Origin of the sequence: Actinomyces sp. (genome assembly GCF_030530635.1) — a bacterium.
Classification (GTDB): Bacteria; Actinomycetota; Actinomycetes; order Actinomycetales; family Actinomycetaceae; genus Actinomyces.
In genome coordinates, this window is record NZ_JAUMUL010000022.1 from 1 (window position 1) to 45,507 (window position 45,507).

The 45,507-nt window shown below is 65.7% G+C and carries 42 protein-coding genes; 28 read left to right on the forward strand and 14 right to left on the reverse strand.

Annotated features, from left to right (window positions below; all coding sequences use genetic code 11):
* The 10 genes from Q4A20_RS06940 to Q4A20_RS06985 all read right to left on the reverse strand — a co-directional run.
* Positions 1-1,014: flotillin family protein (locus Q4A20_RS06940; protein WP_303121677.1), on the reverse strand; the 1,014-nt coding region annotated here is incomplete at its 3' end.
* A 72-nt stretch (positions 1,015-1,086) separates the two neighbouring features.
* Positions 1,087-1,632, reverse strand: coding sequence for a nodulation protein NfeD (locus Q4A20_RS06945; protein WP_303121679.1), 546 nt, complete (start codon positions 1,630-1,632; stop codon positions 1,087-1,089).
* Between the two features lie 201 nt (positions 1,633-1,833).
* A complete protein-coding gene (locus Q4A20_RS06950) occupies positions 1,834-3,420 on the reverse strand; it encodes a DUF2079 domain-containing protein (RefSeq protein ID WP_303121681.1) in 1,587 nt (528 codons plus the stop codon).
* A 76-nt stretch (positions 3,421-3,496) separates the two neighbouring features.
* The gene (locus Q4A20_RS06955; protein WP_303121684.1) at positions 3,497-4,354 is read right to left on the reverse strand and encodes a bifunctional 2-polyprenyl-6-hydroxyphenol methylase/3-demethylubiquinol 3-O-methyltransferase UbiG; all 858 of its coding nucleotides are present in this window, start codon (positions 4,352-4,354) and stop codon (positions 3,497-3,499) included.
* A 547-nt stretch (positions 4,355-4,901) separates the two neighbouring features.
* Positions 4,902-5,594, reverse strand: a complete 693-nt coding sequence (locus Q4A20_RS06960) for a response regulator transcription factor (protein ID WP_303121686.1) — start codon at positions 5,592-5,594, stop codon at positions 4,902-4,904.
* Positions 5,591-6,826, reverse strand: a complete 1,236-nt coding sequence (locus Q4A20_RS06965) for a sensor histidine kinase (protein ID WP_303121687.1) — start codon at positions 6,824-6,826, stop codon at positions 5,591-5,593. The genes Q4A20_RS06960 and Q4A20_RS06965 overlap by 4 nt, the downstream gene beginning before the upstream one ends.
* A 196-nt stretch (positions 6,827-7,022) precedes the next feature.
* A complete protein-coding gene (locus tag Q4A20_RS06970) occupies positions 7,023-7,211 on the reverse strand; it encodes a hypothetical protein (protein WP_303121689.1) in 189 nt (62 codons plus the stop codon).
* A gap of 121 nt (positions 7,212-7,332) precedes the next feature.
* Positions 7,333-7,731, reverse strand: coding sequence for a hypothetical protein (locus tag Q4A20_RS06975; protein WP_303121690.1), 399 nt, complete (start codon positions 7,729-7,731; stop codon positions 7,333-7,335).
* 143 nt (positions 7,732-7,874) lie between these two features.
* The gene (locus Q4A20_RS06980; protein ID WP_303121693.1) at positions 7,875-10,643 is read right to left on the reverse strand and encodes a lysylphosphatidylglycerol synthase transmembrane domain-containing protein; all 2,769 of its coding nucleotides are present in this window, start codon (positions 10,641-10,643) and stop codon (positions 7,875-7,877) included.
* 730 nt (positions 10,644-11,373) lie between these two features.
* Positions 11,374-12,465, reverse strand: a complete 1,092-nt coding sequence (locus Q4A20_RS06985; RefSeq protein WP_303121695.1) for a substrate-binding domain-containing protein — start codon at positions 12,463-12,465, stop codon at positions 11,374-11,376.
* A 379-nt stretch (positions 12,466-12,844) separates the two neighbouring features.
* On the opposite strand from Q4A20_RS06985, the gene Q4A20_RS06990 reads away from it, so the two are divergent.
* From Q4A20_RS06990 to Q4A20_RS15095, 8 genes are all read left to right on the forward strand, one after another.
* Complete coding sequence (locus Q4A20_RS06990) at positions 12,845-14,110, forward strand: extracellular solute-binding protein (protein WP_303121697.1); 1,266 nt, start codon at positions 12,845-12,847, stop codon at positions 14,108-14,110.
* 53 nt (positions 14,111-14,163) lie between these two features.
* The gene (locus Q4A20_RS06995; RefSeq protein WP_303121699.1) at positions 14,164-14,976 is read left to right on the forward strand and encodes a carbohydrate ABC transporter permease; all 813 of its coding nucleotides are present in this window, start codon (positions 14,164-14,166) and stop codon (positions 14,974-14,976) included.
* Between the two features lie 185 nt (positions 14,977-15,161).
* The gene (locus Q4A20_RS07000; RefSeq protein WP_303121701.1) at positions 15,162-16,043 is read left to right on the forward strand and encodes a carbohydrate ABC transporter permease; all 882 of its coding nucleotides are present in this window, start codon (positions 15,162-15,164) and stop codon (positions 16,041-16,043) included.
* A gap of 7 nt (positions 16,044-16,050) precedes the next feature.
* The gene (locus Q4A20_RS07005; RefSeq protein WP_303121704.1) at positions 16,051-17,775 is read left to right on the forward strand and encodes a hypothetical protein; all 1,725 of its coding nucleotides are present in this window, start codon (positions 16,051-16,053) and stop codon (positions 17,773-17,775) included.
* 193 nt (positions 17,776-17,968) lie between these two features.
* Positions 17,969-19,153 (forward strand): AAA family ATPase, encoded by a 1,185-nt coding sequence (locus Q4A20_RS07010; RefSeq protein ID WP_303121705.1) that lies wholly within the window; start codon positions 17,969-17,971, stop codon positions 19,151-19,153.
* Entirely contained in the window at positions 19,083-21,458 is a 2,376-nt protein-coding gene (locus Q4A20_RS07015) for a S8 family peptidase (RefSeq protein WP_303121707.1), read from the forward strand. The genes Q4A20_RS07010 and Q4A20_RS07015 overlap by 71 nt, the downstream gene beginning before the upstream one ends.
* Positions 21,459-21,688: 230 nt before the next feature.
* Positions 21,689-21,823 (forward strand): transposase, encoded by a 135-nt coding sequence (locus Q4A20_RS07020; RefSeq protein WP_303121709.1) that lies wholly within the window; start codon positions 21,689-21,691, stop codon positions 21,821-21,823.
* Positions 21,824-22,115: 292 nt separating this feature from the next.
* Complete coding sequence (locus Q4A20_RS15095) at positions 22,116-22,349, forward strand: IS3 family transposase (protein ID WP_368502452.1); 234 nt, start codon at positions 22,116-22,118, stop codon at positions 22,347-22,349.
* Here the strand turns inward: Q4A20_RS15095 and Q4A20_RS07025 are convergent.
* A complete protein-coding gene (locus Q4A20_RS07025) occupies positions 22,346-22,480 on the reverse strand; it encodes a hypothetical protein (protein WP_303121711.1) in 135 nt (44 codons plus the stop codon). The two genes, Q4A20_RS15095 and Q4A20_RS07025, sit on opposite strands and share 4 nt — an antisense overlap.
* 169 nt (positions 22,481-22,649) lie before the next feature.
* Positions 22,650-23,168: a hypothetical protein gene (locus Q4A20_RS07030; protein ID WP_303121713.1), complete on the reverse strand. Its 519-nt coding sequence runs from the start codon at positions 23,166-23,168 to the stop codon at positions 22,650-22,652.
* A gap of 748 nt (positions 23,169-23,916) precedes the next feature.
* Here Q4A20_RS07030 and Q4A20_RS07035 point away from each other — a divergent pair.
* The 14 genes from Q4A20_RS07035 to Q4A20_RS07100 all read left to right on the forward strand — a co-directional run bounded on the left by Q4A20_RS07035 (position 23,917) and on the right by Q4A20_RS07100 (position 35,780).
* Complete coding sequence (locus Q4A20_RS07035; RefSeq protein ID WP_303121715.1) at positions 23,917-25,257, forward strand: YcaO-like family protein; 1,341 nt, start codon at positions 23,917-23,919, stop codon at positions 25,255-25,257.
* Between the two features lie 44 nt (positions 25,258-25,301).
* Positions 25,302-25,910 (forward strand): TOMM precursor leader peptide-binding protein, encoded by a 609-nt coding sequence (locus Q4A20_RS07040; RefSeq protein ID WP_303121717.1) that lies wholly within the window; start codon positions 25,302-25,304, stop codon positions 25,908-25,910.
* 19 nt (positions 25,911-25,929) lie between these two features.
* Positions 25,930-27,534, forward strand: coding sequence for a bacteriocin biosynthesis protein (locus tag Q4A20_RS07045; protein ID WP_303121718.1), 1,605 nt, complete (start codon positions 25,930-25,932; stop codon positions 27,532-27,534).
* Positions 27,524-28,219 (forward strand): hypothetical protein, encoded by a 696-nt coding sequence (locus Q4A20_RS07050; RefSeq protein WP_303121720.1) that lies wholly within the window; start codon positions 27,524-27,526, stop codon positions 28,217-28,219. Before Q4A20_RS07045 ends, Q4A20_RS07050 begins: the two co-directional genes overlap by 11 nt.
* A 59-nt stretch (positions 28,220-28,278) precedes the next feature.
* The gene (locus Q4A20_RS07055; RefSeq protein WP_303121760.1) at positions 28,279-28,437 is read left to right on the forward strand and encodes a thiocillin family RiPP; all 159 of its coding nucleotides are present in this window, start codon (positions 28,279-28,281) and stop codon (positions 28,435-28,437) included.
* A 61-nt stretch (positions 28,438-28,498) separates the two neighbouring features.
* Positions 28,499-28,666 (forward strand): thiocillin family RiPP, encoded by a 168-nt coding sequence (locus Q4A20_RS07060; protein WP_303121722.1) that lies wholly within the window; start codon positions 28,499-28,501, stop codon positions 28,664-28,666.
* Positions 28,667-28,727: 61 nt separating this feature from the next.
* Positions 28,728-28,895: a thiocillin family RiPP gene (locus Q4A20_RS07065; RefSeq protein ID WP_303121724.1), complete on the forward strand. Its 168-nt coding sequence runs from the start codon at positions 28,728-28,730 to the stop codon at positions 28,893-28,895.
* Positions 28,896-28,914: 19 nt separating this feature from the next.
* Positions 28,915-29,076, forward strand: a complete 162-nt coding sequence (locus tag Q4A20_RS07070; RefSeq protein WP_303121727.1) for a thiocillin family RiPP — start codon at positions 28,915-28,917, stop codon at positions 29,074-29,076.
* A gap of 76 nt (positions 29,077-29,152) precedes the next feature.
* Positions 29,153-30,271, forward strand: a complete 1,119-nt coding sequence (locus Q4A20_RS07075; protein ID WP_303121729.1) for a hypothetical protein — start codon at positions 29,153-29,155, stop codon at positions 30,269-30,271.
* Entirely contained in the window at positions 30,268-32,688 is a 2,421-nt protein-coding gene (locus Q4A20_RS07080; protein WP_303121731.1) for a hypothetical protein, read from the forward strand. The genes Q4A20_RS07075 and Q4A20_RS07080 overlap by 4 nt, the downstream gene beginning before the upstream one ends.
* Positions 32,685-33,536 (forward strand): thiopeptide-type bacteriocin biosynthesis protein, encoded by an 852-nt coding sequence (locus Q4A20_RS07085; RefSeq protein WP_303121733.1) that lies wholly within the window; start codon positions 32,685-32,687, stop codon positions 33,534-33,536. The genes Q4A20_RS07080 and Q4A20_RS07085 overlap by 4 nt, the downstream gene beginning before the upstream one ends.
* Entirely contained in the window at positions 33,511-34,458 is a 948-nt protein-coding gene (locus tag Q4A20_RS07090) for an ABC transporter ATP-binding protein (RefSeq protein ID WP_303121736.1), read from the forward strand. The genes Q4A20_RS07085 and Q4A20_RS07090 overlap by 26 nt, the downstream gene beginning before the upstream one ends.
* Positions 34,459-34,460: 2 nt before the next feature.
* A complete protein-coding gene (locus tag Q4A20_RS07095; RefSeq protein ID WP_303121738.1) occupies positions 34,461-35,243 on the forward strand; it encodes an ABC transporter permease in 783 nt (260 codons plus the stop codon).
* Between the two features lie 48 nt (positions 35,244-35,291).
* Entirely contained in the window at positions 35,292-35,780 is a 489-nt protein-coding gene (locus Q4A20_RS07100; RefSeq protein WP_303121740.1) for a pyridoxamine 5'-phosphate oxidase family protein, read from the forward strand.
* Between the two features lie 436 nt (positions 35,781-36,216).
* On the opposite strand, the gene Q4A20_RS07105 is transcribed toward Q4A20_RS07100, so the two are convergent.
* Positions 36,217-36,882, reverse strand: coding sequence for a response regulator transcription factor (locus Q4A20_RS07105; RefSeq protein WP_303121742.1), 666 nt, complete (start codon positions 36,880-36,882; stop codon positions 36,217-36,219).
* Complete coding sequence (locus Q4A20_RS07110; RefSeq protein WP_303121744.1) at positions 36,879-39,239, reverse strand: sensor histidine kinase; 2,361 nt, start codon at positions 39,237-39,239, stop codon at positions 36,879-36,881. Before Q4A20_RS07110 ends, Q4A20_RS07105 begins: the two co-directional genes overlap by 4 nt.
* A gap of 79 nt (positions 39,240-39,318) precedes the next feature.
* On the opposite strand from Q4A20_RS07110, the gene Q4A20_RS07115 reads away from it, so the two are divergent.
* The 6 genes from Q4A20_RS07115 to Q4A20_RS07140 all read left to right on the forward strand — a co-directional run bounded on the left by Q4A20_RS07115 (position 39,319) and on the right by Q4A20_RS07140 (position 45,145).
* Positions 39,319-40,269 carry an ABC transporter ATP-binding protein gene (locus tag Q4A20_RS07115; protein WP_303121746.1) on the forward strand — a complete coding sequence of 317 codons (951 nt, stop codon included), beginning with the start codon at positions 39,319-39,321 and terminating at the stop codon, positions 40,267-40,269.
* Positions 40,266-41,009, forward strand: a complete 744-nt coding sequence (locus Q4A20_RS07120; protein ID WP_303121749.1) for an ABC transporter permease — start codon at positions 40,266-40,268, stop codon at positions 41,007-41,009. The genes Q4A20_RS07115 and Q4A20_RS07120 overlap by 4 nt, the downstream gene beginning before the upstream one ends.
* Positions 41,010-41,144: 135 nt before the next feature.
* On the forward strand, positions 41,145-41,651 hold the full coding sequence (locus Q4A20_RS07125; RefSeq protein WP_303121751.1) for a hypothetical protein: 507 nt from the start codon (positions 41,145-41,147) through the stop codon (positions 41,649-41,651).
* A 154-nt stretch (positions 41,652-41,805) separates the two neighbouring features.
* Complete coding sequence (locus Q4A20_RS07130; RefSeq protein ID WP_303121754.1) at positions 41,806-43,428, forward strand: PKD domain-containing protein; 1,623 nt, start codon at positions 41,806-41,808, stop codon at positions 43,426-43,428.
* Complete coding sequence (locus Q4A20_RS07135) at positions 43,425-44,369, forward strand: ABC transporter ATP-binding protein (protein WP_303121756.1); 945 nt, start codon at positions 43,425-43,427, stop codon at positions 44,367-44,369. The genes Q4A20_RS07130 and Q4A20_RS07135 overlap by 4 nt, the downstream gene beginning before the upstream one ends.
* A gap of 2 nt (positions 44,370-44,371) precedes the next feature.
* On the forward strand, positions 44,372-45,145 hold the full coding sequence (locus Q4A20_RS07140) for an ABC transporter permease (RefSeq protein WP_303121758.1): 774 nt from the start codon (positions 44,372-44,374) through the stop codon (positions 45,143-45,145).
* Positions 45,146-45,507: the final 362 nt, after the last annotated feature.

The following is a 45,507-nucleotide window of genomic DNA, read 5'->3' on the forward strand; positions in this document are numbered from 1 at the left end:
GGCGCGGGCCTGGGCCTCGGCGCGGGCGACGGTGGCCTGCGCCTGGGCCTCGGCGTCCAGGCGGGTGCGCTCGGCCTCCGCCTCGGCCCGGCGGATCGACTCGGCCTTGGCGGCCTCGGCCTCCTGCTCGCGCTGGTAGCGGGCGGCGTCGGCGGGCTTACGCACCGTGGAGTCCAGTTCGCGCTCGGTCAGGGCCGCCTGGGCCTCGGCCGCCTCCTGCTCGATGACGGCGATCTCCCGCTTCTTGGCGGCGCGGGCCAGCGGGCCGGAGGAGTCGGCCTCGGCCTGGGCCCTGTCGGTCTCAGCCTTGAGCTGGGCCTGGCGCAGGGCCAGGTCGCGCTCGCGCTCGGCGATCTGCTGGCGCGAGGACACCTCGGCGTCCTTGGCCTCGCGTTCGGCGTTGGCGCGGGCCACGCGGGCGTCCTTCTCCACGCGCTGCTGCTCGGGTACGCCCAGGGAGTCGATGTATCCGGAGGCGTCGGTGATCTCGGAGATCTGCAGCACGTCGATCTCCAGGCCCATGTTGGCCATGACCGACTTGGCGTCGTCGAACACGTTCTGCTGGAGGGCGTCGCGGTCGGAGATCAGGTCGGTGACGGTCATGTGGCCGATGATGGAGCGCAGCGAGCCGATCAGGGCGTCGCGGGAGGAGTCGGCGATCGCCTGGTCGGTGTTCGGTTTGCCCAGGAAGCGCTTGGCGGCCGCCCGCACCTGCTGGTCGGAGTCACCGACCTTGACGGCGGCGACGGCGGAGACGGAGACGTTGATCTTGTTCTCGTCCTCGGCGGTCACCTGGAAGCCGATGGTGTTCTGGGTGAAGGGCAGGTACTGGATGGACTGGATGATCGGCAGGACGAAGTCGCGCCCACCGGGGCGGATGATCTTGACCTCGCCGTTGCGGGTGGAGCCGGATACCAGTCCGGTCATGTTGGAGGGCACCACGACTACCCGGGAGAGCATGTAGGCGGCCAGCAGGAGTACCAGTACGACGACGGCGATGATGGCGTAGAGCATTACGCCCCTTTCTATGGGTGTTCTTATGGTTGTTTCGGGAATCGTGGGGGTGCGGTGGCGGCAGGGACCGGGTCACCCGGTGGGTGCTACGGGGCGGTTCGGCAGTGCCGGTGGCACTGTGGGCGGGTCGACGCGTCCGACGACGAGCGTGTCATCGGCACCGGCATCCACCACCCAGGCGATGGTGCCGCCCCGCAGGGGATCGTCAGAGCGGGCGGGCAGGGTGGCCTGGTGCCCCCGAGAGGTGGCGATGACCTCACCGCGCCCGTCCTTCCACCACACCACGCGCACCTCGGTGCCGACCAGTTCTCCGGCCGTGAGGGGGACGGCGTTGCGTGGCATGGATCGGCGCAGGCGGCGCCACACGGCGCGTGTGCCCGCCCCGGCCACGAGGGCGACTGCGAGTGGGACGCCGATCAGGATCAGTGTGTTGCCGCGCTCGCCCGCCAGGGCCTGTACTCCCATGCCGACGGCGCCGAACACGCCCAGCGCGCAGGCCAGTACCGGCAGTGAGCCGTCGAAGAACAGGTCATCCAGGCCGTCCAATAGGCCGTCGAGTAGCAAGGACACCACCAGGGCACCGCAGCCGATGACGGCACACCACATGAAGAGGGACATGTCCGCCTTTCCGGGCCGGGGCAGCCGCTCGAGGTCCCCTGGGTTTACACCGGAATTGTTACATGCCGGGCGATTGCGGGGAATACTCATCCCACGAGCCGGGCGGTCAGGCGACGGGTAGTTCTACCCATCGGGGCGCCGCGTGGGTGCCGGGGCACAGTTCTGCGCGCCCCGTGTGCTTGACGGGTGCCGCGCGGGGATTCAGGAGACCCGCCGGGCCACCTGGTATCCGTCGACCTCCAGCATCAGCTCATAGGTGGATCCCCGGGTCGACTTGTCGGTCGCCCATTCGGCGGCGTTAGTGGGCGGGTTCCCGCCCCAGGCGGAGGAGTGGGAGTCGATGACGACGTAGTCGGTGTCGACGGTGGCGGTGCCGATCCAGTAGACGGTGTGGTCGGGGACCAGGTAGGCCAGCAGACCGAGGTCGGTGACGACGCTCGCCCCGTCGGGTACCAGCTCCATGACCTGGTCGGCGGCCGCGGCGCGGGTGGGGGCCGTGCCGTAGTCGGGGCGCAGCAGGGCCCACAGCGGCAGGTCACGGGCGGTGGTGATACCGATGGTGAGGGGCACCAGGATGGCCAGGACGATCGCCCATTGCTCCCACATGGGCACGGCCGGCCGTCTCGGAGGGGTCCGGCCGGCCGGTTCGGCGGGTTCTTCGGCGTCGGGTTCGGCCAGTTCGGCGGAGTCGGCGGGGCCGGTTTCGGGCAGGGGGCGGCGCGCCTGGATGCGGGCGACGACGTCGAGCAGGGCGCCGATCGCGATCGGCATCAGCACGGCGTTGTAGTGCCAGTTCTGCCAGCTCCAGTAGAACTCGTTGGAGGACAGCAGGCGCCAGGCGAGGGTGGGCAGGGCCAGGGTCATCCAGGGTGAGGCGAGTCCGATCAGGCCGGCGGTGCACGCCAACATGCCCAGGGTCTGCAACTTGACCTCGGAGGATAACAGGCGGGCGATCAGCCCGGTGGAATTGCCGTCGCCGGAAAGGCCGTACTCCCAGGTTCCCGAGGGGCTCAGTGCCGGCAGGAGGAGCCCGACCGTGAGCAGGAAGGCGGCCACGCCGAACAGGGCCAGGGCGAGTCCGAGCCGGGTGGTGCTCAGGGCGCGCCACCATGCCGGGCCGCGGCGGGCGGGCTGCTGCGGTGCTCCCAGTCGGCCGCGCAGGGCGATGGCCAGGCCCGCCATGAAGACGGTGAGTCCCAGATCCTCCTTGACCAGTACCAGGGGTACCAGCCAGAGGGCGCAACTGCGCCAGCGCCCCTCCACGAAGGCCACCGACGCCCATGCCAGCAGCGGCACGGCGAAGGCGATCTCGTGGAACTGGGAGGCGACCGCTCCCTGCAGGCCCCAGGACAATACGTAGAACAGGCCGAGTGCCGTGGCCACCGGCGGGCCGAGCAGCCGTGTCGCCAGCCGGGTCAGCGGCCAGGCCGAGGCGGCGAGCAGCAGGTCCTGCAGCACTAGCAGGGCCAAGGGGCTGGGGAACAGCCGCCAAACCGGACCCAGGAGGACGAGGATCGGGTGGAAGTGGTCGCCCAGCAGGTTGTAGCCCTCGCCCTTGATCGGGACGATCGGTGCCTGCAGGCGGGAGTAGGCCTTGGCCAGTTCGGAGAAGATCGCCAGATCCCAGCTGGGCACTTCCATGGCGCGCCACTGGCCGAGCGAGTAGACGATCATGGAGGCTGCGCCGACGCCCACCACCAGGGCGGCCGACAGCCGACCAACCGGTCTCGCGGGTGCGTGGTCGGCCGGTGTGGGCGGGCGTTTAGGACGGGCGTGAACTGAAGTCATCGACGCGAGCCTACCGACTCGGTCGGCCGGGCCGGCGCTGGTGCGCCCGCGGGCTTGCCGGACGCCGTTCGGAGCTTCAGTGCAGCTTGACGGTGCCGAAGACGATATTGGTGTGGTGGGGGCGGCGGGCGTCCGGAATGAAGTGCCGGTAGTCCACCGTGACGCCGGCCTCTTCGAAGTCGCGCAGCAGGTCGTGGGGTGTTACCAGGAAGAGGTCGCGGGTGCGGGTCTCCTGGCCGCGGGTGAGGGTGACCCGACGCCGACGGCGTGCGTGGTCGATCCGCTCGGTCAGGGTGATGCCGGGACGGGCGGTGAAGGTGGCGTTGGCGGGCGCCTCCGGGCGCACGTGTTCGGCGGACAGGATGAGGCGGCCGCCGGGGATCAGGTGCGTGGTGGCCCGGTGGATGGTCTCGCGGCGCTGCTCGGGGGGCAGGGCGGTGATGGCGCCGGAGGGGATGCATACGGCCTTGAACTTCTCGGTGAACTGGAAGTCGGTCATGTCGAGCCGTTGCGTCTCGATTCGGGCGGCGATTGCCGGTCGAGCACTGCGCAGATCGCTGATGCGGGCGTTGAGCACGTCGATCGATTCGCTCCGCGAGTCCGTGGCCAGGATGCGGTGGCCGGCGGCGGCTACGGGCAGGGTGACGGGGCCGGCCCCGCAGGACAGTTCCAGTACGCGCAGATCGGCCAGCCGCGGGTTCTGGATGAATGACAGCAGGTCCAGGACGGACTGGATCTCCGGTTCGTCGCACAGGGACAGTAGCGCGGGGGAAGCGGTGCTGCGGCGGGTTGGTGTGACGGGCACTGACATGGAGTTCTTCGCTTTCTCAGCTTTCTCACCGGGCCGACGAGTGCAGTCGTGGTTCTGAGTGTTGGAGAAGGCGATGCGTGCCCCCTGTTGACGCCGCGACTGCCGCGTGGTGCTCAAGTTCATGTGTGTGCTCCGAAGAAGGATCGGCCCGGGGCCGATACGGGTTACGAGTGCGCGGACCGAACGAGCTTGTAAGTCGCATGCTCGGCCGTTGCTAGAACGGCACGTATTACACACTGGTAGCGTCCGTCAGTGATCGGCCATCTGGGTGGATCGATCGGGGGATTATTGGAGGCGCCTATCGAAGTGGGATGGCGCCGGGTGGGCCAAGACGGCGGCGGGAGTCGGGTGGAAGCCCGGTGGAGGGTGACCGGGGAGGCCGGGATGGAGGCCCGGCGGGGAGACGACGACGGCGCGGCACCGGATCCAGTCCGGGCCGCGCCGCAACTCAAGCGTCGAGGGTCACCACCAGCGTGAGTTGTTCCGGTACCCAATGGCGGCCAAGACATTCCATGAGAATTTGCCTGCGGTGTCAATGAGAATCACTGTGAGACTCTTTCTGTAAGAGGAGATGCTGCGATAGCAGCTAGATCTTGGCCCATGTTTCCGGATTTCGTGCGCGCCGGTATCGTCCATATGGCTAGGCCGATCGGCGGAGGCGCCCGGGATGTCAGACCAGGCCGGTGCGCAGGGCGTAGACCACCGCGCCGACGCGGTCCTGCACCCCCAGCTTGGCTATCAGGGTGGAGACATGAGTCTTGACGGTGGCGTCACTTACGCCCAGGGTATGGGCGATCTGCTTGTTGGTCCGCGCCTCGGCCATGAGGGCGAGTACCTCCACCTCCCGGGGAGACAGCGTGACCCCGGGGGGCAGCACGTCGGCGGCCGTGGCCGGTGAACTCGGGGGCTCCGGTGAGGCGGCCAGGCGGCGCTCGGGTTTGGCGGTGATAATGGCGGAGGAGGTGGGGGAGAGCACCATGTTGCCGGTGGCGACGTGCCGGATGCTGGCGGCCAGGGTCTCCACCGGATCCTCCTTGGCGATGAAGCCGCGCACGCCCGCGGCCAGGGCGCGGTCCACCACCGAGTCGGCCACGAAGGTGGTCAGCACGAGTATGGCGATCTCCGGGCGTTCACGGCGCAGGATCTTGGCCAGGGCCACGCCGTCCAGGTCCGGCATCTGCACATCCAGCAGCAGCACCTGTACCTCGGACTCCGGCCCCTGGGAGCGCAGGTAGTCGAGGGCCTCATGGGCGTCACGGGCGGACCAGGCCACCTGAATATCCTCAATGCTCTCATTGGTGAGCAGATCGGCGAGGGTGCGGCGTACGAGCGGGTCATCATCGACGATGCCTACATAAATCATGGCTGATTCTCCGGAGGTGAGGGGATGTTACGGGGTTCGGCCACGGGGACGGTTGCGGTGACCATCCAGGAGCCGTCTTCTGCAAGTGTGGTCAGGGTGCCGCCGATGGTGGCCAGGCGCTCGCGCATGCCCAACAGGCCGGTGCCCGAGCGGGGCAGATGCGCGTCGGTGGCGCGCACGCGGTTGGTGGCTACCAGGCGAATGACCTGTGGCCCCAGGGACAGGGTCATGGTGACGGGGGCGCCGGGATCGGCGTGGCGGATGATATTGGCGCCCATTTCCCGGGCCACCCGGGACAGGGTGGTGGCCTGGATGCGGGTGAGGGCGGCCTCGCCCCGGCAGTGGTAGGTGATCTCGAAGCCGGCGGCGGAGACGTCGGCACTGACGGCGCTGACCGCGGTGGCGAGATCGGTGACCACCCCGCCCAGGCCGGTTCCGGTGGCAATGGGAGGCTCCTGGGTGGTGGCGGGCTGGCGCAGGGTGCGCAGCAGCAGGCGCAGCTCGTGCAGGGCGTCGGAGGCGGTGGCCTCCAGGGCGGCGAACTCGTCGCGGGCAGCGGCCGGGTAGGAGGCATCGGCCGCGGCCCGCTGGGCGCGCAGCGCGGTCTGGGACATGGAGTAGGCCACCAGGTCGTGCATCTCGCGGGCGATATCCAGGCGCATCTCTTCCAACTGTGCATCCGCGTGCTCGGCATCGGCCAGGCGGGAGGCCTCGATGAAGCGCACCAGCGCGCCGAGTGGGATCAGGAGGGCCCCTAGAATCACGAGGAATCCGGTCGAACCCAGGGCATTGGATAGGTCGGCGCCGGAGATTCCCGAGGATGTCAGGATGAGTATTTCGATGAACAGCGCTGCCAGAAACCAGGAAAAAGCCGGCAAGGGCCGGAAGAAACGCCCGAGGAAGAATGCGAAGGCCACGCTGGCGAAAAGCATGTCCGACAGGTCGGTGTTCGGAAGAAGTATCAGCAGGGTCCAGCAGCACAGGTAGACCAGTACCCCGGGCCGGGGGTGCAGGGGGAGAAGCGTCACAATGACGGCTGCGACCACAATGAAGACCATATCAATGGGAGCGGGTATGCTGCGGATCGCCCAGTTGGCAGCGAAGTTCCCGATTCCGACGACCGCTCCGATGATCACGTAGATGCGGCGAGAGGGCAGGGGCTCGGGTGGGCGCAGGAGGGCGGTGCGTGCGCGCAGCACCGTGGAGGCGATGGCCTCGCCCAGTTCGGCCATGGCTCCTCTCCCCTCGTTGCCCTGCAATATCACTTTAACAAGCCGGGTGGAGGCGTAGGCTCGGCAGGTTGTTGCGATTGAGGTGGTTGATGGCGGCGGGAGATGGTACGGCCGAGGCTTGCACGCGGCCTTTCAGCCTGCTCGCCCGCGTAAGGCAACTCCGTCTGCGTAACGGCTGCCGAGCCCGCCGCCGGGCTCAGGAACACGGTTCGTCCGGGGGAGCATCGCCGTCGTTGACGAAGCCGACCGCCAGGGCGGCCATGGAGACCACCAGTAACAGGATTGCCACGAGCCACAGCCAGCCGGCGTGCGTGTGGGCGGCCAGGGCGCTCAGGGCCAAGCCTATGAGCAGCAGGGACCAGCCGGTGGTGCGGGGAGAGGACATGGGGCTCCTGTAGGGATATTGCGGGGGAGGTCAGGTGGCAGGTCCGCTCGGGTTGCCGGAGTTCGGTCGGAGGAGTGCGGGCGGCCGGCCGGGCCGAAGGGGCGTGCAGGGGCAAGGTGTATCACAAGCGGACCCTGTCCGGGAACAGCCACGGACGCTGGGGCAGCTCCAGGTGACGGGTGCGGGCCAGCTCGGCCAGTACCGCGTATCTGCCGTATATCCAGGCGAGCACGGTGGACAGCAGGAGAATGGCCCCGCAGGTTATGAGCGTTTGCGGAAGGGTGAAGAACTGGTGCGCGAACGGCAGCACTACGGTCCACGCCATGGCGCCGGCGACCGCCGTGGTGACGGTGCGAATGATGGCCCGGAGCGCGTTGAGCAGCGCGGCATCGGTGATGGTGCCCCCCACCGCCGCCCTGGCCATCAGGTACTTCCGGTAGCGGCGGCGAGACACGCGAAAGGCGATGACGGCAATTACCATGCTGCCGACTGCGATGGCGAGAATCTCCTCAATGTACATCAGGGCTCCTTCAAGGATGCATCGCCCCAAGTATTGTCGCAAGCCACTTCGCGTGCATCCCCCTAACGGTTGGTCCGTTCGGCGGATGGCGTCGCTCTTAGCGGACTCCTATCAGAGTCTTAGCGGCAGGGCGCGGGCGCGCCTCACAGGTCCGCGTGCTTCTGCAGGCGCTGCAGACTCAACCAGCCCACAGGAATAGGAATCCAGAAGGTGACCAGGCGGTAGACGATCGCCGTGGACAGTGCCACGCCGTTGGGCACGCCCGCAGTGACCAGGCCGGCGGTCAACGCCAACTCCACCGGGCCGATACCACCGGGGGAGGGCACCACAGAACCGACCGTGTTCGCCGCCAGATAGGTGATCGCCAGAACCGAGAATGACAGGGTGTGCCCGAAGGCCCACAGACTCGCCCCGAAGGACAGGATGTAGCTCAGACTCAGCAGCACGGAACCACCCACACCCAGCGCCAGCCTCACCGGATTGGACATCACCCACACCAGTCGCGGCCACACCTGCCGATAGGTCGGTTCGATCTTCTCCCAGACCCAACTGCGCACCTTCGGAATGAAAAGAGCGGTGGCCACAACCGCAACCAGGGCCACGGCGATCACCAGCACCCAGCCGCTGGGCAGAGTGAGGCTAGTGGACTGGCCGGTTGTGGCCGCCACAATGATCAGCAGCACTATGGTGACGACGAACTGCACCACCTGCACCAGCGCCACCGTGGCCACGCCGATCGCCGTCGGCACCCCCTTGCGGGACAGGAAGCGCAAGTTGATGGCGGCCCCGCCCACACCCGCCGGCGCCACCAGAGCGACCACGGAAGAGGCCAGATGCACCTCGGTGGACTTCCACAGGGGCAGTTTCACCGGACTGAAGGCCACCAGCGTCAGCCCCGCTCCCACGTAAGTGGCCAGTGAGAAGACCAGCGCCCCCAGCATCCACCACAGATTCGCGCCCGCCACGGCGTCGGTGATCTGCTCAATGTTCAGGCGTGCCAGCAGCGTCCACAGGGCCACCAGCCCGACGACCGCCATAATGACCGTGCGCGGAGAGAAACGGGTCACCTTGGCCGGCTCCGCATGCGCCGTCGGGGTGAGATCCACCAGGGCGTCGCGCAGCTCCTGCAACACCTTGCCGCGCCGGCCCATGGCCTCACGGGTAGCGGCCGGAAGTACGATCCGCTGCAGCATCGGGGCGATAGAGGCCAACTGCTGGGTACTCAGCGAGCGGGAGGCGGCGGCGATGGCGCGATCGACGTCCGTAAGCGCCGCGGTCAGGGCCAGCAGCTGGGCGAGGTCGACCCGGCGGGACAGCTCGGAGGAGATCGTCTCCCCCGACTCCCAGCCCAGCAGCCACACCGAGCCCGCGTCGTCGACGATGACGCGGGCGGAATCGAGGTCCCGGTGGGCCAGTCCGGCCGTGTGGGCGCGACTGATCTGATCCCACAGGTCGGTCAGCACGTCATCGCCGACCTCCTCCAGGTCCGCCAGTGCGCGGGCGCCGGAGATGTGGTCGGTCACCAGCAGCACGGACTCGTCCGCCTCGGCCATGCCAACCAGGGTGGGCGCGCGCACGCCGGCCCGCCCCGCCTCCAGGATCATCAGGGCGGCGTGCTCGGCCGCCGTGCGCACCGACAGATCCCGTTCGGGAGACAAACCCTTGACCCGCACCCGGTCCCAAAGAGTGGTGAGGAAACCCGCCACCTGACGGTCGGCGTCCAGGACCGTCACGTCGCGGCGCACCCCCGCGCCGTCCCAGACGGCGTACATGCGGTGGACGGAGAGTCTCCCGTCGGCCAGTGCCGCGGAGGAGGCCTCGGCCAGTACGGCAGCCAGATCGACGTCGTCGGCGGGCGTAATCGTGGAGGTGTCCTCCGGCGGCACCGGCGCGGGCGCCTGCGGTGCGGGCGTTGCCGCGGCCGGAGTGGGCGCAGCGGGGTCGTCAGCGGTGGTGGCGGCGTCGTCGAGCCCGGTGGGGGTGGTCAGCGGCGTCTCCCGGACGCGCTCGGTATAACCCAGCGGCGCCTGAGTCTCCACCGTCCAGGCGCGGGCGTCAGGAGCGCGGTCCATGCGGACCACCCGGACGGCATCAATGCCGGCCCGACGCAGCGCCCGCACCAGGGCGACGCCGTGGGCGCTGGTGTCGTCCACCCCGAAGGCGTAACGCACCGCCAGCCCCGGCAGGCGGCCCAACAGGATGGAGATCACCGCGCCCGGCAGCGTAATGGCGCCACGCAGCACAGCCAGGCCCACGACGATCCACACGGCGGTCCAGGTATAGCGGATGACCGGGGAGGAACGCCGCTCACCGGCGCCCGTAAGCAGACCGGCCAAGGTGGCGAAAACCGTGGAGATGCCGACTCGGGCCGTGCCGGAGGCCGTCACCGTCAGGCCGGAGGCGAGTACGGCCGGACCCCAGGTGTCCAGCGCCCACAGACTCAGCCAGGCCAGGATGAAGCCACCGGCCCCGGCCAGCAGCGCCTCGCCGGCCGTTTGCCAGGCTCGACGCAGCAGGTTGTGCATGATCACGGCCACCGGGACCACGAAGGTAATCAGGCCCTCAATGGCCTGCAGGGGGAAGACAAGGACACGACGCAGCACCACGGCGAGCGCGTTCTGCACGTCCAGGGTGACGCCGGTGGTGGTGGCGTGGGCGTAGGCCGCCAGGATGATCATGAAGGCCAGGATCAGCGCGGCGATGGACAGGTCGAGCAGATCCTCGGCTCGGCGCAGGCGTCGTTCGGGGGCGTCCACCAGTAGCGCCGTGGTGCGGGGGGCCGCAGTTGGGGCGTCATCGCGAGTGGCCGACGGCGGCTTGCCGACCACAGGGGTGACGCCAATGCGCGGGATGCCGACCGGTGACGTGGCCTGGGCGCGTTCCGGGGTCTCCGGGGGCGGGACATCAGTCATGTCGGTGTCAACCTGTAGTTCTATTAGTGTGATCTGCCTCGAACGGGGCGCAATGAGCGTACCAGGCGGACCCTGGAACATCGCCGCGCACCGCGTCGGAGCAGACCGAGAAACGACTGAAAACAAGCCGTATACTCGGGATCTGCCGGTCTTGGCGGGACGTGTTGGCCGATTGGCGGGTGGGTCTCCGTCGATTGGCTAGCCGAATCGGACCGCCGAATGGCCGATGTTGTAATCATTGCGCGCTGGCAGAGTTATACACGTCGGCAGGGAACGCCGGTCCCTGAACGCAAGATCCCTGGCTGGTTCGGGCCTGGGCCCCCAAGTGGGGCCTGGGCCCGAATCGCGTTCGTGCCCCGCTGTGCGCGGGGCTCGGGGGCCTAGGGCCGGGGACCCGGCGACCAGACCCGCCACGACCACCACAGTGGCGTGGAGAGGCTGGGAGTGCGGAGCCCCGCGGTGCTGGGAGTGCGGGCTCTGCGGTTTGGTGGCGGGCCTGCGCTAGTTGGTGGTGCCGAGGCTGCGGGCCGTGGACGGGGATCGCGTTGGGTACGCCCCTTCGGCGTTGGGTACGCCGGTTAGACCTGTGGTGAAGGCTTCGTAGCCCTTCAGCAGACACCTAACCGGCGTAGTAGAGCACGAACCGGCGTAGTAGACGAGTTCGGCCACAGGCGCTAACACCCCCAAACACGAAGAGCCCTCAAACTCATGCCGCTAACCGGAAGGGCCGCTACTGCCGTAAGGGTGCGGGGCCGGTGGAGTCGCGGACGATGAGGGTGGGTTCGATGCGCAGGTGTGTGCACGGCACCTCCGGGGATGTCAGCCTGGAGGCCAGAGTCCGGATGGCGTGGCTGCCGAGCGCCTGCTTGGGTGGTGCGATGGCGGTCAGCGCGGGACGAGCGATAGCGGCGAGTTCATCGTCGTAGGCAATGACCGACATCTCCTCGGGAACCGAGACGCCAGAGTCCAGGAGGCACTCCAGCACCAACAGAGCGGCCTCGTCGGAGTGGACCACAATGGCGGTGACACCCTTGGCGGTGCAGTGCGCGGTGAAGTCCTTGATCCGTGCCAGGCGGGTGCCGCCCTCCTCCTGGGTGGTGTCGCAACGAATGGCCGGTTCGAGGCTCTCCGCATTCAGCGCCTGCGCACAGCCGGCTGCGATGGCGTGTCGGGAGGGGATCGGCTTGTCCAGGAGCAGAGCGATGCCTCGGTGTCCGAGACTGCGCAGGTGCTGCACACTGATCTCTCCGCCCCGGTGATGATCTGCGACGACGGAGTCGAAGCCGCGTGACATGAAAGAACGCGGTTTCGCCTCCCGCTCGACCAGGACGAGCGGCATGTCCAACTGCTCAAGGTATTGGATCAGCCGGTCGCTGTCTGCGGACTCCACATCGGGGACGACCGCGAGCGCGTCGAGCTGCGTGTGGTCCACCAGTTGCTTGACTTGGCTCAGGTTGTCGCGGGCGGAGAAGGTGGACCCTTGCAGCAGTATGCGGGCGCCGATCTCATCGGCGGCACGGTTGGCCCCTTCGATGATGCTGGGCCAGTAGAAGTCCAGTGAGGGAGCGATGAAACCCATGGTCGTGCCCGCTTCCAGCAGCGTGGGTGAGTGCGGGTCGACGGCGAGGCGGGCCCCTCCGCGCACGCGCTTGACCAGGCCCTGTTGTGCCAGCTCGTTGATGTCGCGTCGGACGGTTATGGGGGTTACGCCAAGTTCTTCGGCCAGCGCCGCTGTGCGTACGCTTCCCCGGAGCTTGAGGCGCTTGAGGATCTGGTCGCGTCGGTTCGACGGCAGAGCTTGTGCGTCGTCTCCCAAGAGCATTCGGACTCCTCCAACTGTTATGGGCGTGTAGACGTCCCGGCTGCATGGATGCACTCCCTGTCCGGTGGCCGGTCCGCATGAGATGCACTGCCAGGGCTTCAGGTTCCATGCTCCGCGGTTGGCACAGTGAAACCCGGGGCACCTCGGTCCGCCATGAACTTTAAGGCACGCACGGAAGTTCGATCATGACTCATTAGAGGCAAAACTATCGAAGTAGATCAGTACTTGACTTATTGGAACATCCATCCTACGCTGTCACCAGATCTCGTTTGCAATGAAGGGAAGGAGATCACCCACGCCCGTCAAGGCGCAGCCGTACACGGCACCCCCATCTTCCGGCACCCACCTCCGCATCTCTCTGCCTGCCGGGTCGGTCCCGGTGACACGCCGCTCATTCACCAGGGGCGCTCTGCTCGCCGTGCCCGGGCTGGCTCTGGCCGCCTGCGGCTCCGGCGGATCCTCCTCCGGAGAGGAGAAAACCGACACACTCACCTTCTGGCTCTCGGGTGACGCCAATGAGGGAGGCGGTTACGCCGCGCTCGCCGCCGACTATGAGGCGGAGACCGGCATCCACATCGAGATCGTCGACGTCGCCTATGACGACTTCAACACTAAGCTGGTCAATGCCGCCCTGGCCAACGATCTTCCCGATATCGGCCGGATTCCCTCGGTCGACCCCACCTTCTCTGAGGATCTGGTGGATCTGGCCGACGTCGCCTCCGAACGGGGCATTATGAGCAGCCTGCTGGTGCCCGACGACGAGGATCGGGTCACCACCTTGCCCGCGGCGCTCACGGCGGTGGGACTGTTCATCAACAAGACCCTGTTCGAGCAGGGCGGCGTGACCTATCCCACCAGTGAGGGGGACATCTGGACCTGGGACGAGTTCGTGGAGACGGTCACGCGGGTCAGGGAGAGGACCGCAGCCGCCTATGGGCTGGTGATGGACCGTACGTCGCACCGGCTGCGCTCCTTCCTCTATCAGTTCGGCTCCGAGGGCTTCGTCGAGGGTCAAGACGGCGCGTACACGACCGATGCGGCGGCCCGTACCGCCCTGGAGTTCTTCCGCGGTATGAACGACGACGCCACCATGCCCCGCTCGGTGTGGCTGTCGGAGGACGATCCCTCCGCCCTGTTCAAGTCTGGGCGGGTCGCCGCCTACTACTCGGGCGTCTGGCAACTGGCCGACTTCAACGCCAACATCACGGACTTCGAATGGGCGTCGGTGTATATGCCGGCCCAGCCCACCCGGGCCACCAACCTGGGCACCAACCTGATGGTGGCGTTCGACGCCAACGGACATGGTCAGGCGGCCAAGGAGTTCATCTCCTGGATGTACCGTGAGGAGCCCTACTCGAAGTACTGTCGACTCGCCGGCGCACTGCCGTCAGTAGAAGGACTCGCGGTGGACTATGAGTTCGCTCAGGAGGCCTTCGACGTCTACAACAACGAGATCGCCGCCGCGCCTGACGTGGCCGGATACCAGATCGCCTCTCAACTGAAGTGGCAGAACGCCGGTAAGACGATGGACGGCGACCCCCTGCGCGACGAGGTGATCAAGTACCTCGGTGGTGAACAGGACGTCGACGTGAAGATCACTGCCATTGAGACTCAGCTGACCGAGCAGGTGGGCGGCGTGTCCTGACCCGCTGCGGGCCAGGCGCAAGGACTCGGATGAGTTCGAGGATGTTGGCGACAATGAGCGACCGGCACCGGGGCCGGACGGGTGCGGCGGGAGGCACCGAGCATGCCGGCGGATTCAGGAGGCGACGGTCCCCGGGAACCTACCGATGGCAGCCGCTCGTATTCACCGCCGTCATTATTGGCCTGTACGCGGTCTTCTTCATATGGCCGGCGGCCGCGGGCCTGTTCTACTCCTTCACCGACTACCGTGGGCGGGGGAGCTACGAGATAGTAGGACTGGCCAACTACGCGGAGTTGTTCGGTGACGAGGACTTCTATGGTGCGTTGGCGCGCACCTTCCAGTACGCGGTCATCGCTGTGCCGCTTACCTATGTGCTGTCATTGCTGACGGCGGTGTTCCTCACCAGTGAACGCGTGCTGGGAAGGTCCCTGGCGCGGCTGGTGTTCTTCATGCCGTGGCTGATCTCGCCGATAGTGGTCGGCGTAATCTGGCGCTGGTTGTTCGGTGAGAGCTTCGGACTGATCAACTACTTGATCGCCCAAATGGGAGGAACGGGGCCCAAATGGCAGACTGACGCCGACCTGTCACTGATGGTGGTGGTCTTCGCGGGCGCCTGGGCCGGAACCGCCTTCTCCATGCTGCTGTTCATCTCCGCCCTTCGCAACGTCCCCCGCAGTCTCAAGGAGGCCGCCGCCCTCGACGGCGCCACCCCGTGGCAGACCTTCTGGCACGTGACCATGCCGTCGATACGCCCGACCTCGTTCATGGTGATCCTGCTGGCAACCCTCGGTGCGATGAAGGAGTTCGCCATGGTCCAGGCGGTCAACGGGGGCGGGCCGGGAACCGCCAATAACCTGATCGTGTAGTACATCTACACCACGGGCTTCTCCCAGGCGAAGATCGGCTACGCATCCGCCGCCTCAATGATCCTCATGGTCATCCTCCTGGTGCTGTCCCTGGCCCAGCTGTACGTGAACAACCGCAGGGAGGCACGATGACGGCGACGACGCAGCCGGCCCGGCCAACCCGGTCGGCGGGGCCAACGTCAAGAATGTCCGGGAGGCAGCAGCCCGGTGCCCGCGGCCGGGCGAGGCGACATTCCGAGCAGGAGGTCGCGCACACCCGGAAGTCTCCTCTGCTCACCGCCGCGATGTGGCTGGTCGCCCTGGTTTACGGCTTTCCGGTGCTGTGGTTCCTGCTGTCCTCATTCAAACCGGGAGGGGAACTGTTCTCCTTCCCCCTGTCATTCCTGCCCCGGCAGTGGACTTTGGCCGGGTATACCCAGGCCTGGACCCGATTCGAGTTCGCCACCTACTTCAAGAACACCCTCATCGTCGCCTCCACCACGACGGTGCTGACGGTCATTGTCTCGGCCGCAACCGGCTATGCGCTGGCGAAGTACTCCAACCGCTGGCTCAAGGTGCTGTTCATCGCCCTGCTCATGACCACCATGCTGCCTACGGAGGTCATCCTGTCCCCGACGTTCCTGGTCATCCGTGATCTGGGTCTGTACAACCGTATTTCCGGGCTGGTAATGCCCTCGATCATGACGGCCACGGGCGTGTTCATGTTCCGGCAGTTCTTCCTGACGGTGCCCAATGAACTGCTCGAGGCGGCGAGGCTGGACGGAGCGGGCGAGTTCTCCACCTTCTTCCGCATCATGCTGCCGCTGTCCCGGCCGATTGTGCTCACGTTGGCGATCTTCTCCTTCCAGTGGCGCTGGAACGATTACATATGGCCGCTGATCGTCATCTCCGATAAGAACAAGTTCACGCTGCAGGTGGCGCTGCGCTCGATCGTCGGCGCGGAGAACATCAACTGGACGGTCCTTCTAGGGGCATCGATCATCTCGATCCTGCCGTTGTTGGTAATATACCTGATTTTCCAGCGCAATATCATGGGCGCGGACCTGAGCACAGGAATCAAGGACTGATCCCGCGATGACTTACCTCGCCGAAGTAACCGCATTGGCGCAGCGGCAGGCGGCGGGCGTGCTGAGGGAGCTGGACGGTCTTCTGCGCTCAAGCCCGTCCCACCGCGTGCTAGCCCGTCTGATCAAGGTACTGACCGCGTGCTATCGCGCGCCCGGGGCGAGGATGAACGGAGAAGGTCGACTGCTTTGCGCAGCGGCCCGGATGGGGCGGGCACTGCTTGAGGCGCAGGGGCCGACGGGACTGTTCGACGGCGGCAACCTCCAGTCCCCGCCCGATACCGCCTTCACCGCCAACGACGTGCTCGATACGCTGCGGCTCCTCGACCCGCCCCCGGATGCGGGAGGTGCGGCCGCAGGCCCCGACGTCGACGAGCAGTTGATCGGCCGACTCAAGGAGACTCTTGATGCCTGTGTGGAATGGCTGGATGAGCCGTTGCGCAGTGGCGGCGTGCACACGCCCAACCACCGCTGGGAGCTGTGCCAGGCCCTGGCCAAGCTGGACGCGCGCAGCCCGGATCCGGAACGCCGCGCGCGCATCGACCAGTGGCTGAGTGAGGGCATCGACGTCGACCCCGACGGGCAGTACTCCGAACGCTCAGCCAATTACGCGGCCCACGTCACCAATCGGAGCCTGCTGGTACTGGCGCGAGAACTAGGCCGACCGGACCTGGAGGACGTCGTGGTGCGCAATCTTGAAGCGGTGGTGGCCATGACCGATCCGTCCGGAAACGTGGAGACCATTCATTCCCGCAGGCAGGACCAGTTCCACACCGTCCCGCTCAGTGTGTTCCACCACCAACTGCGGCTGGCGAGTGTCACCAGGAACCGCCGGGACCTGGCCTGGTGGTGCGCTCGTGCTTGGCGCATGGGTGTGCCGGATCCGGGCGACGAACTCAGCAACGCGCTGCTGGACCCGCGTTGCACCGCACCGCTGCTCGAGCCGGCAGCGCCGGGCGACGACGAGCGCAGATTCGCGTCGGGACTGGTCGTGCGACGTCGTCGGCGCCAATACCTGTGCCTCAACGGCGGTTCGGACTGGCCGGTATTCAGGCGTGCGGCGTCGGGACTGGCCTGTAACCCGACTTTTCTGCACGCCTGGGTGGGCGACGTCGAAATCAGGTCGCTGCGGCTCTCGCGCGCATTCTTCGGCCTGGGCCCCTTCCGGGCGGAGCGGATCAGGCGCCTGCGCACGGCGGAGGTGGCTGGATACCTGCTCAGTGAGGAGGCGACGGCGTACTACTATCAGCCGCTTCCGGATGGGCTGCGTCGTCCAGGAGGCGATTACCCCCTGGAGCATGAGGGGCGCTTCGCCGCCGCGATGGCCTTCTCCCTGCGCGAGCGGGACGCGGTGACCCTGAGCACCGAGGTGGTGGTGCTGCCCCGGCCCGACGGCGTGGATCTCACAGTGAAAACCCGCGGTCCCCGCACCCACGTGTGTCTGGAGGTGGCGTTGCCGGACCTTCCCGCCAGCGGGGTCACCCGGTACGGGAAGGACGTATGGATCCCCGACGGCGAAGAGGTGACCTGGGGCGAGGGAGAAGGCTCGCTCCGGATCGGCATCGCCGGAGACACGTGTGCTGCGCCGCCCCTGTATGAGCCCGGCGAGGAGCTGCGTCATGTGGGCGGCACTGACGCGGTGGACGGGCCGCGCCTGTACATATCCGTGTGCGTGCCCGGCGAGTTGCGACTGCGATTGCGCGCATGCTCCGCGCCCGAGGCCCGCTGCGACTAACCGGGCCCGCGGCGGGAGACCGGCCTTGGGAGGGTGCCGCTCACGGCGCCGTCTGGGGAGTGGCTGGACTGTCGGTTGACTGGGAGGCTGCGCAGCATCCTCGCCCTGAAGTGGTAAAGATGACGCTCTTGTAAAGCAAAGTTACCGCATATAAGGATATGGCGGCGATTAATCCTGGTTTATGATGGTAATCATGAGCACAGCAGCCAACACACCGCTGCTTGGGGACCTCGAACGAGCGGTTGTAGATCTGGTCCGAGCCGGCACACGCGGCCAGGACCCCGGTGTGCGCAGGCTCGCCACTCGTCTGATGCGGAGTGTCCCCCGGGAGGTGTCAGACGCATCGGCCTTCCGGCACGCAGTACACCTGGCGTTGGCAACCGATGCCGGACTGCGGCTGGGGTCATCAGATGTTCCCCGCGAGCCCGATACTCTCCAGCCGCTGGTGGATGTCGAAGACGCACCCGATGGGCGCGGGCTCGTCCTGGACTCCCAGCTTATGGCCTCGTTGCGGGCGATCGTGTCCGAGTACGCGCGTGCCGATGAGCTTCGCAAGGAGGGCGTCGAACCGACCCGCACGGTGCTGTTGAGCGGCCCCCCGGGCGTAGGCAAGACGATGAGCGCCAAATGGCTCGCCCAGGAGATGGAACTGCCCCTGGTGAGCTTGGACCTGTCCTCGGCGGTCTCCAGTTACCTGGGTAACTCTGGGCGCAACATACGTGAGGTGCTTAGATATGCCCGCTCCGGCCCGTGCGTGCTGCTGCTGGATGAATTCGACGCAATCGCCAAGCGCCGCGACGACGATGCCGATGTTGGTGAGCTCAAGCGGATCGTCAACGTCATCCTGGTCGAGCTGGACCGCTGGCCCGCAACGAGCCTGCTACTGGCTGCCACCAATCACTCCCATCTGCTGGATTCCGCGGTCTTCCGACGATTCGAGAGGACTCTCAACTACTCGTCACCGGGCCGGGAGCAGAGACGCCAGATCCTCCGGTCGTTGGCCGACGGACGGGTCGACGACGACTTGACCTGCCTAGTGGCTGACCTCACCGAGGGGATGACGGGATCGGATCTGGTTAGGATGTGGACACTGTCTGTGCGACGTGCGGTATTGGAAGCGCGTCCGATTCATCAGCCCCTTCTCGAAGAGATCGCTCGGACTTCGCCCCGTCACGGGCGGTCACGTGACAGACTCTTCTATGAGATGGAACATCAGCTGAACCTGTCGAAGCGACAAATCGCCGCCATGTGCGGCGTGACGCACCCGACCGTCTCGAAGGCCATCGCCCGGTATAGGAGGCTCAACGATGAGCGAACCCACAAGTGCGCAGCCCCAGCCGCGTCCCCTGCTCACCCGGGGAGAGGCACTCAAGATTGAAAATGTTGAACGCCCACCGTCTGGTGGAGGCGATAAGTTCCATCCGCAGACGCTTGAGGAAGCAATACGCGTGCTCAAGCCCCAGGTAGAACAGATCCAAGATCAGATCCATAGGCTTGAGGACGCCTACCGCGCGCCGGAGCGCGTATACATAGAGGCCAAGCTGCTGCCGAATTACCTGGCGGTCAGCTACTTCCCGGCAGACCTATTCGCAGCTATCGACGCGGAACCGGTGGGTTCCCGCCCCGATAGGGGTGCTTACCGCACCCCGTCCAAGACGGAACTTGATCAGCCGACGCGACGCATTGTGTTGGCCGTACCCGACCGCGGCATAGATGCGTTACATGATCTGATGACCGCTACCGCCCGCACACGCACCGAGCAAAATGCGATCAATCAGATCGTCTACTTTGAGAACATATCCCTTCCCTCGTATGAGGAAGTTCTCCGCATGCCCGAGGGCATCCCGGATGAACAGGTACTGACCTGGGAGGCCGTCCTCCACCCCGCAGGATCCTTGAAAGACGGACCGTATCCAACGGATGCAGAGACGCTGGAGCGGTGGCGATCACTGGTAAGAAAGTGTGGAGGCAGTGTCGCCGATGAATTTGAACGTGAAGTCGGGGGACTTACGTTCGTTCCTATTCGTATACGGCGTTCCCAAGTTGAGGATCTATCCATATTCAATCCATTGCGCGTACTGCGCCCCATGCCGAGGCTTCGCTCCAGGCCGGGCGGAGGTGCCACGCGGGCGTTCCCCGTTATTCCTAGTCAGCCTTCTTCTGGGCCAATCTCAGACGATATTCGTATTGCGGTATTCGACGGTGGTGTGGACGTTAACGAAGGGGGAACTCCGGTAGTTGTACCGGATACGTCAACGGACTTAACTCATGAACCCGCCAATCCGAATGAATTGGCGCATGGCACCGGGGTCACCGGAGCGGTCCTGTATGGTAAGGTGGAGCCCGGCGAGGTACTACAACGGATTTCAATGTCGGTCGACTCCTATCGGGTTCTGCCGACTCCCTGGCCCGATCTCGACGCTTATTGGGTGCTCGATCGGATCGTCGAGACGGTTCGCACATCCGGGCATCACATCGTCAATCTCAGTCTCGGTCCGGCCCGATCCGTACGTGACGACACCGAACCCGACCGCTGGACAAGCGAACTGGACCGTTTGGCATGGGACAACGGCACGCTCTTCGTCGTTGCTGCCGGCAACAGCGGAAGTACAGCATCTCCCCGTGTGCAACCTCCTGCCGACATGGTCAACGGATTGTCAGTCGGCGCTTGCGATAGCCCTGCTCCCGATGGAGGGTGGAACCGAGCCCCGTACTCGTCGATTGGTCCCGGTCGGTACGGTGCTCGTATCCAGCCGCTCGGTGTTCAGTTCGGCGGTACCGAGGATAATCCTTTCCATGTATTGCGGGCCGATGGCTTCTTCGATGACAGGATGGGCACATCCTTTGCCGCGCCAGTGACTACTCACGCACTCGCGCAGGCAGCCGCGCGTCTGCCACGAGTCAACGTCTCCGTACTGCGCGCATTCGCTGTCCACTTCGCCGAATCGCATCGATCCCACCATAAGTTCCGAGATCAACTCGGGTATGGTCGCCAGCCCTTGTCCTACGACGAGGTATTTGACTGCGCTGGGAATGAGGTTACTACCCTGTATGTGGATAGCATCGCCAGGGGTGATTATATGGCCTACCGCATACCCGTCCCGGATGCGTTCGTAGGAAAGGTATGTATGCGTGTAACTCTGGCCTATGTAACACCGGTGGACCCGACTGAGGTGACAGAGTACACGCGAGCGGCACTTGGCATCGTGCTGAGACCTCACCTTCGGCGTCATACTTTCCGCCCACCACGAGGAAGCGGCGGGAAGGCGGCGGTTCTAGACCTCGATAGTGCGGAGGATGACATGCGTATTAAGTCAGGTTGGACATATTCTCAGGAGCCCGTATCCCTCGCCTTGGAGCCCCTCGGGCGAAATACTCCAGAGGGGAAGTTGCGTGAGTCCGGTAAATGGGAGACCATGCGGCGCTTCAAGACTAAAGAGTTCTATGCTTCGGAGTTGTATGAGCCACGTATCGAGATCTCCTACATGGCCCGTAGGGGAGGGCGGCGTGACAATTCACCTACCGCGATCCCTTTCGCAATGCTTATCACCTTCACCGGTGACACTGACGATGGGATATATGACAATGTGCGAACCCAGTTCACCCAACTGCGTCCTGCTCAAAGGGCCCGCGGGCGTATTCGGACGCGCGGGGGCGCCGCCTCGCAACAGCATTGGTACTGATAGCTGCTTTCTTGGGCTGCTATCCGTTGGCAAGGGCTGTGCCGATTCGAGTTGTCTTGCCATGAGGTCAGTTCCTATTGCCTGCCTATTCGGCACTTGCGCGGCTGTGGTGGTGCTTGGGTTGACGGTTGGTCACCTTGCGCGAGCGGTTGGCTATTGGAACGCGAGGTTGTTTTTGGACTTGGGGGATGGTTGCCGTTCCCTGTGATCTGATAGTTAGGATGATGATCATGACGAAGGCGAAGTACTCCGAGGAGTTTCGTGAGCAGGTGGCCCGTGAGGCGGTGGAGGGAGACCGGTCGATTGCGTCGGTTGCCGCCTCTTATGGGCTGGTGGCCCAGACCGTGGGCAAACTGGGTCGCTAAATACAGGAAGCAGGACGGTGTGGAGCAGGAGCGCACGAGCGAGTCCGAGGCGCAGGAACTGGCCAGAATGAAGGCTGAGAATTACAAGCTGCGGATGGAGAATGAGTTCCTAAAAAAGCGGCGGCTTTGCTTGCGAAGGAACAGCCGTGACCGCAAGGTATGAGCTGATCCGTCGCGAAGAAGGTAACTATCCGATCGCCAGGGGTGTGCCAGTGGGCCAGGTCTCCAAGTCCGGCTACCACACGACTGGCTGTCGCGTCCCGAATCCGCCACCGCTATCAGGCGCCGGGAGCTGGCCGGGCATATTGAGAAGGTATTTGATGAGTCCGACGGCACCTACGGATATAGGCGCATCGCCGCCACATTGGACTGGCAGGGTATCCCAGCGGATGCGGACACGGTCAGGTCTATCATGCGTGAGCTGGGGTTGAGGGCGGCGCGGCCGAGCCGCAAGGTCCGTACCACCGTGCCGGCCGAGGACCTGGATGACAGGCCCAGGGGGTTGGCAAAGTTGGTGTGTGATTAGGGGGTTGTTAGTGGCTTGATGGCTTTGGTGGGTTTGCGTGTCATGGCGCGGTTGGCCGAGGCGATGCTGGTGGTGGGGTCGTCGTAGGTGGTGCGGATGAGGCTGATGGCCAGGTTTCTTAGGATGGCCATGACCTGGGGGCGTTGCCGGGGAAGTCGACCCACGTGGGTGCTTGGGCGGCTTTGATGGGGCGGCGCACCCTGCGCCTGTGGGAGGTGTCCACCCCGGTGACGGCGGGGACGTCGGCCCAGGGCAGGGCCTTGAGCTTAGCTCTGAGACTGGGCTGGTTGTTTTTGACGGTCAGCAGGTAGTCGGCGCCCCGGTTGCGTATCCATTCGGCTGTGCTGGTCTGGGTGAGTGCTGGGCGTCGGCAGTGATGACGGCGCCGGTAAGGTCATGGGGTGCCAGTAGCTGTTTCAGGGCTGGGATCTGGCTGGTCTTGTCTTCTACGCGCTGCTGGGCGAGCACCGCACCGGCCTCCTGGTCGAGGGCAGCCAGCAGGTGCGGTACCCCACCACCGCCAGCGTCCCCGCTGCCGTTCTTAGCGCCGCGCATGGTCTTGCCCGCTCGACCGCGATCACGCGGTGCCCGCTTATGGTGCCGGTGCGGGTGAGCATCTACGAGGCGATATGCGCGTCCAGATCGTCTGCGCCCAGGCTGGCCAGGGTGTGGCCGATAGTGGACTGCCGACGGCAGCGGTCGGTCCTGGCGGATGCCGAGTTCGGCCAGTTCTTGGGGTTCAAGGTCGTGGGCGTGCTCCCAGATCGCCAGCAGGGTGCGGCAGCCGGCCAGTACTCCCACCGCGGCCAGGGCCAGCAAAGTGTCCAGCCGGTGATGGCGCCCGCGCCGGTCGCGGGGGGGTCTGCGACAGTGGCGAACATCCCGATCAGGGGCTGGCACGACAAGGCAGGAGTGGGGGCTGATGACACAGCGGCGCGAGCTTCCAAGGCAATAGTTTGTTTGAACACCTCCATCGTCTCCGGAAGATCGCGCCGTACCCGCACCAACACACCGAAAACCCCTAACAACCCCCAACCCAGACACCGACTTTGCCGACCCCCTGCTCCCAGGGGGGTTGGAGCCCCTGCCGACCATGGGCCGTTCGCCTGCAGGGCTCCTGCGCAACTCCGCGCCGCCTGCCTGCTCCTGCCGTCCGCATGAACACGAAGAGCACCTGAAGGACGCAACCGGCGGGGCCTGGTCACGGCAGGTGGTGAGGTGCGCGCGGCGCCGTCTGCATGGCCGCGCTCCATCCCTCTGTACCAGGTTGGGAGCATGCGCTCCTCGGAAAGGAGGAGGCGATACGACCAGTTCGCGGGTGCCGTGGTGCCCTGCCCGCCCGCGATGCTTCCTCCTGTTATCGAGAACCCATCGGGACGGCGCCGTGGTCGGCTCCGTCCTAGTCACACAGGAGTGGCCATGATCGAAACCTCAGGCCCATGCGGTCGTCCCCGACTACGCGTAGAACAGCGCGATGCCGGTGGCCGGCCAAGCGAGGCTCTTGGTCCCATTAGTCCGGATACAGGGGAGGACAGGCGCGCATGCCCGGCGCTGATCGGAGCGACCGATGTACATGAGTGACCTCAAGGAGCCCAGCCCGGCAGCACTCCGTCGCGCACGCAGGCTCCAGTCCCCCTGCGGCCTGGTTTCACGTTCCTTCCGACTGCCTAACGGTGAAACCGAGCCACCATTCGCGATCTACACGGCCGCCCTCGACAACCCGTCGGCGGTGCTGGCCACCCAGCGCAACTGGAGTCATTCCAATGCCCAAGGCAACTTCGACGGCGCCGGTGGGGCGATCGACCCCGTGCGGGCCAGGGACATCTCCATCGTTGAATCCCTAGAACGCTACTCGTCGTGCACTTGGGACGAGGCTGCGCTGATCATGGCAACGCAGGCGGAACTGGGAGATGCCGCTGTGGGGCCGGACAGGTTCCCCCGCTGCTCCGAGCGTGAACTTGCCGCTGACACGGCCACCCTCGTCGAGTACGACCCCCGTCTCCCCATCCGCTGGCAGCGCGCCTGGTCATTGACCCGAGGCAGGGAGGTCTTCGTACCGGCCAACCTCGTCTATCTGCGCTTCCCCGTACACTCGCAGGCGGAGCTGTTCACTCACCCGATCTCCACCGGCACGGCTGCGCACAGTGACATACATGAGGCTGTTCTCGGCGGTTTGCTCGAGGTCGTTGAACGCGACTCGATCTCCCTGACGTGGCTTCAGCGCCTGCACCTACCGACCATTGAGGTCGATGATGCACTCTTGCGCCCCGCCACGCGCGAGTACCACCGCATGGGAACATCCTCGGACATTGAGGTCCGGTTGTTCAATGCGACCACGGACTTCGGCATCCCGGTCATCTACGGAATCCAGCTCAGCCAGGACCCGGTATTGGCCCAGGTGGTGGCCGCTACTTGCGACCTTGACCCGGAGCGGGCTCTGGCGAAGATCCACCGGGAGTTCTCCTCGCTGAGGATCGCCCTAAGAGCTCATGCCGCCAGCCCGGACCCCTTCGCGATGTTGGGGGTGTCGGTTGTCGGAGGCGCCGTCCTGCACGCCCAGGCCTCGCATCGAGGAGTCTTCGACTTCCTCCTCGAAGGAGAGCGTCCGACGGTCCCGCTCCATGAGATCGGACAGACACCGGAGCCCCAGGAGGACCCGTTGTCCTGGGCGGTCGACCGGCTGGCCCAGCGGGGCGCCGAGGTGATCACGGTCGATATCACCACCGACGAGGCGCGTCAGGTCGGCATGCACGTCGTGAAGGTCCTCGTGCCGGAGGCGATGCCGCTGTCCTTCGTCCACTCGGCGCGCTACCTCGCCACGCCCCGGCTTTATGCCGCGCCGGCCGCCATGGGCCTGGAAGTCCATGGCGAGGAGGACATCAATCCCGAGTTCCAGCCCTTCGCCTGACGACGACGGGCAACCACGGACACCACTGCCGACTAGGAGAACCCATGCTCATCACGCTTCCTGACGAGACTCTCGTCATATACGCCGGAGAATTCGGCCGGAGGGTGGTCGATCTGCTCGACACCTCTCGTGCGCGACTTCACGACGCGACCGGGCCGGTCTACACCGCGTCGCTGCCCTACGCCTCGCGGATAATCTCCGTGTGGTCCGGGCACCGCCCCGAGGACCGGGACCGCATCGACTCCGTAGCATTCGCACGGGCAGTCCCCGCCGTCGGCGTCGAACTCCTGACGACATCCCTGGAGTGCGGCCCGGTGGTCGTCCCTGGGCGCACCGCCTGCTACGGCTGCTACCGGCGGCGCCTCCACCAGCACCAGGAACGTACGGTCTCGCTCATGCGGGCCGGCGCAAAACTACCGGCCGGCTTCAGCGGGGGTGAGGTGGCTATCGCCGCCGGCTTCATCGGCCAGGCCCTTACCGACATGGACCGGCGCGACGCCGGAACGGCCCTGGGCGGCGAGGTCAGGGTGTTCGACCTCATTCGGGGCGACCTCCACAAGTACGAGACGGTCGCCGTCGACCGGTGCGAGCGCTGCGGCTCGCGCTACGACCGGTTCCGCCACCCCACGGCCGCAATCGCAGACCTGGTCTGAGGAAGTGGGGAAAAACATCATGGCTTCATCGATTTCCGCCGAGATCATCGGCACCGCCGCCCGTTACGACCAACAGTTCCAGGTCCCCGACCTGCCTGTCGTTAGGCTGGGTGTGGCGATCGTTGAGCACGAGGGCGTCACCACTTTGTGCGGTGTCCCCAAGCCCCAGATCCTGTCGGGCGAGTTCGCCCGCACCCACCTGTCCGAGTTGCTCGCCAAGTGTGACGGCAGCCGGTCCCACGCCCAGCTCGCCGAGGAGCTCTCGCTGAGTGAGGACGCCGTCTTCAAAGCAGTGGCCTTCCTGTGGTCCTGCGGCGCCATCGAGGACCAGGCGGCGGCCCTCCCGCATGGGGATGTACCCGAGGCGCTGGCTACGCTGCTGTCCCGCATGGGTGACTGCACCGGGGTTGCGCGTCACTGGACCGAGGGCCTGGAAGGGCTCCGGGCAACCCGAGTCGCCGTCGCCGGGGACCAGCGCGGGGCGGGCGCGGTGGCGGACCTGCTGAGCGCCTCATCCTGCGTCGTCGTTGACGCCCCCGACGACGCCGGCCTCGTGATCTTCGTCGACACCCCGGACTCGCATCCTGACGTCAGCAAGTGGGGATTGATGGCCTGGGAGGGCGGGATCCCGTTCCTCAGGGTGGCCCTGCGGAAGGACTTCTTCCAGGTTGGCCCCTACATCGATCCGGACTTCACCCCGTGCATCGACTGCGCCCTCGCTGGCCTTCCGGTTCCGGGAGATGAGCCTGCCGACACCGCCGCCACGGTCATGGGCCTCGGAATCGCCTGTCGCACCGTGGTCGCCCTGCTCTCCCGCTGCATGGTGACCCACCTGCCGATCGATACCAGGATCATGAGTACGTCCACCTTCCGTGCCCTGCACGCTCCCGCGGCTACCCGGGCCGCCTGCCCGACCTGCGGCGACGCGGAGGGACCGATGGCCGACGTGCCCGGGCTTGCCGCCCGCTACGAGCAGTCGGTCGCCATCCCGCCCCGCGAGTTCGTGGACATCAAGGGGCACCAGGCCCACTACAAGCCTTCCAACCTCAAACTGCAGTTCGAATTCCGCCAGTACTCGGGAACGGGCACGGTGGCTCTGCCCGCGCCGCGGCCCGAGCTTCTGGACGGTCCGGGGCAGGGCCTCAGCCTCGAGACGCTTGGGCTGATCCTGAACTATGCCGCGGGTCTGCGCCCGCAGGCGGAGCAGGGCGGCAAGCTGCGCCGCTGGACGGCCGCCGGCGGCAACATCGGCTCCGTCGGGGCGCGGGTCGTCGTCAACGACCCGGACATTCTCCCCGTGGGTACCTACGCCTACAGCGAGTCTGAGCACACGCTGGTCAGGCTCGGCGAGGCCGCTCCGGGACTCGACGCCCCGGTCGCCCTCATCCTCACGGCCAACGTCGGCAAGGTGGCCAGGAAGTACGGCTCTTTCGCCCTGCGGGTGTCCATTCAGGACGGTGGCTGCTCCGCCATGACCGCACGCAGGGTCAGCGAGGCCCTCGCCATCCCCTGGAGACCCGTAGCCCGGTGGGACGAACGCGCCCTGTGCGCCGCGTGCCACGCCGACCCCAATCTGGAACCCATCACCACCGTGACCTACCTGGGAGAAAGCCATGCGCACTGAGTTCACCCTGATGCAGAAGACAATCGCGGGCTTCTCCACCGGGACCCCCACGGCCGATGGCCGCGGACGGGAACGTACACTCCGGGTATTCCCCCAGGAGCGGCCGGTCCCGCTACCCGAGTCCGTTGGTCCGGGGCTCAGCCTGCGGGAGATCCTCGCCCAGCGTTCCTCCTCCCTGACCTACAGCACCGACGGCCTGTTCCTAGCCGAGCGGCTGGCATCCCTGCGGGAGGCCCTGCGCCGGGACCGGGAGGACTGGAGGGACGCCGCCGAGGCGGTCCCGCTCGAGGGCTTCGTCCTCGCCCTGCGCTGCATCGACCTGGCCCCGGGCGTCTACCGGGTAAACGCCGACGGTGCCGCCTACATCACACAGCCGCCTTCTCCGGAGCACTGGGAGGACTTCGGGGTCCAGAAGGAGTTCGCCAGGGCCAGCGCGATCGTCTCGGTCGCCGCGGATCTCGACCGAGCGGACTCCTGGGGCGGGGCGCACGGCTACCGCGTCGCCATGGCCCGGGCCTCCGCCGTCGTCTACGACTTCCACCTGGACTGCACGGGCCACGGGCTCGTCGGAACGGTATTCGCCGGTTTCATCCCCGCTTCTGTGCGTCATCTCCTGAAGTCCGACGGCGCCTCGCGCCATCAGATGTTCGCCGTGACGGTGGCCCCTCCGCCCAACGGCGCATAAGACTCCCCGGACAACTCGGGGTACACAACGGATCCACACCTAGAAAGGAGGTGAAACAGATGGATAACGGCATTGATCTCATTGGTGACGACATCGAGCTCGAGACCCTCGCAGACGGGAGCGCCCTGGGCTGCTTCGCCTCGGCTTCCTCGGCGAGCAGCGCCTCGTGTCCGCTCACCTCTGCGTCCTCCGTTACGACGGCGTCCAGCTATGGGTGAAGCGGCTCGCTTTGCCACACCACCCACATCAGAACCATCTCTCAAGAAAGCGAGAACATGCATGAACGACAACATCATCGACTTGCTCGCCCAGGACATTGATCAGGATGTTGAGAGCCTGCCCGAGGGCAATGCGCTGGGCTCGTGGGCCTCGGCTTCCTCGGCGAGCAGCACCTCGTGTCCGCTCAGCTCGGCGTCCTCCGTTACGACGGCGTCCAGCTATGGGTGAAGCGGCTCGCTTTGCCACACCACCCACATCAGAACCATCTCTCAAGAAAGCGAGAACATGCATGAACGACAACATCATCGACTTGCTCGCCCAGGACATTGATCAGGATGTTGAGAGCCTGCCCGACGGCAACGCGCTCGGCTGTTTCAGCACCACCACGTCCACCTCTACCGCCTCGTGCCCTGCGTCGACTGCTGGGTGCGTCTCCACCTGGGCCAGCATCGGCTGACCCGGAAAGCAGGAATATCATGAATGACGACGTCGATCTCTCGTCCCTGGACACTACCGACATGGAAGTGCTGCCTGACGGCAACGCGCTGGGGTGCACCTTCTCCGCCTCCAGCACCTCGACGGGCTCCTGCCCGGCCAGCACGTCGGCCACGGTCGGCACGGCTTCCACGCTGGGCTGACACCACCTTCGTGCGGCGGGCGGGCAGCGCCCGCGCCGCTCGCCCGCCGCACGAGCCGAACCCTTTGGAGTCCCGCATGACTACCGCAACCAGCTCACCACCCGCCCCCATGCTCCGCGATGGCGTGGAGAAGATCGTGGGCATGGACGGGCTGTCCCTCCTCCACGACACCGCCAATGGCACCTACCACCGCGTGGGTGATGTCGCCTCGGCAATGATCGATCTCTTCGACGGGCACCGTACCCCCGAGCAGATCGCCTCCGCGGTGAATGCGCAGAAGGTGACGCCGGTCCTAGTCCGAGCCGCCCATGTAGACGCCCTCACCCGCGGCCTGGCCGACCAGCAGCTCCTGGTCGGAGGAACCCCCGGCAGGCGCCGTCGCACCGGCCTGGACCGGATGATGCCCCGTTTCACCATCAGCAGGGGCTTTGCCCGGATCCTGGCGCCCGTCGTCGAGATCATCCGGCCCCTGTACCGCCGCGGTCCCCTCACCGCCGCCGCCGTGGTGGCGTTGGTCGGTTATATCGCCGGACTCACCCGGATCACCACGGTGGGGGCAAATCCGGCAGCCGGTGCAACACCGCTCCAGCTCTCCATTGCCGCACTCATCGCCCTGCCCATCCAACTGTTTGCCATCCTGATGCACGAGTCGTGGCACGGGATCGTGTGCGGCGTGCACGGACAGCCTGCGCGCGGCCTGGGAGTCGCAATGCTGTTCTGGGTCGTGCCCGTGGCCTACGTCGACCGCACGGACGCATACCGCATTCGCGAGCGGGGACCGCGGGTGGCGATCGCCCTGGCCGGGATGGTCAACGACGGCTGGATCATGGGGGCGACGACCATCGTGGCATCGGTGTCCACCGGTACCACCCGCCTCGTGGCCACCACGCTCATGGGGTACCAGCTAATCCTCCTGGTCGCCAACCTCAACCCCCTGGCGCCGTCGGACACCGTCAGTGCTCTGGAGGCGGCGACCGGGGAGATCGACCTGCGAGGGCGCTCGCGAACCCTGCTCGTCTCCACGATCAGGAGGCGTCGACTCCCGGGCTATCTGACCGCCCTTCCGGCGCCCAGGCGGATCGCCTACATGACCTACGGAGTGCTGTCCTACCTATTCGCCACCTGGGTCGTTCTGTTCGTGGCGTGGAGCTTCTGGCGCTCCATTGCGGCGGCCGTACAGGGGGTTGCCTCATGAAAGCCATCCTGACTGCTTCGCGCACAGTGGTCAGCCCCACCGTATTCGCGCGGATCGGCGGGCTGCCCGCGGATGCGGTGCCGGGCGCCTCACCCGCGGTCACTGACTGCCTGGACCGGCTCCACGACGTCGAGGAGCGCCTGGAGGCACTCACGCAGCCACTGATCGATCGGATCTTTGAATTGGTGCCGGACATTGAGGACAGAAAGGTCCGACGACTCGTCCTCCAAGCCAAGCGTGAGATCTTCGCCAGACGGGCCGTGGCCGGCCGGGCCGAGCGGGCACTACGCGCGGTGGCCCCGTCCGGACTCCTGGCCGCCTTCGAGGAGTGGTACGAGCAGATCGATCGGCGCGAAACCTTAGACGCCAAACTCAGCGAGGCCCTGGCGGCCGACGACGTCGAAATGCTCCACGCCCTGGACCGCACAGTGAGCGATCCCGGGTACCTGGCCAGTCTGGCGCTGGCCACCCCCGAACTCGTCGCCCGTCTTCTGGATAGCAGGCCCTCCAAGGCCCCCTCCGAGCGGCTTGTGCGCAGCCTGTACAACTACGCCACTCGCGCGGCCCTCAAGACCAGTCCGTTCTCGGGTCTGACCACGGTCAACATCGCCGGTGCCGACGGGCGGGGCCGCTCCGCACGGACCGTGGCCGTCCACCTGGCCTCCGGGCTGCTCCGCCGGGCGGCGCACGATGACGCCAGCCACCCCGGACTCGTCCTCGAGTCCTCGCCGGTTGTGAACATCCCGGCCGAGGAGCACGACAGTCTGGTCATGCTCGCGCAGTATGTGCACCAGGACGGCATCATCTTCCGCGAAGAACTCGTAACCGGAGCCGAGTGGGCACCGACCGGCTATCCCGATGCCTTCGCACCGGGCGCCGTCACCGATCGGGTGCGCCGGCACCTTGAGGCCGGAGCGCTGCGCGAGCAGGTGCCCTGGAGACGTGGGGAGGAACCGCTGGACGTCCTGGGTGCGGTGTTCCCTGAGGGGGTCGGTGGTGTCGGCGCCGACGACATGCTCGGGGCCGGGGCGACGGGACGGGACTGTAAGACCGCAGACGCCGCCGCTCGCGTGCGGTCCATGCAGAGACTCACGGAGTTCTCCTCCCGGGTCTTCGGCCGCGGCGAGCTGGGCCGACGTCCCGGAGGTCTGCTGTATGAGGACCGGGAGGCCCCGTGGCCGGTTCCGGACGTGCTATCGGCACCCGGCTTCCGCGAGGACCTTGAGGACCTCTCGGATCTCATGTCCCCGTGGGTCTTCCGGTCCCACGCATACGACCTCATGGTTGAGCGCTTCGTCGCCCGCTACGGCGTCGGTGGTCGGTGCGACTCCCCACTGTCCTTCTGCATGGCCCTCGCGGTCGACAACGACGGTGACCGCGAACTCTCGGCGGCCTTCATCAGGAACCAACGATCCGACGTCGAACAGGCCGCGTCCCGGGCGACGTTGACCTGCGGCGCCACCGCCGCCCCGCGCCACCTGGGTGTCATGCTCCAGCCCGTGGCCTCGAGCTGGGAAGACCTGAGCGGCGGCGACCACCTGATGGTCCTGAACAACACGGGCAGCGGTATCGGCGCCTACCAGGCCCGGTTCCACCGCCTGTTCGGGGAAACCTTCCGTCAGGATCTCGAGGCCGAGATCAACGGCCTGTGGCCCGGCCGCAAGGTGCTGGAGCTAACCGCCTGGGCCGACTGCAATACCGGCCAGGCAGTGTGTACGGGTGTACTGCCCGAACTACAACTGCCCGGCGAACCGAAGTCGCCGCGCGGCGTTGCCCTGGAATCATTCAGCCTGATCCACGACCCCGTGACCGACTCCCTGGAGCTGTGGGACGACGACGGGCCGGTCGGCCTGGCCTACCTGGGGCTGACTCCGCAGCACCTGCTCAACACCTACCTGCGCTGGGTGGCCCTCCTGGCCGACCCCTGGGTCCGCTTCCCCCCGCACACTGAGGCCTACGCGGCACTGACATCGGGCTACAAGCGTCTCGCGGAGGGTGCGATTGAGCACGAGCCGAGGCGGATGGTGGGGCGGAGACTGGTCACTCGCCGCGAGTCCTGGCTGCTGAGCGCACCGACACTCCTCAACGCCGTCCGCGATGGGGAAGGCCTGTCGGTCCGGCGCATTGACGAGCTGCGCCGTCGCCAGCACATGCCACGACAGGTATTCGTCCAACAGTGCGCCGCCGGGGGCGTGACCACCAACGACCGCCGCAAGCCCCAGTTCGTCGATCTGGCCTCCCGCACTTCGCTGGCCTCGCTGGGGCATTGGCTCGATCCGGCAACGCACGTCGTGAGGGTCACGGAGGCCCTCCCCGGCGCTGAGGAACACCCCCACCACGATCCGGACGGGCACCCTCGCGTCAGTGAACTCGCCGTCTCACTGCGCTGGCCCAGGCAGAGGCAGGAGGAACGATGAACTCGGCAAAACGCGACTGGCTCTACGTCAAGATCTACTCCGGGGGAGGAGACGACGTCGGCGCGCTGCTGCCCGCGGTGCTCGAGTGGAAGGCCTCCCTGAAGGGCGTGGACCGCTGGCACTTCCTGCGCTACATGGACCACTCCGGCCACCACCTGCGAGTGAGGCTGCGGGGACGCCCCGAGGACGTGGACGACTGGTATCGCGACCTGCCCCGCCTCGAGCAGCTCGCCCGGCGCGAGCCCGGTCGGACGATGACCCGGATCATCCACGATCCTATGGCTGAGCGGGCCGGACACGGCAGCGGCGTGTGCGTCGGCCTCTACTCACCCGAGCTCGCCAAGTACGGTGGTCCCGAGGGCATGGAGGACGCGGAACTCATCTTCCAGGAGAGTTCCCAGGCCTGCATGGACAACCGGGTGTGGACCTGGGCCCCGTTGGAACGGCTTGTGGCCGCCACCGACTACATCGGTGCCGTGGAGCGCGAGGCCGGCTTCGAACCGGGCACCCTGTCCGGACGGATCGCGGACCGGTGGGCCGACCGACTCCGCTATGGAGGGCTCGAACCGGACAAGCTCCGCCAAAGGGCTCCCACCCTCAATGACCGCCTGCGCTCCCGCGCCTGTCCGCCCGCCGACTGGAGCGAACTGGTGCAGCTCACCAGCAGGATTCTGGCGGAGCGCTCGGCCGCCGCCGCTCCGGACTTCCCGCTCGACCTCGTACATATGCACATCAATAGGATCGGACTGAACCCCCTCGAGGAGTGCCTGGCGGCACATCTCTGTGAAACATCATCACCCACCACCGAAGGAGACACCTGCCATGACCGCCCAGAGCCCTGCGCTTGAGCTGCGGGACGTTCGCAAGCGCTATGACACCCCCGGGGGGACCATCGACGCCCTCGCGGGTATGACGCTGACTGCCGAACAGCACAAGATCCACGCCTTCCTCGGCCCCAACGGTGCCGGAAAGAGCACCTCCCTGGAGATGACGGTCGGCCTGCGCACCCCCGACTCGGGCACCGTGCGCACTCTGGGCCTTGACCCGCGTACGGCACGGGACGAACTCAGCCGCCGCGTCGCCATCCAGCCGCAGGAGGCCAAGGTCTTCCAATACCTGCGCGTCGGCGAACTGCTGGACCTGTGGTCCTCCTTCTACGACCATCCCCGGCCCGCCGACGAGATCCTCGACTCCCTCGAGCTGGCGAAGTACGTCGAGCGCCAGGTGACCAAGCTCTCGGGGGGTACACTCCAACGTCTCAACGTCGCCCTGGCGATGGTCTCCGACCCCGAACTGCTCATTCTCGACGAGCCCTCCACCGGCTTGGACCCGCGGGCACGGGAACGACTGTGGTCGGTCCTTGGTAGCTGGAGGGACCGCGGCACGACGATCGTCCTGTCCACCCACTCCATGGAGGAGGCCACCGCATTGGCGGACTCCGTGTTCATTGTGGACCGCGGCAGGTGCGTCAGCTCCGGGACCCCTGAGGAGCTGATCGCCTCCTTCGCCGGAGGACCGGCAGTCGTCTTCCGCCTGTCAGGGGACCTGTCTGAGGAGAACGCCTCCCGACTGCGGTCCCTCGGGGACCTCACGGTCAGCCCGGACCGTACCGCCGCTCTCAAGACAGCGCGGACCGATGAGGCGCTCGCCCTCCTGTCCCAGACCTCCGGATGCTACGACCTCAGCATCCGTCAGCCCACGCTGGGCGACGCCTATCTGGCCGCCACCGGCACTGAACTCACCGCTACCACGACACCCGAGGAAGACTGACCATGAGTACTACGAGCAGCAGCGGCACGCTCCGCAGCGCCCGACCCCTTACCATCACCCACTGGCGGGAGATGTCCCGCAATCGGACGAATTTTGGCATTGCCACCGCCTTTCCCTTCTTAATGGCCGGACTGTTCCTGGGCATGGACAAGATCCTCCATTCGACTATGAGGGGACCGGGACCAGACTTCTCCGTCATGGTGGTACCCATCGCGCTGTGCATGCTTCTCACCGGGACGTGCATGACCCTGACCGCCGGTCCGATCGCCGAGTACCGGCAGTACGGCACGCTGCGTATTCTGGGCACCACCCCGGTGTCACGGGGACAATTCATCCTGACCCACCTTGCCGTTCGGGTGCTCCTTGCGATCGCGCTCAGTGTCCTGGTCGGAGTTCTGGGTGTGCTTCTCGGCATAAGCGAGACCGCCGCCGTATGGCGTGCGGCCCTCATCGCCCTGCCCTCCTCCGTGCTGTTTCTGGCTCTGGGCTACTTCATCGGCTCGGTCGTCAGCTCGGGTCAGGCCGCCACTAATATCGCCACATTCACCGGGATGTTCTTCCTGTTTACGTCGGGTGTGGTCGTCCCCCTGGAGCTGCTGTCCGACTCGGTCAAGCGCGTCCTCGACTTCCTCCCCACCTCCTACTTCGGGGACCTGTTGTTCTGGGTCACTGGAGGCGTGCAGAGGTACGAGACGACGCTGGACTTCGCGGTTCTCATTGGTGTGGCGATTGTGGCCGTCCCCCTGGCAGTGAAGACCTTCAACTGGGAGGCAGCGAACAACTGAACGGGTCATTCGTTGGAAGGATGGAATCTTCTGGAAGGAGGCGCCGTCATGGAGTGGAATACTGACGCGGCCTTGGATGTGAGCACGATTCTGGAGCGCGTGACCACTATCCTTCATGAGCACGACATGTGCGTCCTGGGTACCGTGGGTGCGCAGGAACCTCGGCTCACGCCGTGTTTCTTCGCCCCGCTTGATGAGCACCGCTTGGTCTTCGTCTCCTCGAAGGGATCTCGGCACGTGGGTCACATGCAGGCGGACCCGCATTGTTCCGCACTCGTGCTTCCCGAGCAGGCGGAGCAGGGACGGCTGGTTTCCCTGCTCCTGGCGGGAGAGGTGACACGCCCGCAAGGGCGGAGCCGGCTCACTGCACTGACGAGCTACATGGTGCGGATGAGGAGTCGGCTTCCCTCGGTCTCGAGTAGCATGCGCGGCCTGCTGGACAAGAAGGTTTTCGTCCTGGAGGCCGAGACCATCGAACTCGTCGACACCGACCTTTGCAGCGGCACCATGCGTGTGGGCAGAGGCCCTCGGGGATAGAGCACCGGACCTGGGGATGGTTTTGGGGCTTGGGAATGGATGTCATTCCCAAGCCCCAAAACCATCGTCAATCAAAAGGGTCAGTCAGCAGCAAGTTGTAACGATGCGGCATAGCCAATTCGGGTTTCGGAATGATGCGGGCGAAATGGGCAGCGGTGGTTTGCTCGGAGAGGCTGTGACACGGATGTGAGTCGGGGGTTCGGCGGGTGTTGCTGCGGCGGGAGTTGCCAGCCCCAGGAGTGATATGGATACGGCAATGGCGGCGAGGATGCGAGGGGAGCGCATAGGGGGAGTGACTTCCTATTCGTTGTGAATTGGTTGGAACAACTGTATTCTCCCGGCTTGCACGTACTATTTGTTCCTCAGTACGCCTCTTCCGACTCCTACCTTAGTCGGACCGCGAAAGTCTCAGAGAGTAGCAGAGCGGCACGCGCTATCATCCAATGCCTCGTTCGCTCGCCTCGGCTACGACCTCCAGCCGACTGCCTGCGCCCATCTTGCGCATGAGAGAGGAGACATGAGTCTTGACGGTGGTCTCCGCGACGTTCATCTCGCGCGCAATCCTGCGGTTCGAGTACCCTTTGCGCAGAAGACGAAGCACTTCAAGCTCGCGTGCTGACAGGTCAAGGCCCGAGTCCGAGGCGGTGCTGGGACGCTGACCGCGGACATAGCGCTCCAGCACGCGACTGGTCGGTCCAGGCGACAGCACCTTGCCACCCGCATGGACGGTTCGAATGGCCGCCGCGATCTCCCCCGCCGGCGTGGTCTTGAGCAGGAATCCCGAGGCGCCAGCGGTGATCCCGCCGTCGAGGAAGGTGTCGTCATCAAAAGTGGTCAGCAGGAGTACCCGCGTATTCCCCCCGGCGGCGAGGATGCGAGACGTGGCCTGGACGCCGTCGAGCACCGGCATCTGGATGTCCATGAGCACGACGTCGACTATGCGTTCGTGAACCAGATCGACCGCCTCGGAGCCATTCGTGGCGGTGGCTACGATCGCGATACCGTCCTCCTGGCCGAGGATCGCGGAAAGTGTCTCGCGCACGATGGCGTCATCGTCCACGATGGCGACGCGGATTGGACTGGGCTGGGTGCTCTGACTCACGGTTTGTCCTTATCGTTGGTTGGTTTGAGGGGGAGGGTGGTGTGGAGGATCCATTGGTGGTTGGTGGGGGTGATGGTGGTGGTTCCTCCGAGGGCGTGGGTGCGTTCTTGGATGCCGAGGATACCGAGTTTGGATGAGGTGGCGGAGGTGGTGGGGGTTACTCGTTTTTTGGTGGTTAGGGGGTTGATGGCGTGGAGTTCGGCGGTGGTGTCGGTGATGTGGAGCCTGATGGTGCATTGGGCGTCGGGGGCGGCGTACTTGATCATGTTGGCCACGCATTCGTCCAGGATGCGGGTCAGGGTGGTGGTCAGGGTGGGGGTGAGTCGGTTTGGGTCTCCTTGGTGGGTGATGGTGGCGCGCAGGCCGGCTTGGTGGAGGTCGTGGCGGGCTTGGGCCAGGGTGGTGGTCAGGTCGGGTGTGGGGGGTGTGGGTTCTAGGGTGGTGTTGGTGTCTTGTCTTAGGAGGCGCAGCATGGTGCGCAGGTCGAGGACTGATTGGTGGCCGGTGGTGATGATGTCTTCTAGGGCGGTGTGGATCTGGTTGGTGTGGTTGGGGGTGTGGAGGTGGGTTTGTGCTTGTTGGGCGCGCAGGACGATCTGGGTGTTGGCGCGGGCGAGGGTGTCGTGGAGTTCGCGGGCGATGAGGGCGCGCTGCTCGCGCAGTGCTTGGGCCTGGGCGGCACGCGCACGAGACACGTTGGCGTCAGCAAGCCGCAGAGCCGAGGCGACGCCCAGGCAGATGATGAGCCACAACACCTGGGCTAGTAAGGCGTGGGACATGTCGTGACCTGCGTGCCAGGCTAGGAGGTTGCCGGACACCATGGCCACTACAATGACGACGGCCTGCCGATAGCCGCCCCGACGGATAAAGACACAGAATGCCGCAGTCGTGGCTATATCGGTTCCGGTGAATTGGTCGCTGGCAGTCGCGTGTGCTGCGCCTAGTGCCAGGATGATGGCGGCGGTCCAGGGGCGTCGAGGGACCAGCAACAACGCCCACGGCGCCACCAAACCCACCAAGGTGGTGAAGCGCACGCCGGCGTCGACCGTGTTGACCGCGGCGATGACAAGACTGGCGGTGGTCAGTAGGCAAAGACCCCAATGGGCGTGCAGCCAACTCCACATGCAACCCCACCGATGCCTATCTTCGGGAGCGTTTAGCACATGTTCCTGAGGCTCGTTGGTTGGTTTGAGGGGGAGGGTGGTGTGGAGGATCCATTGGTGGTTGGTGGGGGTGATGGTGGTGGTTCCTCCGAGGGCGTGGGTGCGTTCTTGGATGCCGAGGATACCGAGTTTGGATGAGGTGGCGGAGGTGGTGGGGGTTACTCGTTTTTTGGTGGTTAGGGGGTTGATGGCGTGGAGTTCGGCGGTGGTGTCGGTGATGTGGAGCCTGATGGTGCATTGGGCGTCGGGGGCGGCGTACTTGATCATGTTGGCCACGCATTCGTCCAGGATGCGGGTCAGGGTGGTGGTCAGGGTGGGGGTGAGTCGGTTTGGGTCTCCTTGGTGGGTGATGGTGGCGCGCAGGCCGGCTTGGTGGAGGTCGTGGCGGGCTTGGGCCAGGGTGGTGGTCAGGTCGGGTGTGGGGGGTGTGGGTTCTAGGGTGGTGTTGGTGTCTTGTCTTAGGAGGCGCAGCATGGTGCGCAGGTCGAGGACTGATTGGTGGCCGGTGGTGATGATGTCTTCTAGGGCGGTGTGGATCTGGTTGGTGTGGTTGGGGGTGTGGAGGTGGGTTTGTGCTTGTTGGGCGCGCAGGACGATCTGGGTGTTGGCGCGGGCGAGGGTGTCGTGGAGTTCGCGGGCGATGAGGGCGCGCTGCTCGCGCAGTGCTTGGGCCTGGGCGGCACGCGCACGAGACACGTTGGCGTCAGCAAGCCGCAGAGGTACGGCGATCCCTATACAGATGGCATTCCACAACACCTGGCTGATGAACAGGTCATTCATCTTCGTCCCCGTGTGCCAGGCTAGGAGGTTGCCGGCCACCATGGCCACCACAATGGCAACCGCATGCCGATAGCCGCCCCGACGGAAGAGGGCGTATGTGGCGAACCACCCGGCCATCACCAATCCGGGTCCCTGAGCGTCTACGAGCCCGAGTGCCGTACCCGCTGCCAGGATCACGGTGGCGGCCAGGGGGTGTCGGGGGATCAGCAACAGCGCCCACGGCACCACCAAGCCCACCGCGTCAGTGAAAGAGAACCTCTGGAGCAGCACCGGCAACGCGGAGAAAGCCAGGCTGAAGGCTGTGAAGACACCGAGTTCCCGGTGGGCACGCCACGCATCACGAAGCCGACTAGGCGCGGCGGTGAGCACTGGGCGGGGCAGGGCGAACATGGGCGACCTTTCAAGACTGCTCACAGACTAGCCCACCTCATGCGCCTCCTACCAAAGTGGGAGGGGCTGTGTCGGGAAGCCGGAGCAGTCACGTGCCCCTGCCATGGCATCCTCGGATCGTCCGAAGGATCGCCCGGGAGAGGAGCGTGTAGTGCAGCCGGTGGTCGCTCGTGGTGTGTGCGTGTCCTACGGGGGGCGGCAGGCGCTGCGGGATGTGGATCTCGTAGTGGAGCGGGGTTCGTTCCATGGCGTGATTGGTCCCAACGGCGCGGGTAAGACGACGCTTCTGGAGATCATCCAGGGTGCGCGCCGTGCTCAGGCGGGCAGCGTGGAGCTGCTGGGCCGTGCACCGCTGCCGCGTGATCCGCACCTGTTGTCGCGAGTGGGAATCCAGTCGCAGGCAACGGCCTTCTTCTCGCGTGCCACCGTGTGGGAGCACCTGTCCACGGTGGGCGCGATCTTCGGCGCCTCGGCCTCCCGCGCAGAGCAGTTGATTGAGGCCATGGGGCTGGGTTATTCACGCAACTCGCCTGTAGAGCGGATCTCCAGTGGGGAGCGCCAGAAGCTGGCGGTGGCCTCGGCGATGGTGCACCGGCCGGAGGTGTTGTTCCTGGATGAGCCGACGGCGGCTCTGGATGCGACAGCTCGTCATGATTTGGTGGGCCTGCTGGTGTCGGCCCGTGACGAGGGGACGACGGTGGTGTACACGTCTGACCACCTGGAGGAGGCCGAACGCCTGTGCGATATGGTCACCATCCTTGACGGTGGCCGAGTGGTCACTACGGCTTCTCCGTCCGCCTTGGTTGCCGGTGTGAGCAATTATGCCTCAGTGCTTCTGCCCGAGGCGGTGTCCTGCCTGGAGATGGTGACCGGCCTGTCTGTGGTGACGGCTGCGACCTTGAGAGCGGACGGGCTGGTGCTTCAGGTGCGTGATGTGGGTGAGGCATTCGCGGCTTTGGCTGCGGCCGGTGTGCCGACCGCAGGGGCGCAGATGCACGGCCCGACCCTGGAGGACGCGTTTATGGAACTCACGGGAAAGGAGTACGAGTTATGACCCCCTTCAAAGCCCTAACAGTTTCCCTGGTGCGCAACAATCTGCGTGATCCGGCCACGATGCTCGTCTCCTACGTATTTCCGCCGACATTGCTGGTTGTCCTCGCCTTGACTATGGGTGACATGCCGGGGGGCGATGGGCGTGATATCGTCGATTTTATTAGTACCAACGTCATGGGCTTCGGGATCGCTTTTGTTAGCATGTTCGCCGGCGCCGCAACTATCGTTGAGTGGCGGGAGAAGGGGGGCGGGCGCATCCTGCGCGGCGCGCCAATGAGCGTGAGTTCAATCCTCGCCTCGGCGCTGACCGTCGCCATCGTCTCCGCGCTCGTGCAGGCGGTTCTCATCGTGTTCGCCGGCTATGTGGCGGCGGCCGGGGTCACGCTGTCACCGAGGGTGCTGCTCACCATAGCGCCGGTCTTATCGGGGACCCTCGTCTTCCACTCCCTGGGCACGCTCTTCGGCCTGGTGCTGCCCACCATCACCGCGGTTTCCCTGGTGGTCATAGCGGTGATCATGTCCATGGGTTTCGCCTCCGGTGCGGTTATGCCGCTGGACGTCCTGCCGAGCTGGATGCAGACGCTCTCCGAATTCATGCCGCTGACCTATCTGCTCAATGCACTGCGCTGGCCGCTGACGGGCGTGGCCGAACCGGGTGATGCTCTGATCGGGCTCGGCGTGACCAGCGTCCTCGGAGCGGCCCTGTTCTTGGCCTCCACCAAGCTGATGCGCTGGACTTGAGGCACCGTAATGGCAATATCGCGTCGTAGAACGGTTACTGGAACGGTGTCGATTAGCTGCTGCGCAGTCTCGTCGGGGCCGCCCAGCGGAGAATGCAACTGCTCATTCCACAATGGTTCGAAAGGAGTTCCTCCCGTGGTCGACTTCAACGGTGCCGCAATCCCAGGGTCCAGAGTCGACGGGGCGCGGCGCGTGCCGCGCCGTGTGTTGGGCCTGATTGCGCTGACCGTCGGGCTGGGCGGTGGGGCGTGGTGGTGGCTGCGTTCCGCCGAGGCCGCGGCGGTAAAGCCGGTAGAGGTCATGGCTGATGACCCCATGGGTGCCGACTCGCTAGCAGGCTACCAGGCGGTGTACTCCAGCCGGTCCCCGACGCCAAGCCTGTTGTCCAAGCCGTCCACGGTATGGCTGCGGAATTGGTTTCGCGCCGACGCCGTCGCGGCGGAGGCGCTCATGGGTGAGCTGGTGGACTACGCCGTCGAGCACGGCTGGGCGGGCGGGGACTATTCACTTCCTGCCGTGTGGGAGTCCTCGCGGCAGGATCCGCAGCTCGAGGGGCCGCTGAATCTGCTGATCTCATTGGCTGACGTCGATCCCACCGACTCGCTGCATGGTACAGTGCGCGTGTCCTTGACCTACCGGTGAGCAAAAGCGCTCCTGTTTCGGTCTCCGAACTCGATCCCCTTCCTGCTCACGTCGGTATTCGTCCCGGTTATGTCCCTTGAAAGGCCTTCCGATGAAATTCCACCCCTCACGATCTCTGCGTAACCTTATGGTCGGACCGCTCTCGTTTGCAGTAATGGCATCCCTGCTCATTGCTTCCCCGGTGGCGGCAGCCGCCCCGGCTGGTGGCAGTCTGCGAGTAGTGCTGCTGGGAGATTCCTACTCCTCCGGAAATGGTGCCGGTGACTACTACGGGGAAGACAGAGGGGCATATCGCAGCCGCAATAATTGGGCGCACCGCTATGTGGAGTGGGTCAACGCGCAGAATGTCTCTGCCACGTTGACGAATCTGGCTCACAGCGGGGCGGTCACCGATGATCTGCTCGGGCGATCGGGTCAGGTGGCCGCCATGCCCACCGACACCGACCTGGTGATGCTGACAATCGGCGGCAACGACGTAGGATTCGCCGACATTGTCACGAAGTGCTTCATGCTGGGGCTGCGCGACGCCAAGTCCTGCAAGACCAAAGTCGATGCCGCCAATGCGTTGATGGATGATGCGATGGCCTCCACCCGCAACATCTTGCAGCAGATCGACGAGCGGCTGCCCGACGGGGCGCAGGTGATCCTGGTTGGCTACCCGCGCCTGGCCACCTCTCGCAGCTATGTGCTGAAGAACCTCTTCGGGTCATACTCCTACGATGCCGGCACCGGGGTGCGCAAGCTCAGCGAGACCGCCCGGACCAAGCAAGCCGGCCTGGTCGCCAATTGGAATGCCGCCCATCCCGGCCTGAAAGTCACCTACATCGACGGCGTCGTGGCTGCCTTTGACGGACACGAGCCCGACCCGGCCACCAACGCCCGCAACGACTACCGGTGGCTGAATGAGTTCTTCGAGACCCGCGGCCGCCTGGGCGCAAACGGCAAGACGACCTCCGCGTTCAGCCTGGACGTCGCCGAGTTCTACCACCCCAACATCATCGGCCACGAGCAACTCGCCAATCTCATCATCAACCAGGTCGGTGTTCCCAGCAACGTCAAACCCGCAGCCGCTTCCGTCATGGCGCCGGCGGCCTTCAGCGTCAGTGGCGGCGCCGCAACCGGCGGGGATGCGCCCGTGGCCTGGATTCAGGGCCCGTACGTCGCTCAGGAGGGAAGCACCCTGACTCTGGACGCGCGCGGCTCCCACGCCGGTGACGGGACCATCACCACCTACGAGTGGGATCTGGACGGCGACGGCACCTACGAGCAGGCCTCCACCGAACCGGTCATCGATCACGTCTTCAACGACCTCTACGACGGTCAGATCAGCCTGCGCGTGACCCAGGGCGACGGCCAGACCGACGTCTACACCACCCAGGTGCAGATCACCGACGACGGCGACAACACCCCGCCCGAGCTGGACAACTGCCCTGACGAAAGCAACTACAGCCAGTCCGACTACGACGGCGACGGCGTCGGGGACGTCTGCGACCCCGACCCTGGCTACCCCACCGAGGACCAGCCCGGCGTCTGCGTCGTCGGCGAGAACTGCCCCGACGACGACGCGGTTGCGCCGCCTTCCACCCTTGATGACACCGGCACGGGCGCCGACGGCGCAGACTCGACAGCCGCTGTGGACCCGACGGGCTCGGGCCCTACGAGCCCTGAGCCGACCTCCTCATACTCCTGGCTGTCACGCCACTGGCCATCCCAGCCTGCGGCACTGTCCTTCGTCTCACCGTCCAAATCCGATCCGATCAGAAGAGGTGACCGATGAACACCAATCCTCCCGCAGTTCAAATGCGGGATGTACGCAAGTCCTACAGCACGCCCGGCGGCACGATTCACGCCGTCGACTCCATGACCCTGCAGGCCGACTCGCACCGAATACACGCCTTTCTCGGCCCGAACGGAGCCGGCAAGACCACCTCATTGGAGATGATCGTCGGACTGCGGCAGCCCGATCAGGGCACGGTCCGGACCCTGGGCCTGGACCCCACCACGGCCGGGCGCGAACTGAGCACGCGGGTCGCGATCCAACCCCAGGAGGCGAAAGTCTTCGAGCACCTACGTGTGGGTGAGCTGATGACGCTGTGGTCCTCCTTCTATACGCGCCCGCGCTCGGCGGAGGAGATCCTTGACTCCCTGGAACTGGCGAAGTACACCGACCGTGAAGTGACCAAGCTGTCCGGCGGCACCCGCCAACGCCTAAACGTGGCCCTGGCCATGGTCGCCAACCCGGAACTGCTCATCCTTGATGAGCCCTCAACCGGGCTGGACCCCCGTGCCCGAGAGCACTTGTGGTCGGTGTTGGCCGGCTGGCGCGATCACGGCCTGACCATCATCATGTCCACACACTCAATGGAGGAGGCAACCGCCCTGGCCGACTCGGTCTTCATCATCGACAACGGCAGATGCGTCAGTTCCGGATCGCCCGACGAACTCATCCGCAGGCATGCGGGCGGACCGGTAGTGCACTTCCAAATCGTCCACGACCTGGGTGAGGCCGACACATCCCGCCTCCGGCAGCTCGGCGAACTGGTTGTCAACGCCGATCGCACCGGCCGCCTGGCGACGGCGCATACGGACGAGGCTCTGGCCGTGCTGTCCGCCGAGGGCAAATGCCGCGACCTGAGGATCCAGGTGCCCACGCTGGCGGACGCCTACTTCGCCGCCACCGGAAACCAGCTGACCGTCCCCGAACCCGCAGGAGAATGATCATGACCGCCACTCCTCCTCTCCACTACACCGGCCAGCTGCTGCTGACGCACTGGCGGGAACTGTCCCGCAATCGTGCCACCTTCTACTTCGTGCTGGTCTTCCCATTCGTCATGTTCGCCGGATTCCTGGGACTTAACAAGCTCGTCGGGGGAAATCAGTCGGGTGGGACTGACCTCGCCACCATTCAATTCCCAATGCTGCTGTGCCTATCATTGGCGTTCACCTGCATGATTCTCACCGCAGGGCCCATTGCCGAGTACCGTGAACAGGGTACGCTCCGCATTCTGGGAACCACGCCCGTGTCCCGATCAGCGTTCATCGGCACACACCTGCTGGTGCGATTCGGGCTGTCCCTGGCGGTGAGTATCGCCGCGGCGGGGGTTGGTGTAGTGGTCGGCCTCACGCCGGCATCGGCCCTGTGGAAGGCCTCGCTGGTGGCAGTGCCCGCCTCAGTGCTATTGCTCGGGCTCGGCTACATCATCGGATCGCTGATAAACTCCGCGCAAGCCGCCCAGGCCATGACCACTATTGTGGGGGTGGCCCTCGTGTTCCTGTCGGGAATCGGGCTTCCGCCGATGCTGTTGCCCGATGGTGCGGTTCGGGTTCTTGACATGTTGCCGACCGCCTACTTCGGAGATCTGCTGTACTGGGTTGCGGGCAGCTCGTTTCAGCGGCACAGCACGGCGGTGGATGGCATCGTGCTGGCGGCGTGTGCCGTCGTCGTCGTGCCCATTGCTGTCAAGACCTTCCGCTGGGAGGCCCGCAAGAACTGAGGCGGTTCTGCGAGGGGACGGGCTCGGGAGGACACCAATCCCGCGGGCCCGTCCCCTCCTGCATCCATCCGGCCGGGCAGGCGGGGGAGTGCCGGGTATGGGGGCTATTCGGCATTTCGTGTTTGAGGGGCTGTTGGCCTGACTGGCGGTAGTCGGGTGAGGCGACGTGCCGAGGTCGGTAGTTGTTACGTGCCGAGATCGGGTCTTCGTGGGCTGGTTCGGGCCGCGTCATAGTGCGTCCACTACTGTCCTGGAGCTTTCCTGCTGGCATGCCCTCAAAGATCAGGCGCGCTGGGGTCATTAACCTTGAACTGCACCGGGTTTGATGGAGGCAGTGAACACACGGAAGGATCACTGCCGGG

What these genes read in the sequence shown, in the direction of transcription:
- Q4A20_RS06945 (WP_303121679.1), bottom strand. Translation starts at nt 1,632, where the DNA reads ATGTCCCTCTTCATGTGGTGTGCCGTCATCGGCTGCGGTGCCCTGGTG.
- Q4A20_RS06950 (WP_303121681.1), bottom strand. Translation starts at nt 3,420, where the DNA reads ATGACTTCAGTTCACGCCCGTCCTAAACGCCCGCCCACACCGGCCGAC.
- Q4A20_RS06955 (WP_303121684.1), bottom strand. Translation starts at nt 4,354, where the DNA reads ATGAACTTGAGCACCACGCGGCAGTCGCGGCGTCAACAGGGGGCACGC.
- Q4A20_RS06960 (WP_303121686.1), bottom strand. Translation starts at nt 5,594, where the DNA reads ATGATTTATGTAGGCATCGTCGATGATGACCCGCTCGTACGCCGCACC.
- Q4A20_RS06965 (WP_303121687.1), bottom strand. Translation starts at nt 6,826, where the DNA reads ATGGCCGAACTGGGCGAGGCCATCGCCTCCACGGTGCTGCGCGCACGC.
- Q4A20_RS06970 (WP_303121689.1), bottom strand. Translation starts at nt 7,211, where the DNA reads ATGTCCTCTCCCCGCACCACCGGCTGGTCCCTGCTGCTCATAGGCTTG.
- Q4A20_RS06975 (WP_303121690.1), bottom strand. Translation starts at nt 7,731, where the DNA reads ATGTACATTGAGGAGATTCTCGCCATCGCAGTCGGCAGCATGGTAATT.
- Q4A20_RS06980 (WP_303121693.1), bottom strand. Translation starts at nt 10,643, where the DNA reads ATGACTGATGTCCCGCCCCCGGAGACCCCGGAACGCGCCCAGGCCACG.
- Q4A20_RS06985 (WP_303121695.1), bottom strand. Translation starts at nt 12,465, where the DNA reads ATGCTCTTGGGAGACGACGCACAAGCTCTGCCGTCGAACCGACGCGAC.
- Q4A20_RS06995 (WP_303121699.1), top strand. Translation starts at nt 14,164, where the DNA reads ATGAGCGACCGGCACCGGGGCCGGACGGGTGCGGCGGGAGGCACCGAG.
- Q4A20_RS07000 (WP_303121701.1), top strand. Translation starts at nt 15,162, where the DNA reads ATGTCCGGGAGGCAGCAGCCCGGTGCCCGCGGCCGGGCGAGGCGACAT.
- Q4A20_RS07005 (WP_303121704.1), top strand. Translation starts at nt 16,051, where the DNA reads ATGACTTACCTCGCCGAAGTAACCGCATTGGCGCAGCGGCAGGCGGCG.
- Q4A20_RS07010 (WP_303121705.1), top strand. Translation starts at nt 17,969, where the DNA reads ATGAGCACAGCAGCCAACACACCGCTGCTTGGGGACCTCGAACGAGCG.
- Q4A20_RS07015 (WP_303121707.1), top strand. Translation starts at nt 19,083, where the DNA reads ATGAGCGAACCCACAAGTGCGCAGCCCCAGCCGCGTCCCCTGCTCACC.
- Q4A20_RS07020 (WP_303121709.1), top strand. Translation starts at nt 21,689, where the DNA reads ATGACGAAGGCGAAGTACTCCGAGGAGTTTCGTGAGCAGGTGGCCCGT.
- Q4A20_RS07025 (WP_303121711.1), bottom strand. Translation starts at nt 22,480, where the DNA reads ATGGCCATCCTAAGAAACCTGGCCATCAGCCTCATCCGCACCACCTAC.
- Q4A20_RS07035 (WP_303121715.1), top strand. Translation starts at nt 23,917, where the DNA reads ATGTACATGAGTGACCTCAAGGAGCCCAGCCCGGCAGCACTCCGTCGC.
- Q4A20_RS07040 (WP_303121717.1), top strand. Translation starts at nt 25,302, where the DNA reads ATGCTCATCACGCTTCCTGACGAGACTCTCGTCATATACGCCGGAGAA.
- Q4A20_RS07045 (WP_303121718.1), top strand. Translation starts at nt 25,930, where the DNA reads ATGGCTTCATCGATTTCCGCCGAGATCATCGGCACCGCCGCCCGTTAC.
- Q4A20_RS07050 (WP_303121720.1), top strand. Translation starts at nt 27,524, where the DNA reads ATGCGCACTGAGTTCACCCTGATGCAGAAGACAATCGCGGGCTTCTCC.
- Q4A20_RS07055 (WP_303121760.1), top strand. Translation starts at nt 28,279, where the DNA reads ATGGATAACGGCATTGATCTCATTGGTGACGACATCGAGCTCGAGACC.
- Q4A20_RS07060 (WP_303121722.1), top strand. Translation starts at nt 28,499, where the DNA reads ATGAACGACAACATCATCGACTTGCTCGCCCAGGACATTGATCAGGAT.
- Q4A20_RS07065 (WP_303121724.1), top strand. Translation starts at nt 28,728, where the DNA reads ATGAACGACAACATCATCGACTTGCTCGCCCAGGACATTGATCAGGAT.
- Q4A20_RS07070 (WP_303121727.1), top strand. Translation starts at nt 28,915, where the DNA reads ATGAATGACGACGTCGATCTCTCGTCCCTGGACACTACCGACATGGAA.
- Q4A20_RS07075 (WP_303121729.1), top strand. Translation starts at nt 29,153, where the DNA reads ATGACTACCGCAACCAGCTCACCACCCGCCCCCATGCTCCGCGATGGC.
- Q4A20_RS07080 (WP_303121731.1), top strand. Translation starts at nt 30,268, where the DNA reads ATGAAAGCCATCCTGACTGCTTCGCGCACAGTGGTCAGCCCCACCGTA.
- Q4A20_RS07085 (WP_303121733.1), top strand. Translation starts at nt 32,685, where the DNA reads ATGAACTCGGCAAAACGCGACTGGCTCTACGTCAAGATCTACTCCGGG.
- Q4A20_RS07090 (WP_303121736.1), top strand. Translation starts at nt 33,511, where the DNA reads ATGACCGCCCAGAGCCCTGCGCTTGAGCTGCGGGACGTTCGCAAGCGC.
- Q4A20_RS07095 (WP_303121738.1), top strand. Translation starts at nt 34,461, where the DNA reads ATGAGTACTACGAGCAGCAGCGGCACGCTCCGCAGCGCCCGACCCCTT.
- Q4A20_RS07100 (WP_303121740.1), top strand. Translation starts at nt 35,292, where the DNA reads ATGGAGTGGAATACTGACGCGGCCTTGGATGTGAGCACGATTCTGGAG.
- Q4A20_RS07115 (WP_303121746.1), top strand. Translation starts at nt 39,319, where the DNA reads ATGGCATCCTCGGATCGTCCGAAGGATCGCCCGGGAGAGGAGCGTGTA.
- Q4A20_RS07120 (WP_303121749.1), top strand. Translation starts at nt 40,266, where the DNA reads ATGACCCCCTTCAAAGCCCTAACAGTTTCCCTGGTGCGCAACAATCTG.
- Q4A20_RS07130 (WP_303121754.1), top strand. Translation starts at nt 41,806, where the DNA reads ATGGCATCCCTGCTCATTGCTTCCCCGGTGGCGGCAGCCGCCCCGGCT.
- Q4A20_RS07135 (WP_303121756.1), top strand. Translation starts at nt 43,425, where the DNA reads ATGAACACCAATCCTCCCGCAGTTCAAATGCGGGATGTACGCAAGTCC.
- Q4A20_RS07140 (WP_303121758.1), top strand. Translation starts at nt 44,372, where the DNA reads ATGACCGCCACTCCTCCTCTCCACTACACCGGCCAGCTGCTGCTGACG.